Raw genomic sequence first — 57671 nt, 5'->3', positions numbered from 1 at the left:
CCAGCCTGTTTGTCATTCAGGGTGTGGCGATGACCTACAGCTACGGCGGGTCGATTACCGAGAACATGGTACTGCCGAGCGGCGACATGGCGGAAGGGACCATTCCGGCGGCGTTTGGCCTGCTCGGGCAGGTGCCGACCATTGTGATCGTCATGCTGGTGGTGACCGTGCTGGCGCAACTGGGCCTGTCGCTGACCACCCATGGACGCCGGATGTACGCCATTGGCGGCAACCCCGAAGCCGCGCGCCTCTCCGGCATTCGCACCACTCGCTACAAAGTGGCAGCCTACGTGATTGCCTCTCTGCTGGCGGGGCTGGGCGGCATTCTGCTGGCCTCGCGTATTGGTTCATCGCAGGTGAATGCGGGCGGCGGCTACCTGATGGACGCGGTGGCGGCGGCGTGGATCGGCTTCTCGCTGGCCGGATCCGGCAAGCCGAACGCGCTGGGTACGCTGGTGGGGGCGGTGATCCTCGGCGTGCTGTCGAACGGGCTGGTGATGCTCTCCGTGCCGTATTACGCCATGGACATTATAAAAGGGCTGGTGCTCGCGGTAGCGCTGGCGATTACCTACATACAAAAACGCTGACAACACAACGGGATAATAAATGAAAAAGATTGCGCTCTCTTTGGTAGCTCTTGGGTTACTCACTTCTCTGCCGGGCCTGGCGGCTACCCCCGCGCCGGTTCCGACCGCCATTGCCAGCCATGACGGCCCGATCCGCATCGCGGTGATCCGCAACCTGGGCTCGGACGACAACACCACGCAGTTTGTTGCCGGGGCGATTCAGGAAGGGAAAAAGCTCGGCTTTAAGGTCAGCACCTTTTTAAGTAACGGGGACGACGCCAAATTCCAGGATTTCGTTAACCAGGCCATCAGCCAGAAATACGACGGGATTATTCTCTCTCAGGGGCGCGATCCGTACTCCACCGCGCTGGTGAAGAAGGCGGTGGATGCCGGGATCAAAGTTTCGGTGTTTGATACCGCTGTGAACGGCGAGATCCCGGGCGTAACCGTTACCCAGCAGGACGATGCCTCCCTGACCAACCTCTCTTTCGGCCAGTTGGCGAAAGATTTCAACGGCAAGGCCAATATCGTCAAGCTATGGGTCGCGGGCTTCCCGCCGATGGAGCGCCGTCAGGAGGCCTACAAAGAACTGCAAAAGCAGTACCCGGAGATTAAAGAGCTGGAGTCCATCGGCGCGGTCTCCTCTGACGTGCAGGGCGACACTGCCAACAAGGTGGGCGCGATCCTCGCGAAATACCCGAAAGGTAAAATCGATGCCATCTGGGGTACCTGGGATGCCTTCAGCCAGGGCGCGTATAAGGCGCTGAAAGAGAACGGCCGAACCGAGATCAAACTCTACAGCATCGACATCTCCAACCAGGATTTACAGCTGATGCGCGAGCCGGGTAGCCCATGGGCAGTGAGCGTGGCGGTGGATCCGAAGCTGATTGGCGCGACCAACGTACGCCTGATTGCCAATAAGATTGCCGGAGAAGCGACGCCTGCCACTTACGATTTCAAGGCGGCGGCCATTCCGCAGGCGCTGCTGACCGCCCAGCCGGGCGCGGTGAACGTGGCGTCTCTGGGGAAAATCATTCCGGGCTGGGGCCAGACGGAAGATTTTATCGCGCCGTGGTTTGCGACCCTTGCCGCTAAAAACAAGTAAACCAAGCCGGGTGGCGGCTGCGCCTTACCCGGCCTACATTTCGCACCCGTAGGCCCGGTAAGCGCAGCGCCACCGGGCGTAAGGAGCATAAGGTGTCTCAATTACCCCCTCCCGAATACAGCCGCAATATGCGGCTGATTGGCCATAGCGATCAGGGCGGTCGCCCGGACGGCGTGCAGCTGATGGTACACCGCGGTTTCGCCTATATCGGCCATATGGTGTCGCAGGGCTTTTCGATAGTGGACGTGCGCGACCCGAAAAAACCAAAAGCCGCAGGATACGTGCCTGCGCCGCCGGGTACCTGGAATGTGCATCTCCAGGCGCATGACGACCTGCTGCTGGTGATCAACGCCCGGGATCTGTTTGCCGATGCGCGTTTTGCCGATGAGAAGGTTTACTACACCCGCCAGGTGGGGGAGACCGTCAGCGATGTGCAGGATAAAGGCTGGAGCGCCGGGCTTCGCGTCTTTGATATCTCCACACCGGACAGGCCACGCGAGATAGGCTTTTTATCGCTGAGCGGCATCGGCATTCACCGCATCTGGTACGTCGGTGGCCGCTGGGCGTATGTCTCAGCGCTGATTGACGGCTTTACCGACTACATCTTTCTGACCATCGATCTGGCGGACCCGCGCAAGCCTGAAGTGGCGGGACGCTGGTGGCTGCCGGGGATGAATCAGGCCGAAGGCGAACAGCCGAACTGGCCGGAAGGCAAACGCTACGCTCTGCACCATGCGATTATTGCAGGCGATACCGCGTACGGCAGCTGGCGCGACGGTGGCCTGACGCTGCTGGACGTGAAGGACCGCACCCGGCCTAAGCTCATTAGCCACCGTAACTGGAGCCCGCCGTTTGGCGGCGGGACGCACACCGCGCTTCCGCTGCCGGATCGCGATCTGCTGGTAGTGCTGGACGAGGCGGTGCTGGATAACCAGCAGGACGGCGAGAAGCTGATCTGGCTGTTTGATATCCGCGAGCCGTCGAACCCGGTGAGCATTTCTACCTTCCCGCAGCCGGATGAAACCGGCTACGTGGCGAAAGGGGCGCATTTCGGCCCGCACAACCTGCACGAGAACCGGCCGGGGAGCTTTGTCAGCTCAACGCTGATCTTCGCGACGTACCAGAACGCGGGCGTGCGCGCGTATGACATTTCCAATCCGTATCGCCCGGTAGAAACGGGGGCGCTGGTGCCCGCGGCGCCGGAAAAGATGATGGATACGCGGCCCAATCGCCCGCAGGTGATCCAGTCGTGCGACGTGTTTGTGGATGCGCAGGGGATTATTTACAGCACGGATTATAACGGTGGGATGTCAGTGATTGAGTATCTGGGGTGAGTTTTTGCCGGGTGGCGGCTTCGCCTTACCCGGCCTACATTTTGCACCCGTAGGCCCGGTAAGCGCAGCGCCACCGGGCAAACGTTCTCAACTGTACTGCCGCACTCGCGCGACCAGCTCTTCCGCGCTGTCGATGCGGTCAGCAATCACAATCAGCGCCTTGCCGAGGGATATCGCGTGGCGCAGGCATTCGTGACGCATCGCTTCATCCTGAATGGTGTCGATATCCGCCACATGGGAAAGCCCGACGCTGCGGCGAATCAGCTCGGTGCCGCAGAATCCGATGGCATCGTGCCAGACCTTTTTCAGGAACGCAGAGGCATAGCCCGGCGCGCTGAGCGCGGGGTCGCGCGTTTTCTCATTCGCCAGCGCCTGGAAGCGCTCCGCGAAGGTGTTCCACAGTTCCTGAATATCGGTCAGGCGCTGCTCGCGCGCGGCGGCGGCATCGCGAATGCCCAGATGCCCCGGCAGGCCGCAGAAGTTCAGCAGCAGGTTGCCGATGGCAGTGCCAACGTCAAAGCCAATCGGGCCAAAGTAGCCGAACTCGGCGTCGATGGCTTTCAGGCTGCCGCCGGCCACAAAAATTGAGCCGCTGTGAATGTCCCCGTGCAGCAGGGCTTCGGCATGCGAAAAGAAGCGGTGCTTCAGGGAGGCCACAGCGATTTTAAGCTGGGCGTCGTCGCGCAGGGCGGCAACATCGTTCTCCAGATCGGCCGGGTAGCTGTTGCGCGCGTGGATCTGGTACGGATCGTTAAAGAACAGATCTTCAGTGATCTCGCACATCTCCGGGTTGATGAATTTTGCCACCTGCGCTTTTTTCTCGTGCGGATGCAGATAAAAATCGCTGGTGTGGAACAGGGTGTGAGCCAGATATTCACCCAGCTGCCGCGCCGCCTGCGGGTAGTAAATGTTGTTAATCAGCTCGCCGCGCCAGATGCGATGGTTGGAGAGATCTTCCATCACCATCACCGCCAGTTTCGGGTCAAAGTGGTGGATTTTCACCGTGTGCTCAGGGCTGTGCTTGTAATGCTCGACCAGGGTTTGCGCCTCCAGGCGAGCGCGATCCAGCGTCAGCGGCCAGGACTCGCCGACGCAGCGCACATAGGGCAGCGCCTGCTTAACGACGATGCGGCTCACCCCCGCGCTATCGAATATTTTAAAGACCAGGTTGAGGTTACCGTCGCCGATTTCCTGCGCCTCCACCAGCGATGACGGATCGTCAAGTCCGCCAAACTGCCTGGCATACTCCACGGCGTCCTGAGCGGTAAAGGTACGGTATTGCGACATGGCCTGCTCCTCAGTTTTGCTAATTAAGACATGTAGACGTCTATACATCTGGATTTCATCCTGACACAATGTGCTACAACAACGCAACAGGGAATTAACGACATGCAGACATTACAGACGACCAGCCTGCGGGTGGCGAATAATCAGCTCTATATTCTCGACCAGCAGGCGCTTCCGCAGGAGAAACGCTGGCTGGATGCCTCGACGGTGGAGGCGCTGGTTGGGCATATCCACGCTCTGCGCGTGCGTGGCGCGCCGTTAATTGGTCTCTCTGCAAGCCTGCTGCTGGCGCTGTTAGCGGAAAGCGGTAAAGGCCGCGATGAGCTGGCGGCGGCGCTGGAGACCCTGCGTGCCTCCCGCCCGACGGCGGTGAACCTGATGAACAATCTCGACCGCATGAAGATTGCGCTGTGGCAGGAAGCGTTCGTTCCGGCGCTGGTGGCTGAAGCGCTGCGCCTGATTAATGAAGACAAACGGCTTTGCGACGCGATTGCGAAAGCGGGTAGCGCGCTGGTGAAGCCCGGCAGCCGCCTGCTGACCCACTGCAATACCGGCGGGCTGGCAACGGCGGGCGTCGGTACGGCGCTAGGGGTGATTGCCCGCGCGCATCAGGCAGGGAATGTCAGCAACGTCTGGGTGGATGAAACCCGTCCGCTGTTGCAGGGCGGCAGGCTGACCGCATGGGAGCTGGGCGAGCTGGGCGTGCCTTATCAGCTGATTACTGACTCCATGGCCGCCAGCCTGATGGCAAAAGGGCAGGTGGATGCCGTGTGGGTGGGGGCAGACCGCATTGCCGCCAACGGCGACGTGGCGAACAAAATCGGCACCTATTCCCTGGCGGTGCTGGCGAAGTTCCACGGTATTCCGTTCTACGTCGCCGCCCCGCAAACGACCCTCGACCGGGACTGCCCGAACGGTGACGCGATCCCGATTGAGCAGCGCGCGGCCAGCGAAGTGACGGGCGTGGCGGGAAGCTTTGGCGCGGTGCAGTGGGCGCCGCAAGAGGCGCAGGTCTATAACCCGGCGTTTGACGTTACCCCCGCCTCGCTGATTAGCGGCTGGGTGCTGGATACGGGCGTGGTCACCCCTGAAGAGGTAGCGAAAGGGAAATTCGCCTGAGTGGGACTATCCTTGTAAGGGGTTCCCTTTAGAGGACGTTATCGTGACGCTCGATCCTGAAACAGACTTAAAACTGGAACGCGTGGTGGATGCACCGCGCGACCTGCTGTGGCTCTGCTGGACCACACCGGAGCACATCAAAAACTTCTTCATTCCTGCTCCCCATAAGGTGACTGAATGCGACCTCGATCTGCGCGTGGGTGGGCGATTCAATACCGTGTTTGAGGTGGACGGGCAGCGGATGGATAACCGGGGCGTATTTCTTGAAATCGATCCCGGTAAAAAGCTGGTCTTTACCGACGGTTATACCGAAGGCTGGAAGCCGGTCGAGAAGCCGTTTATGACGGCAATTTTGTTGCTGGAAGACGCCGGGGAGGGCAAAACCCGCTATAAGGCGATTGCGCGCCACCCCACGAAGGAAATCCGCGAGCAGCATGAACAGATGGGATTTCACGAAGGGTGGGGGATTGTGCTGGATCAGCTGGTGGGGTATGTGAAAGGGCTTAACGCTTAGTGCGCGCTGGTGCCCTCACCCCGACCCTCTCCCACAGGGAGAGGGAGAAAAGATCAGGCCAGGCGTGGATACGCATCCGCAATCCCATCACCCGTAAACTGGGCCACCCATCCCTCCGGATTGTCGAAAATACGAATCGCCGTAAAGTTCGGCTCTGAACCCATGTCAAACCAGTGCGGCGTGCCTGCGGGTACGGAAATCAGGTCGTTTTTCTCGCACAGCACCTGATACACCTCATCGCCGATGTGCAGGCAGAATAGTCCCGCCCCTTCCACGAAAAAGCGCACTTCGTCTTCGCCGTGGGTGTGCTCGTTGAGAAACTTCGCGCGCAGCGCCTCTTTCTGCGGATTGTCGGCGCGAAGGCTAATCACGTCCCAGCTCTGATAACCTTTCTCTGCCACCAGCTTGTCGATTGCATGCTGATACGCCTCAATCACGGCTTCAGGCGCGGGATCCTGCCCTAAATCACGGTCTGCCGCCCAGCGTTCAAACCGCACGCCTTTGGCGTTGAGCTGTTGGGCAATCTCGGCGGCGTCGGTGCTGCGCCACAGGTGATGACTGGCGTCTTTATCGGAATAAATGGTCAATGCGCTCATGAAGGGATCTGCTCCGGGTTAATCTCGTCAAACTGGTGGATCTGATGGTGATGGCTTGCGCCGTCATCTTCACCGCGTATCAGTTGCAGGGTGCGAAAACCCGCCTGTTCAGCCGCGTCCAGCTCCTGATGAATATCCGACAGGAACAGGATCTGCGACGGGGCGATGCCCGTTTGCGCCGCAATATTTTGATAAGACTGCACCTCACGCTTGGCACCGATGCGGGTATCAAAATAGCCGCTGAACAGATGAGTAATATCACCTTCGTCGCTGTAGCCAAATAACAGTTTCTGCGCGGCGACGGAGCCAGAGGAATAAACATAGAGATCAATCCCTTGTGCCTTCCATTTTTCCAGCGCGGGCAGTACATCAGGGTAGAGATGGCCGGTAAAGTCACCGTTGATGTAACCGTCCTGCCAGATGATGCCTTGCAGGGCTTTGAGCGCCGTCGATTTGCGGTCTTCATCCATAAAGGTAAACAGCACGTTGATGAGATCGCTGACGCTGGCATGCGGAGTGCTGATTTCATCGCGCAGGTTGTCCAGAATCGATTTGACCGGCTCGGCGTACTGCTGCGCGGTCACAAAGGCCGCCAGCCGCTCACGCGCGTAGGGGAACAAAACATCATGGACAAAACGGATATCGCTGGTGGTCCCTTCAATATCCGTCACAATCGCGCGAATCATACTCTCTCCCATTGTCGTAAACGCATTTCGCATTCAAATAAGAATTCTAAACCTTCCAGATGACGGCGGGCTTCGGCCACGTCGCGTCCCCAGCAGGTTAAGCCATGACCGCGCAGAAGAAAACCATAATTAAGCGGGCGTTCCTGCGCGTAATGGGCGATGCGAGAGGCGAGGGCGTCGATGTCCTGGTCGTTGTCAAACACCGGGATGGCCACCGTATCCCGATGCGTGGTCTGCCCGGTAAGGGATTTTTGCATCTCGAAGCCGGAGATCTTCAGCTCGGTCTCGTTGACCAGCCGCGACAGCACCGTGGCATTGACGGTGTGAACGTGCAGGACGGCGTTAGCCTCCGGGAACAGGCGATAGATGAGGGTATGCAGCCCGGTCTCTGCCGACGGTTTACGGCCAGAAGGCGCACGGTTGGTGGCGATTTCAACCTGTAGAAAATCGGCGGTGGTCAGGCTGCCTTTGTCTTTTCCGGATTCGCTCAGCCAGCACAGATGTTCATCCTGACGCACGGACATATTGCCGCCGGTAGCGGGCGCCCAGCCTTTAGCGCCAATCCAGCGGCAGGCCTCGACCAGGTGTGTGAGTTGCAGGTTGTCTGTCATTTCCTTTTACCCTCTCGGTCAGGAATATTTATATCATTTAGACGTCTAAGCGTCTTGATTGCCAAAGACTAACATCGTGTTATAGTGTCAGCAACATAAGTATTACAGGCAGGCACACTACAATGAGCAATAACCCGTTGATCCCGCAGAGTAAACTTCCGAATCTCGGCACGACGATTTTTACGCAGATGAGCGCCCTGGCGCAGCAGCACAACGCCATTAACCTCTCACAAGGTTTCCCGGATTTTGACGGGCCGAAATATTTGCAGGAGCGTCTGGCGTACTACGTTGCGCAGGGAGCCAACCAGTATGCGCCGATGACCGGCGTGCAGGCGTTGCGTGAAGCCATTGCGGATAAAACGGCGGAGTTATACGGCCATAAGCCTGACGCGAACAGCGATATCACGGTAACCGCAGGGGCGACCGAAGCGCTGTATGCGGCGATAACCGCCCTGGTGCGTACGGGCGATGAGGTGATTTGTTTTGACCCAAGCTACGATAGCTACGCCCCGGCGATTGAACTGGCCGGTGGCGTGGTGAAACGCGTGGCGCTCCAGCCGCCGCATTTTCGTCCGGACTGGCAGGCGTTTGCCGCGCTGCTGAGCGATAAAACCCGGCTGGTGATCCTGAATACGCCACACAACCCATCGGCGACGGTGTGGCAGAAAAGCGATTTTGCCGCCCTGTGGCAGGCCATCGCCGAACGTGAAATCTATGTTCTGAGCGACGAGGTGTATGAGCACATCTGCTTTGCCGAAGAGGGTCATGCCAGCGTGCTGGCGCATCCGCAGCTTCGCGAGCGCGCAATCGCGGTATCATCATTTGGGAAAACCTACCATATGACCGGCTGGAAGGTAGGGTACTGCGTGGCGCCCGCCGCCATCAGTGCTGAGCTGCGTAAAGTGCACCAGTATTTGACGTTTGCCGTAAACACACCCGCCCAGCTGGCGCTGGCGGATATGCTGCGCGCTGAACCTGAACATTACCGGGACCTGCCAGCTTTTTACCGTGCGCGGCGGGATCGGTTTGTGACTGCCTTGAGCGAGAGTCGGCTGGAGATCCTGCCATGCGAAGGCACCTACTTCCTGCTGGCGGACTACAGCGCGATTTCCGATCTGGATGATATCAGTTTTTGCCAGTGGCTGACGAAAGAGGTGGGCGTGGCGGCCATTCCGCTGTCGGTGTTCTGCGCCGATCCCTTCCCGCATAAACTGATTCGTCTTTGCTTTGCGAAGCAGGAGTCGACGCTGCTGGCAGCGGCTGCGCGCTTAAATTCGCTCTGACTATTCAACCGTCCAGGCTTCTGAAAAACGACGGTCCGCGAAGAGTTCCAGCAGACCGTTGATTTGCTTCAGTCGCAGCACTTCATCGCTGTCCATACCCAACTCCAGGCCAATTTTCTGCTCACTCCAGCCCATAAGCACCAGTTCTCGCACGATTTCTGACATGGCATTGATCTGGTGGCGTCCACGCGCGCGGTTGTGACGAATGGTTGTAGCCATGCGATCGAACTTTTCCTGGCGTGCTTTACGCAGGCAGGTAACAGGGAGGTAACCTTTAAGTTGACGCTTCAGAATAGCCCGATGACTGCCAAGCTCATGGCGATGGAATCCATCGACAATTTCATAGCTCTCAGGCGCATTTTCCGTCACAACGATAGGTTGTGTGAATCCATCCAGCTCCAGTGATTTGCTGAGCAACCGCTTCTCCGCCGGAGCGACATTATTTGGGTTGTAGTCATTGGCGGTGATGTCAGTCTGTTTTATCCACAATACGCAGTCGACGGGTTGATTATTAAAAGGGCTGATTTCGTGTAATGCCTGGCGAAAGGCATTAATAGCGCCGATTTTCTCTTCTTCAGAAAGGGCCTGCAGGTACGTCTGCATTTCTCTGATTATTTGCTGCTGCATAAAATCCCCCATTCCTTGCGTTTGGCTTTCACTCTTTCGCTGTAGCGTTGATAGTGTTTAGGTTTGTTTGGACTAAATGAGAGAGCCCGGCACCAGTAGTCATTGTTGAGTAAAACCTTGCAAATGCGTCGCCAGGAAGGGATATCTTTTGCGCCAATATCACCCTCCTGCGTATCGGGAATATCCTCCAGGCCTCGCTTTTGATACCAGTGGAGATAAATTGCGATTTTATTTCTGTAATGTTCCGCCGTATTTTGCGGCATGCTGTCGAGTAGCAGCATGGCGTATTCGCGCCAGCCGAGATGGTCAGGTTTCAGGATCTTCCGGTGGCCATAAAAATGGTTATCGTGCCCGGCATAAATACCTCCACTTCGCACGCCGCAGGCGCGTTCACACATAGCCGCCCAGCGTTCGGGTTCAATGACATGATAGAGCCATAAGCCCTGACGCTGTTCCGGACCAAACGGTTCGCAGATGCGCATATAACGCGGCGGCACCCCCGCCTTGTACATCAGGTCGTATAACGGGTTATAGCAACATTTTGATTTCGCGAACCACGTCCAGATGTCGGCGGTTTTCCAGTCGTACAGTGGGTAGATATACCAGGCGTGCCCACCCGGGGCGACGGTCGTCCAGGGTTTATCGTCAGAAAAGCGCTGCTTACGCGCCGACGCGATAGCCAGAAAGCGGTTGTAAGATTCATCGGCGCGGATCCCCACCATGACTGCGGCAGGACGTCTTTGCGCATACCATTCGGCAAACTCGCGCACGAAGGCTTCAAACGTCATTCCCTGCTGATAAAAATCGAAATAGTGATAATCGGTAATGGCATCTTCTGGTGGCTGGCGAACCCAGTTTGTTCCGGGTTCCCAGCACTGCCATTCAGGTTGAAACTGTGACAGGGCGTTCTGGGTCGTGAGCGGAAGCGCTACCCACCAGAACTGGTGGATAACATCCCGATAGAGCGTTTTCATAGCGTCAACATGCTGAATGGTCGACGAGAATTGCGCTTCCCAGTCCAGAAAGATGACGTCTATTTTTCGCTTTAATTGCCGTGCTTTCTGGGCAACAAGATGCAGCATCACGGTAGAATCTTTTCCACCGGAAAAGGAAACGCATACCCTGGGGAAATTGTTAAGCGTCCAGTGTATGCGTTCCGCAGAAGCGTCTAAAACATTTTCCTGTAAAGGGATTTTATAGTTCGACATGATTAATCGCGTCCTGCGTGTTAAATGTCTTGGGAAAATCAAAACGATATTATGGAATTATTTATCCTTAATTTCACGGAGTCATTTTTTTCGGTTCGCTTTAATTATATTCACCATGCAAATGTATTTTACGCAGACGGCGGAGAAACGCAGAGCTTATGCATTTTTTCAATGAATGTTGAAAAAACAGAGCTATTCAGTGATGAACGGCCGTAGAGCATATAGATCTTTAATTCAGGCAGCGCAAACGGTGGCTCAAGCCTTTTTAATTTCAAAGATTCTTTAAATGTTTCATAGATCGACACGGGGATATAGCCTAACAAATCAGATGAACTGACCATAGAGATGAGAGAGCTAAGGGAGTCGGTGCGAAAAGCAATATTTCTTTCCGGAAAAGCGTCATTGGCCCGACTCTGGAACTCTTTTACACCCGGATGAGCACTCTGGTAAAAAGTGAATTTCTCCTGGTATAGCGCGTCCACTGTAGCTGTGTCAGCGAGCCTTGGGTGGTCTGCTCTACAGATTAAGGCTATCGGCACCGTAGTGAAGTGGGTGCAGACCACAGAGCGATTGTGGATAGGTGCGATAGAGAAGATGAGATCGGCTTTACGATAGGCCAACAAATCTTCCGCTGATTCGGAGGAAATAAGCATATCTCTTTGTTCTATCTCATAATTCTCCTCAGATATTAAAAGCTTCAACGGTTCCAGCATCGAACCAGGAGACACCATTTGAGTGCAATAGATAACGAACTTTTTCTTGATGTCCGAGTGATGCATCATGTTGATCGTCTGCTCAAGCTGATTGAGATTTTTTTCCAGATGATGATGCAAGTTGGTACCTACCGTGGTGGGCGTAATTCCCTTCCCTGAACGGATAAACAGGGGGTCATCAAGCTGACCGCGCAGGCGTTGCAGCGACTGGCTGACGGCGGATGGTGTGATATAAAGCGTCTCGGCAGCCCTACTGATACTGAGATGTTGGTAAATGCATTCGAAGATAACTAACAGATTGAGATCGAATTTTTTTAGGTCGTAGAGGTTTGCCATGTTTCGTCCTGAGTGAGTTGAGTTTGCTGTCGTTATCACACCATGGAGTACGACAGAGTGTAGTTACCCTTTACAATCCGTGTGAATAACTCGCTTAATTTAAAATTTAAGTGATCTTAATATATCACGGCTTTGGATTATTGAAACATATCTTCAAGAGTTATTAAGATAATTTTATCTTTAAAGTGTGATTGAATTATTTGAATGACAAATGGCGTTTATATATAGCGTGAAACCCATAATGAAATTAAATTTATAATGTTTCAATGACCTGTTCGAATCTGCCTATCACAGCCATAGGCAGGACTATCCCTCTTATGCATTGCTCATTGCGCGCAGGGGTGCTGTAATCAAACCGCTGTTACGGCCTTGATACAAGGTATGTAGAGCGCAACGCAACGCCAGCTTCGGCTGGCACTGAATGTACCTGCGGGGAATTCAGGTATCAGGGCCGCCCGTTGAGGCGGCCTTTTTACTTTCAGGCTTTCCTGTAAAAGGTTCACCTTGCTGTCTTGTTGCTGTTGTAAGGTTTGGCTGATTGATTTGATAAAGCATACGCATTAGCCCCGATGAACAAAGTTGGTTACCTTACACCTCAACGAAAACACGGAGGAAGTACAGATGTCCTTGATTAACACCAAAATTAAACCTTTCAAAAACCAGGCGTTCAAAAACGGTGAGTTCATCGAAGTTACTGAGAAAGATACCGAAGGCCGCTGGAGCGTGTTCTTCTTCTATCCGGCTGACTTCACCTTCGTTTGCCCGACCGAACTGGGCGACGTTGCAGACCACTACGAAGAACTGCAAAAGCTGGGCGTAGACGTTTACTCTGTTTCTACCGATACCCACTTCACCCACAAAGCGTGGCACAGCAGCTCTGAAACTATCGCGAAAATCAAATACGCGATGATCGGCGACCCGACTGGCGCCCTGACCCGTAACTTCGACAACATGCGTGAAGATGAAGGCCTGGCTGACCGTGCGACCTTCGTTGTTGACCCGCAGGGCATTATCCAGGCTATCGAAGTTACCGCTGAAGGTATCGGCCGTGATGCATCTGACCTGCTGCGCAAAGTTAAGGCGGCTCAGTACGTTGCTTCTCACCCAGGCGAAGTGTGCCCGGCGAAATGGAAAGAAGGCGAAGCGACGCTGGCGCCATCTCTGGACCTGGTCGGCAAGATCTAAGTCTGTAAAGCCTGGCGGCGCTACGCTTGCACAGGCCTACAGTATCGTAGGCCGGGTAAACGAAGTGCCACCCGGCAATCAATGGGCGCTCCCCGCGCCCATTTCATTCCAGCACCATGATGCAAGTTGCATTCAGGCAGCCCGTATAAGGCGGCTTGCATGATGACGTTTTAAGAGAGGGAAGAATAATGCTCGACACTAACATGAAAACCCAGCTCAAGGCCTACCTTGAGAAACTGACCAAACCTGTTGAGCTGATTGCCACGCTGGACGACAGCGCGAAATCGGCAGAAATCAAAGCGCTGCTGACAGAGATTGCTGAGCTGTCGCCGAAAGTGACCTTCAAAGAAGACAACACGCTGGCAGTCCGTAAGCCTTCTTTCCTGATCGCCAACCCAGGGTCTGACCAGGGGCCGCGTTTCGCGGGTTCTCCGCTGGGGCACGAATTTACGTCCCTGGTGCTGGCGCTGCTGTGGACCGGTGGTCATCCGTCAAAAGAAGCGCAGGCGCTGCTGGAGCAGATCCGCGATATCGACGGTGATTTTGAGTTTGAAACCTATTACTCGCTCTCCTGCCACAACTGCCCGGACGTGGTGCAGGCGCTGAACCTGATGTCAGTGCTCAACCCACGCATTAAGCACACGGCGATTGACGGCGGTACGTTCCAGAACGAAATCACCGAGCGCAACGTGATGGGCGTTCCGGCGGTTTACCTGAATGGTCAGGAGTTCGGCCAGGGGCGTATGACGCTGACCGAAATCGTCGCCAAAGTGGATACCGGCGCAGAAAAACGTGCGGCGGAAGAGTTGAACCAACGCGATGCTTATGACGTGCTGATTGTTGGCTCCGGCCCGGCGGGCGCGGCGGCAGCGGTTTACTCCGCACGTAAAGGGATCCGTACCGGTCTGATGGGCGAGCGTTTCGGTGGTCAGGTTCTGGATACCGTAGACATTGAAAACTACATTTCCGTGCCGAAAACCGAAGGCCAGAAGCTGGCCGGGGCGTTGAAAGCGCACGTCAGCGACTACGACGTGGATGTCATTGACAGCCAGAGCGCCAGCAAACTGGTTCCGGCCGCGGTCGAGGGTGGTTTGCACCAGATTGAAACGGCGTCCGGCGCGGTGCTGAAGGCGCGCAGCGTGATCATTGCCACTGGCGCGAAATGGCGCAACATGAACGTGCCGGGCGAAGATCAGTATCGCACTAAAGGCGTGACCTATTGCCCGCACTGTGACGGCCCGCTGTTCAAAGGTAAACGCGTAGCGGTGATCGGCGGCGGTAACTCCGGCGTGGAAGCGGCTATCGACCTGGCGGGGATTGTTGAACACGTTACCCTGCTGGAGTTCGCCCCTGAGATGAAAGCGGACCAGGTGTTACAGGATAAAGTACGTAGCCTGAATAACGTCGACATTGTGCTCAATGCCCAGACGACAGAAGTGAAAGGCGACGGCAGCAAAGTGACCGGTCTGGAATACCGTGACCGCGTGAGTGGCGATATCCACAGCGTAGCGCTGGCAGGGATCTTTGTTCAGATTGGCCTGCTGCCAAACACCACCTGGCTGGAAGGCGCAATTGAGCGCAACCGCATGGGCGAGATCATCATCGATGCGAAATGCGAAACCAGCGTGAAGGGCGTATTTGCGGCGGGCGACTGCACCACCGTGCCGTACAAACAGATCATCATCGCCACTGGCGAAGGGGCGAAAGCGTCGCTGAGCTCGTTTGATTACCTGATCCGCACCAAAACTGCATAATAAAAGAAAGCAAGACGACACCTGCAATACAAGAGGCCACCAAAAGGTGGCCTCTTTTTTTATCTGACGACCATCACCGGAATGTGGGTGTGGCGGATCACGCTGGAGGCGTTCGACCCCAGCAGGTGCGTGGTAATAGACGGGTTGCGCGAACCAATCACCACCACGTCTGCGTTCAGCTCCGCGGCCAGTTCATTAACGGCGTCACGCACGCTACCGAACCGGACGTGGGTTTTTATGCGGGAAGGATCGATGCTGAAGTGCCCGACCATGGTTTGCAGGCGCGTCTCGGCTTCATGCTGTAAATGCTCTTCAAAACGACGCACATCAGCAGCGAAACGATGCAGGCTCAGGCTGGCAGTGCCCGGTAAAACATGCAGAAGATGAATAACTCCGTCCTGCTGCGCGAGAAATTCCGCATGACGTACAGCTTTATCACTCAGTTCCATTTCGAAAACATCAACCGGCATAATGATTGTTTGATACATACCCGTTTCTCCTTGTTTATAAACGCTGCAATCATTCAACCACAAAATATAAATGGTTTCTGTAATCCCGACAGCACTTTTATCTCGCCAGGATAAATCTCAAAACAGCCGGATTCCGGGGCAGATCCCGAGAGGTAGCTACCCTTTTATAAGCTTACCCACACCCTTTCGGAGGTTGCATGAAAGCTCTCACCTATCACGGTCCACATCATGTTCGGGTCGATAATGTCCCCGATCCGGGCATCGAACAGCCTGACGATATCATCCTGCGCGTAACGGCCACGGCGATCTGTGGTTCTGATTTGCATCTTTATCGCGGAAAAATTCCCAAGGTCCAGCACGGCGATATCTTTGGTCATGAATTTATGGGCGAGGTGGTGGAGTGCGGGAGCGAAGTGAAGAACGTGCAGAAAGGTGACCGGGTGGTGATCCCATTTGTGATTGCCTGCGGTGACTGTTTCTTTTGCCAGATGCAACAGTACGCGGCCTGCGAAAACACGAACCGCGGGCAGGGCGCGGCGCTGAACAAAAAGCAAATTCCCGCCCCTGCCGCGCTGTTTGGCTACAGCCATCTTTACGGCGGCGTGCCGGGCGGACAGGCGGAGTATGTGCGCGTGCCGAAAGGCAACGTGGGGCCGTTTAAAGTGCCTCAGCTGCTGTCAGACGACAAAGCGCTTTTCCTGTCAGATATTCTGCCTACCGCCTGGCAGGCGGCGAAAAATGCGCAGATCCAGAAAGGCTCCAGCGTCGCCGTATTCGGGGCCGGGCCGGTGGGGTTACTGACCATTGCCTGCGCGCGGCTTCTCGGCGCAGAGCAGATTTTTGTGGTTGACCATCATCCCTATCGACTGCGGTTTGCCCAGGAGCGCTACGGCGCGATCCCGATTAACTTTGATGATGATAACGACGCGGCGGAGAAAATCATTGAGCAAACGGCCGGGCAGCGCGGGGTGGATGCGGTGATTGATGCCGTCGGGTTTGAGGCCAAAGGCAGCACGACGGAAACGATCCTCAGTAACCTGAAAATTGAAGGCAGCAGCGGCAAAGCCCTGCGCCAGTGCATTGCTGCGGTGCGACGCGGCGGCGTGGTCAGCGTGCCGGGCGTGTACGCCGGTTTCATCCATGGCTTCCTGTTTGGCGATGCCTTCGATAAAGGGCTGAGCTTTAAGATGGGGCAGACGCACGTCCACGCCTGGCTGGGAGAGCTGCTGCCGCTTATCGAAAAAGGGTTGCTTACACCGGAAGATATTGTGACCCACTATCTTCCGCTGGCTGATGCGGAGCGCGCCTATAAGATCTTCGAAAAACGGGAGGAGGAGTGCCGCAAGGTGATCCTGGTGCCTGGCGCAGACACCCCGGAGGCAGCGCAGCAGAAAGTGAAGGGACTGGTGAATGCCTTCCCCGGCGGCGTTGTGTGAGGTTTCGTCCCCACGGCACTACGACAGAGTAAACATGGATTAAGCGGTTTTTGTCCGATATAAGACAATCGGGTGAATTTGCGGAAAGAGGATGCAGGTGCATCCTCTGTGCAAAGCGGGGTCGCTTGTTCAGAAGGGATTAACGCAGGTAATCGCCAGCGGCTTCGGGCTGGTAGAGCAGCTCAAGCACTTCCAGATGGGCTGAGGCGCCGCCCGGGAGTTCCCAGTGGATAGTATCGCCCGTGCGCAGTCCAAGCAGCGCAGCGCCCACGGGTGCCAGCACCGAAAGCTGCATGCTGCTGTCGGTCATCTGCGCCGGATAGACCAGCGTACGGGTGAGTTCCTCCCCGGTGGTCAGGTTGCGGAACTTCACCTGGCTGTTCATGGTGACCACATCATGCGGCATGGTCTCAGGCGTACACATTTGCGCCCGGTCTAGCTCTTCGTTCAGCGCATCGGCAACCGGCAGCGAGGCGAATTCTGGTTTCTCCAACAGTCGGTCAATACGTTCTGCGTCGAGTTCATTGATGATAATCGTAGGTCTGGACATTTTTACTCCATGTCGTTAATGCTGCGTGTAACGCAGAAACCAATCCAAAAGAAAACCCTCGCCGTCTGGCAGCGAGGGTTTAACTTATCTGATGATACTGTCTGAAACCCTAAGTTTGAAGTGATGAAGGTCACATTCGTGCGCCATATGAATTTTTGGCAATAAACCCGCCATCCCGATTCACGCTTAACGGAAATTTCGTTACGCTGGTAAAACTTAAACCGGGCAATGCGCGTTGCAGCCCCAGCGTAGAGAGAGCGATATGTACTTTTACCAACCGTCTCAGGGGCACGGCCTGCCGCACGACCCGCTGAACGCCATTATCGGTCCACGTCCGATTGGCTGGATTTCATCCTGTGATAAGGCCGGTCAACTGAACCTTGCCCCGTACAGCTTCTTTAACTGCTTTAACTATCGCCCACCGATCATTGGTTTTTCCAGCAACGGCTGGAAGGATAGCGTGCGGAATATTACCGAAACGGAAGAGTTTGTCTGGAACCTCGCAACGCGCGATCTGGCTGAGGCGATGAATGAAACCTCCGCCACACTCCCTCATGGCGAGGATGAATTTACCTTTGCCGGCCTGACGCCCGTAGCCAGCCAGCTTGTGCGCTCGCCGCGCGTGGCGGAAAGCCCGGTGAATTTCGAGTGTCGATTGTCACAGTGCATTCAGTTGACCGGCGCGGATGGGACACCGATTGATACCTGGCTGGTGCTCGGCGAAGTGGTGGGCGTCCATATCGCTGAGAGTTTGCTGGAAGAGGGGATTTACCAGACCGCGAAAGCGCAGCCCATTCTGCGTGCGGGTGGACCGTCCGCCTACTACGGCATCAGCGACAGCCATCGCTTCGATCTGGTACGCCCGGATGCGCGCAGGAACAATCAGTAACCAGCTTTATCGATAACAAACTGTTTGCCGCAGTTGCCCGGATGCGGCTGTGGCGCAAAGGTGCTGGCTGAGAGCGAGTTGTTAATGGTGCTGGATTTTAGCGAGATCTGCATCTCGGTCAGATAAGCCGGATTGCCATGGCAGGTAAGCTTGAACGCTTTTACGTTCTGTTTCCCCCAGCTTTTGGCCACGGCTGCATCAAAATCGCTACGGCGGACGGTCTTGCCATAGTTTTCCGCCAGAAATTTCCCAACCGCACTATTTTTCACTTCCTGGTTCATGCGCACCATGGTGCCGAAGTAAGCGTCGGGATCAAAACCAAAGCAGACGCCGTGTTTCGCGTATTCATAACGTTCAAGGCAGGAGTTGCCGCCCGCGCCGGGCATCACGCTGTTCAGCTTCGCCGCGCCCGTTAGCGATAGCCCGGTCTCTGCGGCGTCACATTTGCGGCTGGCTTTTGCTTCCGGCAAATTCGGAACCGGACGAGTGGCACAGCCGAAGCGCATCCAGCGGCGTTCATCCACTCCGCGAGCGGCAATAGATTTCGGCAGCGCTGGCCATAAGCCGTGGACGGTCAGAAAATCGGTTTTGTTGCTGCTCTCTTTTTGCAGGCGACACTCTTCCGGTTCGTCACGGTTGCGTTCGACCATACTCTGGCAAAATCCCGTTTGCCAGGAAAGCGCCAGAACGTAGCGATCGAAATCGCCGTACTGGGTTGGCTTAAGCGGATCTGCCTGAATTGAGAAGACACAGAGTGCAAGCGCTACTGCGCCAGACGGGATAACGATATCCTTCCTGAACATTTGCTTTCCTGATTGGTTGGGCGCGATTAATTTCTGGGGGTTATTAAAGCACAAAAAGCGCCCGCAGGCGCTTTTTGGAAAGCAGGAATTTCGCTTAGGCAGCGCCGGGAACCAGCACTTCGGTGGCGATAATAACGATAATCAGGCCAACCAGCACCGGCACTGACGTGCGTTTTACCACTTCAAACGGAGAGATTTTTGCCATTCCCGCCACCGCAACCACCACGCCCGATACCGGAGAAATGGTACGACCCAGGTTGGAGGCCTGGAGCATCGGAATGGACAGGTAAGCCGGGTTGATGCCGGAGGAGTGTGCCAGCTTAGGGATCATCTCAACAAACGCATAGAACGGCGCGTTACCGGAGCCGGTAGTCATCGCCGCCAGCATGGTCAGTACCACCAGCACCAGCATCAGGATAATGCTGGCCGAGCCGAACGAGGTGGCGATAGAGATCAGGCTCTGGATAAAGCCGATGGTGCTCAGCCCCTGAGCAAACACCCCTGCGGCAACCAGCAGCATCACCACGCCCGCGAAGGCATCCGCCATGCCGCGGAAGGCGACTTCAAGACCCGTGAACACCTTCTGGGTATTAAAGCCACGAACAAATTCCAGGATGGCCGCCAGCAGCATACAGATCACCAGGATAGTTATGATGTGCAGCTGAGGGCCCCATTTGCCGTCAAAAATAAGCACGCCAATAATCGGCGTGAAGGGCAGGATGGAATAAAACGCCGGGGCGGTAGTGGTGATTTCACTGACGTCCATCATCTCATGGCTGACGTTCTCTTTCTTATCGAGGTAGCGTTGCCAGAAGAAATGCGCCACGCCCATGCCGAGAATAGCGGTGATGGAGATTGGCAGTGTGGTTTTGAAGGCGAAGTCAATCAGCGACATTTCCGCGGCTTTCGCAGCCAGCACCACGTCACCGGAAGTAGGGGAGAGAATAATCGCCGCCGGAGAGGCGCAAATAGCCGCCGCTGCGCCACGGCTGATCCCGACGTTAACCATTACCGGGAATAACGTCGCCATTAACAGCACGCCAAGGCCCGTTGCTGAGGAAACGGCTAATGACATCAGACAGGCCAGGAAATAAGCCGCGACCATCAGCAGATAGGGGGAGTTAATATATTGCAGCGGTTTAGAAGCCAGCTTCACCACCATATCATTCGCGCCGATATGGGTCATATAGGCAGCAAATCCGCAGAGCATCATGATCATCATGCCCAGGTCGCCGCCGCGGCTCATCAGCAGAATTTTTATATATTCCACAATATCGGTAGCGGTATATCCGGTGCTGGCTTCGCTGGCGGGTAAAACCTGATGACCCATTAGCGCGCTAATGATCAGCAGCGTCAGGCCGCCGACAAATAGCACGCCGGTGGCTGAGTAACCTTTAATGATGTAGCGTGCTACACCGACAATGACCACGACTCCAATGAGGAGTTCGAGAAAAGTAAGCATGATTTCCCCTGTATCCTTGCTGCCCGAGAGACAAATAATCAATAAAAAAGAAGCCTGAAATGTGCCGAATAAATGGCCAGTCCTTGCTGATTAAAATCAAGAAAGAGACTACTAAAGGCAATGATGACGATATTTTTGCTAACCCTGCGTCATTTATATTAAGACGTTATTGACCTGATGAATAGATATTATATGTCATTAAATTGATGGTGAAGTGTTAAGGTTTTGAGTATTGCTTGCCGACAATCGATTTAAAAACGTAAATCTCTTTAAAACCACTTCTCTTTCATTCTTTTGCCTGCTTATACTCGGTTCACTTTTACCCTATCCGACGATCTGAATATGCACGCCAGCTGGACGTATCGCCTGCGCTTTATCAAAAAACATCTGCTGATGTTTTTGCTGGCGTTTGGCTGGCTGTTAATCCAGAGTCAGGTGGCCGTCGCCTCCCATCAATGTTCAATGGATTTGCGCGGTGAGGTGGCCACCATCCAGCATATGGATATGATGGCGGAACCGGGGCCGCATTATGCTGCCGGTGCTTCACCGCTGTGTGAAAAACATTGTGTGCCGGATCAGGTACAAAAAGAACCTGCCCAGCCGCATCTGGTGGCGCTGCCTGCCGCCATGACGCTGACCTTAACGACGCCAGAGTGTTCATCTGCAAGCCATTCTGCGTGGTCTATTACCCCTCCTGCTGTGGGGCCGCCGGCAACGATCCGCTATTGCCGGTTTCGGGAGTAAAAACCTGTTAATTCGTTGATTTTATTTACTTAACGTTTAACAGGAGTTTTATCATGCGTACCCTATTCCTTTCCGCGCTGGTTGGCGCGTCCATCTCTTTCGCTTCTTATACCGTTCAGGCAAACCAGACCTGGCAGGGCCGCGGCGTGGTTCAGTCGATCTCTGACAATGCCGTCATGCTCCGTCACGAGGCCATACCGGAACTAAAATGGCCAGCGATGACCATGCCGTTTACTTTATCTGCCGGCGCCACGCTGAATGGCGCCAAACCGGGGGATGAAGTGACCTTCACGCTTGAGCGTGCGGGTGACGGTTTCCAGATTATCTCGCTGACGCCAGCGCGCTAAGCGAGGTCACCATGAAACAACACACACTGAGTCTGTGGCTCGGTGGGGTGTTGTTCGGCCTGTTAACCTCCGCCGCGCAGGCGGAGCCGTGGACGCTCGAACACACCCTGACCGAAGCCCAGCGCTACTCGGCAGAACTCTCCGCCAGCCGTAACGAAGCGCAGGCGCTGGATGCGATGGCGGATTCCGCCACGCAATTACCTGATCCAAAACTGAAATTCGGTATTGAAAACGTGCCGGTACAGGGCAGCAACGATCGGCGGCTTACGCGCGAAGGGATGACCATGCAGAAGGTTGGCATCATGCAAAGCTACGTCAGCTCAGAGAAGCGGGAACGTAAAGCACAGACTTTTCAGGCGCAGGCGCGAAGCGTGCTGGCAAAATCCGAGGCCGTACGTGCCGCGCTTCAGCGTGATACCGCCCAGGCCTGGCTGGATCTGGCGCTGGCACAGCAGGCGCTGAAAACGGCCAGAACGCTGGTCCGTGAAACGGAACGCCAGCGGGGCGTGCAGAAGGCGAGCGTCGGGGCGGGAGGCGCAACGCCGGACAGCGTACTGGCCCTGCAAATGATCCTCAGCGCCATGCGCGACAAAGAGACGCTGGCGCAGCGGGATGTGCAGCTGGCGCAAAGCCGTCTGCTGGAGCTAACAGGGCACGCTATTACGGCGGTTCGCGGTCCGCTGCCGCGCTATCAGCGTCTTCCTGCCGATGAAAAAACGTTGCAGGAGGGGATTGCCAGACACCCGGAAGTGGAGGCCGCGCGACGTGAAGCAGAGACCGCGAAAGCGCGTTCAGCGCAATCTGCCGTGGCAGCGATACCCGATGTGGATGTGGAGGTCTATTACGCCCACCGCGCCGAAGGCTATGACGATATGGCTGGCGTGATGTTCAGCGTGGATCTGCCTTTGTTCCAGTCAAAACGTCAGGACAAGGATTACGCCGCCGATGTTTCCCGCTCAATGCAGGCGGTGGATCAACTGACGCTGCTCAAACGCGAACACATTGCCCAGGTGCAAACGCTGGTGGCGCAGTATCAGGCTGCGCAAACGGTGTGGCAGCGTCAGCGGGACGAGGTACTACCGTTGCAGCGACAACGGCTGGCGGTGCTGACGGCGCAATATCGTTCTGGACAGTCGGCGCTTCCGGCCCTGCTGGAGGCGCGTCGTGGCGTACTGGATACGGAACTGGCGGTGAACCAGGCGGAGCGCGAAATGGCGCGAACCTGGGCTGCCGTGAACTGGCTGATCCCGCAGGAGCTGGCGCAATGAAAAAAACAACGTTAATGGCGATTGCCATCGCGATAGCTGCCGTTGGCGGCTATTTTGTCGGACAGAAGCAGACGCATCAGCCGGATGCGGCTTCACAACCATCAGAACGCAAGGTGCTTTACTGGTACGACCCCATGGTGCCCGGTCAGCGCTTCAATAAGCCGGGTAAATCCCCCTTTATGGATATGGATCTGGTCCCACGCTACGCCGATGAAGCGCAGGCGGCGTCAGGCGTGGCCATCAGCACTCAACAGCAGCAAAACCTGGGGATGAAAACCGCCAACGTTGAGATGCGCCAGCTGGTTTCGCCGTTCTCGGCCTTTGCCACGGTTGCAACGGATGAACGTAACGTCTCGGTGTTGTCAGCCCCGGCCAATGGCGTGGTGTCAAAATTGTTTGTTAATGCGCCGCAGCAGCAGGTAAAAGCCGGAGAGGCGCTGGCGCAACTGTGGATCCCGCAGTGGACCGCCGCCCAGCAGGAGTATCTCGCGGTTCGTCAGCTTGGCGATGCCGCATTGACCCGCGCCGCTCGCGAGCGGCTGGCGTTGCAGTTTATGCCAGAAGAGGTCATTCGTTTGCTGGAGCGTAGCGGTAAGCCGCAGACCACGCTCATTCTGCGCACCGACCGGGCGGGCTATGTGGTGAAGCTGGACGTGCGGGAAGGGGCGCAAATCACCGCAACGGCGCCGCTGTTTGAGATCGCCAGCCTCGATCCGGTCTGGCTGGTGGTCGACTACCCGCAAACGCAGGCGCAGTCTCTGGCGGTGGGCAGCAAGGTGGTAGCAACCTCAGAAAGCTGGCCGGGGGAGCAGTTCCACGGTACGGTCAGCGAATTGCTGCCGCAGATGGAGGCGGCCACGCGAACCCTGAAAGCCCGTATCGTGCTGGAAAATTCCGCACATAAGCTGAAGCCGGGCATGTACCTCTCCGTCAGCCGTGCGGAAGAGCTGAAAGGCCCGCCGGTGCTGGCGGTGCCGGAAGAAGCGGTGATTAACAGCGGAGAGTCTGCGCGTCTGCTGCTGGCTACCGGGGACGGTTATTTCCAGCCTGTGACGGTGAAAACCGGCCTGACGGCGCAGGGCTGGACGGCGATCCTGTCCGGGGTCCAAGAGGGCGATAAGGTGGTGACGTCCGGGCAATTCCTGATTGATTCCGAAGCCAGCCTGCGTAGCGTGATGCCGGAGGTGACGCCATGATTGCCGCTGTGATTCGCGCCTCGTTGCGTAACCGCCTGCTGGTGATCCTGGCCGCGCTGATGATGGCCAGCTGGGGCTGGTGGGCGGTGCAGCGCGCGCCGCTGGACGCGTTGCCCGATCTGTCTGATGTGCAGGTCATTATCAAAGCGAGTTACCCCGGGAAAGCGCCGCAGGTGATTGAAGATCAGGTGACCTGGCCGCTGACAACCTCCATGTTGTCTGTGCCGGGTGCCAAAACCGTGCGCGGTTTTTCAATGTTTGGTGACGCTTATGTGTATGTGCTGTTTGAGGATGGCACCGATCTCTACTGGGCGCGATCCCGGGTGCTGGAATATTTAAGCCAGGTACAGGCGCAGTTTCCGCCGGGTGTGAAGGTGTCGCTGGGGCCGGATGCGACGGGCGTCGGCTGGATCTACGAATATGCGCTGATCGACCCTAGTGGAAAACACAGCCTGGCAGATCTGCGGGCCCTTCAGGACTGGACGCTTAAGTTCGAGCTTAAGACGGTACCGAATGTATCTGAAGTGGCAAGCATTGGCGGAATGGTGCGTCAGTATCAGATCGTGGCGGACCCGGCGAAAATGCGCGCGCTGAATATTACCCACAGCCAGCTATCCGGCGCGGTGCAGGCCGCCAATAAAGAGAGCGGCGGCGCCCTGCTGGAGATGGGCGAAGCGGAGTATATGGTGCGGACAACGGGCTATTTGCGCTCGCTGGAGGATTTTCGCAATGTGGTGATCGCCACCCGCGATGGCGTACCTGTCCTGCTGAAAGATGTCGCCACCATTGGCATTGGCCCGGAGATCCGCCGGGGCGTGGCGGAGCTTAACGGTGAAGGGGAGGTTGCTGGCGGCGTAATCGTGATGCGCTACGGGCAGAACGCGCTGGAAACCCTTCGCGCGGTAAAAGCGAAACTGAGCGAGCTGCAAAAAACGCTGCCGCAGGGCGTCGAGATTGTTCCGGTCTACGATCGCTCCACGCTGATTGAGGAGTCGGTCAAAACGCTGACGCACAAGCTGCTCGAAGAGTTTGCCGTGGTGGTACTGGTGTGCGCGCTGTTCCTGTTCCACCTGCGTTCCGCGCTGGTGGCGATGGTTTCTCTGCCGCTGGGGATCCTTGGGGCTTTTGTGGTGATGCACTATCAGGGCATTAACGCGAATATGATGTCGCTCGGCGGGATCGCCATTGCCATCGGAGCGATGGTGGATGCGGCAATTGTCATGATTGAAAACATGCACAAGGTGCTGGAGCAGTGGCGGCATGATAATCCGGGCAAGGAGCCTGCGTCGGGAGAGTACTGGCGTCTGGCGGAAAAGGCGGCGGTTGAAGTGGGACCGGCGCTGTTTTGCAGCCTGTTAATCATCACGCTGTCATTTATACCGGTATTTTCGCTGGAAGCGCAGGAGGGGCGAATGTTCTCGCCGCTGGCGTTCACCAAAACCTGGTCGATGGCCGTGGCCGCCGGGCTTGGGATCACTCTGGTGCCGGTGCTAATGGGCTTCTTTATTCGCGGGAAAATCCCGGATGAGAAGGCAAACCCGATAAACCGCCTCCTGATCCGCCTGTATGAGCCGCTGCTTGATAAGGTACTGACCTTCCCGAAAACGACCCTGGCACTGGCATGTCTGCTGCTGATCGCCACGCTCTGGCCGCTGAGCCGCCTGGGCAGTGAGTTTATGCCGCCGCTGGATGAAGGGGATTTACTCTATATGCCCTCCACGCTGCCGGGGATCTCTGCTCGCGAGGCATCGCGGCTGCTTCAGCAGACGGACCGCTTGATCAAAAGCGTACCGGAGGTGGCGAGCGTGTTTGGCAAAGCTGGTCGGGCGGAGTCGGCAACCGATCCCGCGCCATTAACCATGCTGGAAACAACTATCCACTTTAAGCCCCGCGAGCAGTGGCGGCCTGGAATGACGCCGCAAAAGCTGGTGGAGGAGCTCGATAAAACCGTGTCGCTGCCGGGCATTGCCAATGTGTGGGTGCCCCCTGTCCGTAACCGTCTGGACATGCTGGCAACCGGGATCAAAAGCCCGGTCGGCATTAAGGTGAACGGCAATAATATTGCCGACATTGAGCGCGTGGCCCGGCAGATTGAGCAGGTGGTGAAGGACGTTCCTGGCGTCTCCTCGGCGCTGGCGGAGCGACTGGAGGGCGGGCGCTACGTGGATATTCGTATCGACCGGCAAAAAGCCGCGCGCTACGGCGTTTCCGTCGATGAACTGCAAAGCCTGGTCTCCACGCTGGTCGGGGGCGATAACATTGGTGAGGTGATCCAGGGACGCGAGCGGTACCCCATCAACCTGCGTTATCCCCGCGATTTGCGTGATAACGTCGACACGTTGCGGGTGTTGCCGGTAGTAACCGCCAGCGGTAGCCAGGTGGCGCTGGGGGAACTGGCCGATATCGTCGTGACGGAAGGCCCACCGATGCTAAAAAGTGAAAACGCGCGCCTTTCCAGCTGGATCTACGTGGACTTACGCGGGCGCGATCTGAAGTCCGCCGTAGATGAAATGCAAAAACGGGTGGAGGAGAAGGTGGTATTGCCGCAGGGCGTATCTCTCTCCTGGTCCGGGCAGTTTGAATATCTGGAACGGGCGACCGCGACGCTTAAAATAGTCTTACCTGTCACGCTGATGATTATATTCATCCTTTTATGGTTAACCTTCAGGCGGATATCAAATGTCCTGATAATAATGGGGACATTGCCTTTCGCGCTTATTGGTGGGGTGTGGTTATTATGGCTGCTTGAATATAATTTGTCTGTGGCGGGGGCCGTTGGCTTTATCGCCCTTTCCGGGGTGGCAGCAGAATTCGGCGTAATTATGGTTCTATATTTGAATCATGCGCTTGATAAATATCACAGGCTTGAGCCAGAAGGGGGAAATACGGTGCTATTGCGGGCGATCCACGAAGGTGCCGTGCTGCGCGTGCGTCCGAAGGTGATGACGGTCGCCACGATTATGGCGGGCCTGCTGCCCATCATGTGGGGCAATGGGAGTGGCTCGGAGGTGATGCAACGTATTGCTGCACCGATGATTGGTGGCATGGTTACTGCACCGTTATTGTCGATGTTAGTTATTCCCGCACTCTACAAATTGTTACATCAACGTTAAAAATGTCAACTGCATGTGCTTATTCAGGCATGCAGTTTATGTATCCTCAGACTATTCTCAGGAACGGGATGGTAATTAGGAATAACACCCATGCTGTTAAGCGTTCATTCAAGTATTCTGTGCTAAGGTCTGCACCGAATACTAAATATGGTAATGGCATTGTGATTGTACGAATTAAATTCCCCCTGATTTTATTGTTTATTATTGCGCAGTTATCATTTGCGTCTGCTGTTAATGCACAGAGCAATACAGCGGATAAAAGCTGGTTCACCACCTTCACGGATAACGTTGCGCAAACATGGAACGAACCTGAACATTACGATCTCTATATTCCGGCCATTACGTGGCATGCACGTTTTGCCTACGATAAAGAAAAAACAGACCGTTATAACGAGCGTCCGTGGGGGGCTGGTTTTGGTCAGTCTCGCTGGGATGAAAAAGGTAACTGGCATGGCCTGTACCTGATGGCGTTTAAGGACTCCTACAATAAATGGGAGCCTATTGGTGGCTACGGCTGGGAAAAAACCTGGCGTCCGTTATCAGACGACAACTTCCGTCTGGGGCTGGGCTATACGGCAGGGTTCACGGCGCGTGATAACTGGAAATACATTCCTGTTCCGGTACTGTTGCCGCTTGCCTCCATCGGCTATGGTCCGGCAACGTTTCAGATGACCTACATACCGGGTACGTATAACAACGGTAACGTTTACTTTGCCTGGATGCGGTTTCAGTTTTAACTGAATTTGTCTGGTAAATCGGCCAAAAAACGCACAGGCATTGAAATGTAAAGGATAAAAATCGGACAGCGAAAATTAACGCGACTTTTGTCACTTTTTATCAAAGATCCGCTGGACAAAACGCCTCACAATTGTTGTACTGATACCCGACACAGCATTTGTGTCGTTTTTTAATGTAAAGGTAATTTTGATGTCTAAGATTAAAGGTAACGTTAAGTGGTTTAATGAGTCCAAAGGATTCGGTTTCATTACTCCTGAAGATGGCAGCAAAGACGTGTTCGTACACTTCTCTGCAATCCAGTCTAATGGTTTCAAAACTCTGGCTGAAGGTCAGCGCGTAGAGTTCGAAATCACTAACGGTGCCAAAGGCCCTTCTGCTGCTAACGTAATCGCTCTGTAATTCAGACGCGTCAGCAAGAATTTCAAAACCCGCTCAATGAGCGGGTTTTTTTCGTTATGAATCAACCAAAAAGATAGATCTTCAGAAAGCTGGCGACGATCGCGACGCTTAGCAATACCATACCCACGCCTGACAGATTCTCTCTCATGCTATCACCCTCGTTCAATATTGAGCCAAGAATGACAGACAAAAATTAAGCCAACATTAAGGTTGTCGCGCTTAATGTCCGCTGGCGGAGGAAAATAACCAGAATGCGATCGCAGTCATCGCAAACGAGCCAAGCATGTTAACAGCAATGTTCGTCAGCGCCCAGCCCATCCGGCCTTCCTGAAACAGAAACACCACCTCCGCAGAGAAGGTAGAAAACGTCGTTAAACCGCCGCAGAAACCGGTCGTAATCAGTACCTTCCACATAGGGTCGATGTTGGTCATGCGATTAAACCACGCCAGCCCCATCCCGATAATAAATGCCCCGATCAGGTTTGCCGCCAGTGTCCCCATCGGAATGGCCTGATGCAGCGGGTTAAACCGCATGCTTAAGAGCCAGCGCGCAACGCTACCCGTGCCCCCACCAATAAAAACGGCTATAAGTAGTTGTAACACTGTCAATACCTGCTATTTGCTGTGTAAGTGCGTCGAGTGTAACGCTGTTTTTAACCGGGAGACAATTATGTATGTTGCAGTAGGGCAGTTTGCGGTGACGCCGGACTGGAATGAAAACGCGGACAAGTGCATCTCCCTGATGAACCAGGCGAAGCAAAAAGGGGCGGCGCTGCTGGTGCTTCCTGAAGCGTTACTGGCGCGCGATGATGGCGATCCGGACCTGTCGGTAAAGTCTGCGCAAATGCTGGAAGGGGCGTTTCTGAAACGACTGCTGGCCGAAAGCGTCGGTAACGCGCTCACCACCATTTTGACTATCCATGTTCCCTCCACGCCGGGGCGGGCGGTGAACACGCTGGTGGCGATACGTGAAGGCGCTATTGTCGCAAGCTACGCCAAACTTCATCTGTATGATGCGTTCAGCGTCCAGGAGTCGCGACTGGTCGATCCGGGGAGTGTAATTCCGCCGCTGATTGAGGTGGAGGGTTTTAAGGTTGGCCTGATGACCTGCTACGATATCCGTTTTCCGGAGCTGGCGCTGAACCTGGCACTACAGGGGGCCGAGGTGCTGGTTCTGCCCGCCGCGTGGGTCAGAGGACCGCTTAAGGAGCATCACTGGGTAACGCTACTGGCCGCACGCGCGCTGGACACCACCTGCTATGTAGTGGCTGCGGGTGAATGTGGCAATAAAAATATTGGACAGAGCAGGGTTGTCGATCCGCTGGGAGTGACCGTAGCCGCGGCGGCGGAAGCGCCTGCTTTACTGCTGACGGAGATAACGTCAGCACGAATAACGCTTGCGCGTCAGCAATTACCTGTTCTGCGCAACCGCAGGTTTGCGCCACCGCAATTAATATGATGTTTTTTTCAACAATGCTTGATTCACCTTGTTACAGATTGCTATTGTGTGCGCGCGCCTGATGACCGTTAATACGTTCAGGTTTCTTTGGCGCTGAATGCAGCCTGTTTCATGTAAAGAAGGTATTTATGGGTGAGATTAGTATTACCAAACTGCTGGTGGTTGCCGCACTGGTCGTCCTGCTGTTCGGTACCAAGAAGTTACGCACGCTGGGTGGAGACCTGGGTGCTGCCATTAAGGGCTTTAAGAAAGCAATGAACGATGACGACGCGGCAGCGAAGAAAAGTGCCGAAGATGACATCGCAGCACAGAAGCTTTCACACAAAGAGTAATGGCAATGCTGCAAGGCTTGCATAAAAAAACCGGCTCACGAGGCCGGTTTTTTGTTTTACTGTAAATAAGTTTTACAGCTTTATTTCACTTCTTCGCCCTTCGCCTGCATATCGGCGTGATAAGAGGAGCGAACAAACGGACCGCACGCAGCGTGGGTAAAGCCCATCGCCATCGCTTCGGCTTTCATTTCATCGAACTCATCCGGACTCACGTAACGCTGTACAGGCAGGTGGTGACGGCTTGGCTGTAGGTACTGGCCCAGCGTCAGCATGGTGACGCCGTGGCGACGCAGATCGCGCATCACTTCAATGATCTCAGCGTTGGTTTCACCCAGTCCCACCATCAGGCCAGACTTGGTAGGAATATGCGGATGGGCTTCTTTAAAGCGCTCCAGCAGCTTCAGCGACCAGTTGTAATCTGCACCTGGACGCACCTGACGGTAGATACGCGGTACGTTCTCCAGGTTGTGGTTGAACACGTCTGGTGGCGTCGCGGTCAGGATATCGAGCGCGCGGTCCATACGGCCACGGAAGTCCGGCACCAGCGTCTCAATCTTAATGTTCGGGCTTTTTTCGCGGATGGCGGTAATGCAGTCAGCGAAATGCTGAGCACCGCCATCGCGCAGATCGTCACGGTCAACGGAGGTGATAACAACATAACGCAGCGCCATATCGGCAATGGTCTGCGCCAGTTTTTGCGGTTCGTTAGTGTCAGGCGCAACAGGACGGCCATGGGCAACGTCACAGAACGGACAGCGGCGGGTGCAGATGGCACCCAGAATCATAAACGTCGCGGTACCGTGATTGAAACATTCAGCAAGGTTAGGGCAGGAGGCCTCTTCACAGACAGAGTGGAGGCCATTTTTGCGCATCGCCGCTTTGATCCCCTGAATACGCGAAGAGTCAGCCGGAAGTTTAATTTTCATCCATTCCGGTTTTCTTAACAGCGCCTCGCGCTCTGTAGCCACGTTTTTAACCGGGATAAGGGCCATTTTATCGGCATCGCGGTATTTAACACCGCGTTCCATCACAATGGGTTTACTCATAGCGTGCGTGTTCCAGTTGCGAATATCGAAGGAAAGCGTTTCAATTCAAGGGAATGTTGTAATTATCAACTATTTTTGAACGAACGACAGGCAGTATATCATTTAAAGGGGCGGTAAAGCAGCCTGCCAGGTCGCCAATTTGTAAAATAGTTGTTGTTTTGTGCCTTTTGCCCCGCATGCGGCAGGGCCTTACGCTGAAAGGCGGATCAAAAAGTCTGGCGGATCACATTGATGACGTTTTCCAGCACCGGATCGCGCAGGCTTAGCTTGTTGTAATGCAGTGAGATTTCAATAGATTCCGTCGTAAGTTGACTTAATGGAATGCTCTCCAGTGGCCAGCACTTTTGAAGCAAAGTGAAGAGACGCACAGGCATGATACAGAGCAAGTCGCTGCTGCCAATCAGGGCCGCGAGGGTAAACATATTGTAACTGCTAAAGCTGATCGGACGATCCGGGAAGAGTTCGTCAATACGTTGTCGCAGCGGATCCTGACCCTGTCCTTCGGACATAAATGTCGCATGTTCGTAATGGCGCAAATTTTCTGGCGTCAAAGGTGCGCTCAACGCAGGGTGAGCCTGACGACAAACGAGCGCCAGAGTGTCGGTATAAAGTACGTTATGCCCTAACGCTCTGGCCGTAAAACTATTGCCGTCGATGATCAGGTCCGTCTGGAATTGCGCCAGCTGTGTTTCCGGATCGGTGACGGGCACGTTGCGGATAAGCAACTGTGGCGCATGCTGTTTCACCGCCTGATAGATGGCCGGCATGACCAGAACGCCCACTGAGGGAGAGGTGCCTATGGTGATAGTTCGTTGCTTATCATAACTGCCGGTGAGATCCAGCGCGCCCAGTATTGATTCCAGACCCTGGCTAATGTACTCGTGCAGATGGGTGGCGTACGCGGTTGGGGTTACGCCCTGGCCTTTACGAATAAATAACGGATCGGGAAATATCGCGCGCAATTTTTGTATTGACTGGCTAATAGCAGAGGGCGTGAGATTAAGAATTTTCGCAGCATTAACGATACCTTTATGGACATATACCGCCTCAAAAATAGTCAATAAATTGAGATCAATATTACGTAAAGTCCGAAAAATTTGCGGCTTATCTTCGCCGCTGGTTTCATTCAGGCGTTTGGCTGGTAAATTAGTAGGCTCCACGCTCTTACTCCGTATCCATTCACAATATGAATGATAGTTGAATTTATTTATTATGCTTGCAGAGATTCGTAAAGTGTTTAGTAAGTTTCCATTATTTATCGAAAACAAGCAGTTGGGTGATTGTCACGCACGTTACACGAAACCCGGTGATGGTTCTATTAAGGTTCTAATTAATATGTGACGCTAATATATGGGCGACTCGAAAATATAGAATATGCGGTTTATTGTAAAGCGTAAATGCGGTAATTAAGCAGTGGCTGGTCAAATAATTGAGCCACTGCCCGAGGTAAGTTAAGCGGCAATATATTCGTAGGTGGGATTGTTAAGCAGTGCTAAAAAGTTCTTCAGAAGCACGGGCCGGATATTGTCAGGCGTGGCGGTATCGACCCACTGGCGCATTTGCGTCATTTCCATACCGGCATACCCACATGGGTTGATGCGCTGGAAGGGGGCCAAATCCATATTGATATTCAGCGCCAGCCCGTGGAACGAGCAGCCTTTTCGGATACGCAGCCCCAGCGAACAGATCTTCATCTCTCCCACATAAACGCCCGGGGCATCGGCGCGAGGGTGAGCGTCAATATCGTACTCAGCCAGCGTATTCACCACGGTTTGCTCCAGTAAGGTCACGAGCTCACGCACGCCCAGCTTTCTGCGTTTCAGGTTAAGCAGAACATACATCACCTGCTGGCCCGGGCCGTGGTAGGTCACCTGTCCACCGCGATCGCTCTGGATCACCGGGATATCGCCCGTCATCAATAAATGTTCGGCTTTTCCTGCCTGGCCTTGAGTGAACACCGGCAGGTGTTCAACCAGCCAGATTTCATCAGGCGTGGTGTCATCGCGCCTGTCGGTAAAGTCATGCATAGCCTGAGAGACAGGCTCGTAAGGCTGTAGCCCAAGATGGCGGACAAGAATTTTATCCTGGTACAAAAGGATGTCTCCGAAGACAAGGGAGAATAGGTAACGGGGAGTATATCACAGCGGGAAAGTGGGTTACCCGGCAAACCGGGTAACCGCAGAAGGACTACAGCACCATACGAACAATTTCAATATTGCCGAGCTCTTCGTACAGCGTCTCAACCTGCTCAATGTGTGTCGCAGTGATGGTGATTGAGACCGAGTGGTAGTTACCTTTGCTGCTCGGTTTGACTGATGGAGAGTAGTCGCCCGGCGCATGGCGCTGTACCACTTCAACCACCTGATCAACCAGCTCAGGTTTCGCCAGACCCATTACTTTGTAAGTAAAAGGGGTAGGGAATTCAAGCAGTTCGTTAAGTTTGGTTTTCATGTCAGCTCCGGCGTGTGTATAAAAAATAATAACTCCCGCCACGGGGCGGGAGTTTTACTGATACGTAGTATATGGGGATCAAAATCACACTTTCAAGTGTTCAATTTTTAACCAAACCAGTGATGGAACATCAGCTTAATGTAATCAATGATTTTGCCGAAGAAATTGCCTTCAGGAATTTCCTCCAGCACCACCAGCGGGCGCTGATCGATGGTTTTTCCATCCAGCTGGAAGTTGATGGTACCCACGACCTGATTCTTTTGCAGCGGGGCGTGCAGCTCGGTGGTATTCAGCACGTAGCTGGCTTTCAGATCTTTCATACGACCGCGTGGGATCGTCAGATAGAGATCTTTGTCCACACCCAGGGAAGCACGGTCGTTATCGCCAAACCAGACAGGTTCAGAGGCAAATTCTTTACCGGCTTTCAGCGGATTCACGGTTTCGAAGAAGCGGAAGCCCCAGGTCAGCAGTTTTTTACTTTCCGTTTCGCGTCCTTTAAACGTGCGGCCCCCCATCACGGCAGAGATCAGACGCATCTGGCCTTCAGTGGCAGAAGCCACCAGGTTATAGCCGGCTTTGTCGGTGTGACCAGTTTTGATGCCGTCGACGTTCAGGCTATTGTCCCACAGCAGGCCGTTACGGTTGGTCTGACGAATGCCGTTGAAGGTGAACTCTTTCTCTTTGTAGATAGAGTACTCGTTTGGCACATCGCGGATCAGCGCCTGACCGATCAGCGCCATGTCACGCGCGGAGCTGTACTGACCTTCGGCGTCCAGGCCGTGAACGGTCTGGAAGTGGCTGTTTTTCAGGCCCAGCGCAGAGACGTAGCTGTTCATCAGGCCCACAAACGCGTCCTGGCTGCCCGCTGCAAAATCGGCCATTGCCACGCAGGCGTCGTTACCGGACTGCAAGTTGATGCCACGGATAAGCTGAGAGACCGGAACCTGCATGCCTGGCTTCAGGAACATCAGCGATGAACCTTTGAACACCGGGTTGCCGGTTGCCCACGCATCGTTACCGATAGTCACCAGATCGGTTTCTTTAAATTTACCCGCTTTCATGGCCTGGCCGATAACATAGCTGGTCATCATTTTGGTCAGGCTGGCCGGGTCGCGGCGGGCATCGGCGTTCTGTTCTGCCAGAACTTTGCCGGAGTTGTAATCAATCAGGATGTAGGATTCCGCGTCGATCTGCGGAACGCCAGGGATCATGGTCTTGATGTTCAGGTCATCCGCGTGAGCTGCGGAGAACGCAGCAGCGCAAAGGGCCGTGGTCAGCGCCATGCGCTGCACAAAACGAGCAGAAAAAGTGGTCTTCATGGTCAGAACTACGACATCCGTGATGGAATTAAAAAAAGTGCCTTACTATAGCAAATGCTATACGGGCAGGCATCCGACTTTCATCATGAGAGTGTTAACGTGGTTTACACAAACTGACATTTCGGATACCACCGATTAATTACTTCGCAACAGCGATAAACGACTGGAGCTGCGCCTCGCTCTGCAAACGCTGTTGCAGGGACGCTGCCTGCGATTTGCTGGCAAACGGACCCATCTGGATACGCCATACCGCACCGTTTTGCTCAACGCGGCCTGGCACGCCAAACTGCTGGCTTAAACGCTGCTGATACTGCTCTGCACGGGCCCGATCGCTGACGGCGCCAACCTGAACCACGTAGCTGCCGCTCGCCGTCGCAGGCGCCGCAGTCTGCGTAGCAGCCGGTGCGGTCACCGGGGCGGGTTGTGTAGCGGGTGCAGCAACAACGGGCGCAGGCGCTGGGGCAGGTTCATTTGATTCAATCACGCCCGGCGCTAACGTGGTGGGTGCACCAAGGAAACCACTGCTTTTCACCGGGGCGCCTGTCGCATCTTCACTTTGTAGCGTATCGTTGCTGATGGCGTGCACTTCACCCTGCGGCTGCGCGGGCTCTGCTGGCATTGAAGCGCCCCCCATACCACCGCTTAGATCCGGGCGTGCGGGCAGGGCGTAGGTCTGTTTCGCGACCGTGGTACAGGCCGTGCCCGGGCCAGACAGCGAACCATCCTGCGCCACGATAATCGGGTCGATACGCACTTTTGTATTATTTGAGGTATTCAGACGGTCGGCTGCCGCGCGTGACAGGGAGATCACGCGATCGTTGCCGTAAGGGCCACGATCGTTGATACGTACCACGATCATCCGGCCATTCGCCAGGTTAGTGATGCGCGCATAGCTTGGAATAGGCAGTGTCGGGTGTGCCGCCGTGATCTGCATCGGATCGAAGGTTTCACCTGACGCGGTCAGATTGCTGCCTGGCTCAGCGTCATAGATGGCAGCAAAGCCGGCCTGGCTGAAACGGGAAGGATCCTGAACGATTTTATAGCTTTTACCGTCGCGCTGATAATCCTGATTCACGCTGGCGTTCAGCGGTTCATAAACGGGATCGGCACCGCTAATTTCAACAATCGGGCCATTACAGACCGCAGGCTGCGGCGGCGCGACGGTTGCCTGTTGCTGACCATCATCACTTGTACAGGCGGCAAGTAAACTTGCTGCGATGCAGATCCCCAGCCACTGCTTACGCATTGCGATCCCCTTATTTTTATACGCTTTTGGACAACATTTTCCTGTGGGTATGGATCGACATGACGATACCAAACCCGGCCATCAACACGATCAGTGCCGAGCCCCCGTAACTCACCAGCGGCAGCGGTACGCCAACAACCGGCAGAATACCACTCACCATACCAATATTTACGAAGACATAAACGAACAAAATCAACATTAATCCACCCGCCATAACCCGGCCAAAGGTGGTCTGCGCGCGTGCGGCAATGTAGAGCCCACGCATGATCAACAGCACGTAGAGTGCAAGCAGCACCAGAATGCCAACCAGCCCTAACTCCTCAGCCAGAACGGCAAAGATAAAGTCGGTGTGGCGTTCCGGTAAAAATTCGAGCTGCGACTGTGTCCCGTGCAGCCAGCCTTTTCCGCGCAGGCCGCCGGAGCCAATCGCAATCTTCGACTGAATAATATGATAGCCTGCGCCCAGCGGATCGGTCTCGGGATCGAGCAGCATCATCACGCGCTGGCGCTGGTAATCATGCATCAGGAAGAACCAGAGAATAGGAATAAAGGCAGCCAGCAGGACCACCGCGATGCCGATCAGACGCCAGCTCAGGCCGGACAGGAACAGGACGAACAGGCCGGAGAGGGCGATGAGAATCGAGGTACCGAGGTCAGGCTGTGCGGCCACGAGCAGCGTCGGCAGGAAAATTAGCACCAGCGCAATGGCGGTATTCTTCAACGACGGCGGGCAGACGTCGCGGTTAATGAAGCGCGCCACCATCAGCGGAACGGCGATTTTGGCGATTTCTGACGGCTGGAAGCGGACAATCCCCAGATCCAGCCAGCGTTGCGCCCCCTTCGAGATAGCACCGAACGCATCTACTGCCACCAGCAAAATGATACAGAAAATATAGAGATAGGGCGCCCAGCCCTCATACACGCGCGGTGGTATTTGCGCCATCACCACCATAATGACCAGACCCATGGCGATCTGGCCAACTTTACGCTCCATCATGCCGATATCCTGGCCGCTGGCGCTCCAGATAACGAGGGCGCTGTACACCAGCAGAGCCAGCAGGATCAGCAGCATGGCAGGGTCGATGTGGATCTTATCCCACAGCGATTTTTTATTCGGATTATCCGTCATGATTATTGGTCCTCCGCCGCAGCGGCTGCCGGGTTTTCAGCTGGCAGTTCGGTGTTGTTATCACCCAGCATGATGTGGTCGAGGATTTGACGCATGATGGTACCCACCGCCGGGCCTGCGCCGCCGTTCTCAAGAATCATCGCCACCGCAACCTGCGGGTTATCATAAGGGGCAAACGCCGTCATGAGCTTGTGGTCACGCAGACGTTCGGCAATTTTATGTGCGTTATAGGTTTCATTCGCTTTCAGACCGAAGACCTGAGCCGTACCTGATTTCGCGGCAACCTTATACGGTGCGCCAGCGAAATATTTGTGCGCCGTCCCGTTAGGGCGGTTGGCTACGCCATACATCCCGTCTTTGGCGATTTCCCAGTACCCGGAATGAATGTCACCCACCGGCGGCTCGTGCGGCTGTATCCATGGCACTTTTTTGCCGTCTTCTACGGTGCTTTGCAGCAGGTGCGGTACTTTCACAACGCCATCGTTGATGAGGATCATCATCGCCTTGTTCATTTGCAGCGGCGTTGCCGTCCAGTAGCCCTGGCCGATGCCCACCGGAATGGTATCACCCTGATACCAGGGTTTTTTAAAGCGCTTCAGCTTCCATTCGCGGGTTGGCATGTTGCCGGAACGTTCTTCCGCCAAATCTATACCGGTGTAATGTCCGTAGCCGAATTTGCTCATCCATTCAGACAGACGATCAATACCCATGTCGTAGGCGACCTGATAGAAGAAGGTATCCGCCGACTCCTCCAGTGATTTGGTCACGTTCAGATGGCCGTGACCCCATTTTTTCCAGTCACGGTAGCGTTTTTCAGAGCCAGGTAACTGCCACCAGCCAGGGTCAAACAGACTGGTATTACGGGTAATGACGCCCGCGCTCAGCGCAGAAACGGCGACATACGGTTTTACCGTTGAGGCTGGAGGATAAACCCCCTGCGTGGCGCGGTTCACCAGCGGGGTGTTTGGATCGTTGAGCAGGCCGGAGTAATCCTTGCTGGAGATGCCATCCACGAAGAGGTTCGGATCGTAGCTTGGCATAGAAACCATCGCCAGAATACCGCCGGTACGCGGGTCGGTCACGATCACGGCGGCCCGGCTACCCGCCAGCAGCGTTTCGATATACTGCTGTAGCTTCAGGTCGAGCGTCAGATAAACGTCATGTCCCGCCTGTGGGGGAACCTCTTTGAGCTGACGGATCACGCGGCCACGGTTGTTAACTTCAACCTCTTCATACCCGGTCTGACCGTGCAGGACATCTTCGTAATAACGTTCAATCCCAAGCTTGCCAATATCATGGGTTGCGGCGTAGTTAGCCAGCTTGCCGTCTTTATCAAGGCGTTCGACGTCTTTATCGTTAATTTTGGAGACGTAGCCTATGACGTGCGTCAGCGCGGAGCCGTAAGGATAGTAGCGACGTTTATAGCCTTTGACTTCCACACCGGGGAAACGGTACTGGTTAACGGCAAAACGGGCGACCTGCACTTCCGTCAGGTTGGTTTTTACCGGAATAGAGGTGAAGCGGTGAGAACGTGCGCGCTCTTTTTTGAACGCAGCGATGTCGTCATCAGTCAGGTCGACAACGCTTCTCAGCGCGTTCAGCGTATTCTGCACGTTATCCACTTTCTCCGGCATCATCTCTATCTGGTAGATGGTGCGGTTTAGCGCCAGCGGGGTGCCGTTACGATCGTAGATAATGCCGCGGCTGGGCGCGATGGGCACCAGCTTGATACGGTTTTCGTTTGAGCGGGTCTGGTAATCGGTATAGCGGACAATTTGCAGATTATAGAGGTTGGCGATCAGCACGCCGGTAAGCAGCAAAATCCCCGTAAAGGCGACCAGCGCCCGGCGCACAAACAGCGCGGACTCAGCCGTATAGTCGCGAAAAGAATTCTGTAGTTTCATCCGCTGCTTAAATTACCCTGGTCAGTCATTACTCGCGGTGATAAGGGTGGTTGGTAGTGATGCTCCATGCGCGATACAAACTTTCTGCCACGAGAACCCGCACAAGCGGGTGGGGCAACGTCAGCGCCGAGAGTGACCAACTTTGTTCTGCTGCCGCTTTGCAGGCGGGAGATAACCCCTCTGGTCCGCCAATCAACAGACTGACATCACGACCATCCTGCTTCCAGCGCTCCAGTTCGTGCGCCAGCTGCGGCGTATCCCAGGGTTTTCCCGGGATATCGAGGGTCACGATGCGGTTTTTGCCTGCGGCAGCCAGCATCAGCTCTCCCTCTTTATCGAGAATACGTTTGATATCTGCGTTCTTGCCGCGCTTTCCTGCTGGGATCTCCACCAGTTCGAACGGCATATCTTTTGGGAAACGACGCAGATACTCAGTAAAACCGGTTTGTACCCAGTCCGGCATTTTGGTGCCGACGGCGACCAGTTGCAACTTCACGCATTAACCCCAGAGTTTTTCCAGCTCATACAGGCGACGGCTCTCTTCCTGCATGACGTGGACAATCACATCGCCGAGATCGACAACCACCCAGTCAGCGGTCGCTTCACCTTCAACGCCCAGCGGAAGCAGCCCTGCCGCGCGCGATTCCTGAACAACATGGTCAGCAATCGAAACAACGTGACGAGTTGAGGTCCCGGTGCAGATGATCATGCAGTCGGTGATGCTGGATTTACCCTTAACGTCGATAGCGATGATGTCCTGACCTTTCAGGTCATCAATTTTGTCGATAACAAAATCCTGGAGTGCTTTACCCTGCAAGTTTTCCCCCTGGGTGAATGAGATTGTACAACTATGAATTCGTGGCCAGTCAGTATACCTGAACTGACGCCAGTCGCGGGACAAATGTCACCGCCCGGCTTTTGAAGGCGGGTATCATCCCACCCTCCGCCTGAGATTGCATCGCCATTTTTGTAAAACAATTTCTGTAAAGCAGCGATCGGCGGGAAAGTCTGGCAGCGGAGGATATCAGTATGGCTTAGCCTGTCAAGGCAGGATAAACATTAACAGACAATTTCGCCGGTGATGATCAGGCATCTGTACTTTTCTGATACAAACCGTGTGCGTGGATATAGGCCAGCACGGGCGAGGGCAGGAGATCGTCACAGTCTAAACCCTGCTGGAGACGCTCGCGGATGAGGGTCGCGGAAATATCAAACCACGGCGTCTCAGCGAGGTATATTTTCCCGGCGGGTAGACTGTGCAGGTCTTCTATATTGTCCGTCAGATGCGTGTCAAGCCACTGCTGATGCTGCGCATCGCGCATGGTCAACGGGTAGCCCGGACGGCGGCAGACCAGCAGATGACTGTTTTCCAGAATGGTTTCGTACTGGTACCAGCTGGGAAAGTTGAGCAAGGAATCCTGGCCGATGATAAACGCCAGCGGTTGCATGGGCCCCTGCTCAGCGCGCCACTCCCGCAGCGTTTGCGATGTCCAGGAAGGGGTATCCCTGCGCAATTCGCGCTCATCCAGCGTGAAGAGAGGCTTATCTGCGATAGCCAGCGCGAGCATCGCTTTGCGCTGCTCGCTGGTTGCTTCTGGCTGAGGACGATGCGGAGGAACATTGTTCGGCATGATGATTACCCGCTGCAACCCAATCAAATTCGCGAGGATTTCTACCGGCTTAAGATGCCCATAGTGTACCGGGTCGAAGGTCCCGCCATACATTGCCTGTAAAGAATGCATATCACCCATCGATAAATACGTCTGCCAGCGCCTTATGGCAGAGCAGCAAAGAGAGGCTCTCCAGCTCCGCCCAGACAGACTGGCCGTAGTCCTGTTTTAACGTCAGTTCGGCGCGCATCAAAAGTTGCACTGCCTGACGCAACTGCTCCTGGCTCAGGCGGTTTATCGCCTCCGTGGTCATCGCCCGACGGTTCTGCCAGACGCGATGTTTATCGAATAAGGCGCGCAGGGGCGTATGTGCCGACTGACGTTTAAGGTTGTTCAGCAGCAGTAATTCGCGCTGGAGCGTGCGGAGCAGAATGACCGGCTCACTCCCTTCCAGGCGCAGCTGTTGCAGTATGTGCAGGGCTCGCTTACTTTTCGCCGACAGCAGCGCATCAACCCAGTGGAAGGTAGTAAAGTGCGCGGCATCGTTCACCGCCTGTTCCACGCGCGGTAGTGTCAGCTTGCCATCGGGCCACAGCAGGGCGAGCCTGTCCAGCGCCTGCGCCAGTGCCAGAAGGTTGCCTTCATAGCAATAGCAAAGGAGCTGGCTGGCGGCATCATCCAGTTGCAGATTGTGCAGCTTTGCGCGCGCGGCAACCCATTTTGGCAGATGCGCCTGTTCTGGCGTCTGGCAGGTAACCAGTACCGCATTGGTGGCAAGCTGGGTAAACCAGGCCGCGTTTACCTGCGCTTTCGTGAACTTGTTACCGCGTACGATAAGCAGCAGATCGCCGTGTAATAAACTCACCAGCATGGTCAGCTGTTCATTGATGGCCGCGTTAGGACCATTCTCTGGCAGCACGATCTGGATTGTCTGACGAGAGGCAAACAGGCTCATGGCCTGACAAAGCGAGAAGATAGCGTTCCAGTCGGTACTGTTATCGATCTGGAACGTATGATGCTCCTCGAAACCCTGCGCGGCTGCCGCATGGCGAACCGCATCAAGGCTTTCCTGAAGTAACAGGGGGTCATTGCCGAGTAGCAGATAGGCCGCGCGCAGCCCTTCGTTGAGCTGCGCGCGGAGTTGTTCAGGATACAACCTGATCATCAGTTACCCAGCGACGTTGGCATATCCGGCGTGCTGGCATCCGGTGTTTCGATAACGTCAGCGCCTTTTTTCGTCGACGCGGCAATGGCAGGCAGTCTGCGGATCAGTTGCTCCGCGGCCTTATCATACATTTCCTTGATGATAATCTGCTGTTCGGCGTCTTTTGCCAGGGCCGTCTGCGGGTTATCGAAGAACGAGCGGTAGACTTTGGTATTGATAGGGTAAATATCTTTACCTGGCATTAAAACGGCCGCATCAACGGTAAGCACCATTTGATATTCCGCGGTTCGTCCATCCTGGAAGATCGATGCCGTGTCTTGTGACAGCGTTGATTTCAGGACGCGGAGCGAAGGAACATCCTGACGCAGGGTTCCCTTCTCGATCAGCTCAACATCGTTCAAACGCAGCTGGTTACGAATGGCCCGGCTCAGCGGTCCATTCGGATCGGATGAGTCGAAGATCATTGTTTTCATCTGAGCCGGCACTGCCGTGGTATTGCGCAGGTGCCAGCCGCAGCCAGCGGTGACCAGCACCGCCAGAGATAAGAGTATTGTTGCCAGGTGTCGCACGTTTCCTCCCGCGCTTAGCCAACGACCAGATTCAGCAGTTTACCGGGTACGTAGATCACTTTACGTACGGTAACGCCCTCAAGGTATTTCGCGACCAGATGCTCCTGGCCTGCGCGCTCGCGAACCTGTTCTTCGGTTGCGTCGACCGCGACGGTAATTTTACCGCGCACTTTACCGTTAACCTGCACCACAACCAGCGTGGTGTTTTCCACCATAGCGGATTCATCCGCCACTGGCCACGGCGCGTTATCGATATCGCCTTCGCCTTTCAGCTCCTGCCACAGGGTGAAGCTAACGTGCGGCGTGAACGGGTTCAGCATGCGAACGACCGCCAGCAGCGCTTCGCGCATTAACGCGCGATCCTGCTCGCCGTCCTGCGGGGCTTTTGCCAGCTTGTTCATCAGTTCCATAATAGCCGCAATTGCGGTATTGAAGGTCTGACGACGACCAATATCATCGGTGACTTTCGCAATGGTTTTATGAACATCACGACGCAGCGCCTGCTGATCTTCGCTCAGTGCAGCCACGTTCAGCGCTGGCGCATCACCTTGTGAGGTGTGCTCGTAAACCAGTTTCCAGACGCGTTTCAGGAAGCGGTTTGCCCCTTCAACGCCGGATTCCTGCCATTCCAGCGTCATATCTGCCGGGGAGGCGAACATCATGAACAGACGCACGGTGTCAGCGCCGTAACGCTCAACCATCACCTGCGGGTCGATACCGTTATTTTTAGACTTGGACATCTTGCTCATGCCGGTATAAACCAGTTCATGACCTTCGGCGTCTTTCGCCTTCACGATACGGCCTTTCTCGTCGCGCTCCACAATCGCATCAACCGGAGAAACCCAGTTACGTTCACCGTTCGCGCCAACGTAGTAGAACGCATCTGCCAGCACCATACCCTGACACAGCAGCTGTTTTGCCGGTTCGTCGGAGTTGACCAGGCCTGCGTCACGCATCAGTTTGTGGAAGAAGCGGAAGTAGAGCAGGTGCATGATGGCGTGTTCAATGCCACCGATATAGATGTCTACCGGCAGCCAGTAGTTTGCAGCATCGGAATCCAGCATGCCTTCTTTGTACTGCGGGCAGGTGTAGCGCGCATAGTACCAGGAGGATTCCATAAAGGTGTCAAGGGTGTCGGTTTCACGCAGCGCTGGCTGACCGTTGACGGTGGTTTTTGCCCACTCAGGATCGGCTTTGATCGGGCTGGTGATGCCGTCCATGACCACGTCTTCCGGCAGGATCACCGGCAGTTGATCTTCCGGCGTTGGCATCACGGTGCCGTCTTCCAGGGTCACCATTGGGATTGGCGCACCCCAGTAACGCTGACGGGAAACGCCCCAGTCGCGCAGACGGTAGTTGACTTTACGCTCGCCCACGCCCAGGGAGGCCAGTTTGTCGGCGATGGCGTTGAAGCCCTCTTCGAAGCTCAGGCCGCTGAACTCACCGGAGTTAAACAGGGTGCCTTTTTCAGTCAGCGCTTGCTCAGAGAGATCGGGTTCAGAGCCGTCAGCCGCCAGGATCACAGGCTTGATGGTCAGGCCGTATTTGGTGGCAAATTCGTAGTCGCGCTGATCGTGACCCGGCACGGCCATCACGGCGCCTGTGCCGTATTCCATCAGTACGAAGTTGGCGGCCCAGACAGGTATCGCTTCGCCCGTCAGCGGGTGGATCGCTTTGAAGCCGGTATCAACGCCTTTTTTCTCCATCGTCGCCATGTCGGCTTCGGCCACTTTCGTGTTGCGGCATTCGTCGATAAAGGTCGCCAGCTCCGGATTGTTTTCCGCCGCTTTTTGCGCCAGCGGGTGACCTGCGGCCACGGCCAGGTAGGTCGCGCCCATGAAGGTGTCCGGACGGGTGGTGTAGACGGTCAGCGTCTGGTCGTAGTTTTCTACGTTAAAGGTAATTTCCACACCTTCGGAACGGCCGATCCAGTTGCGCTGCATGGTCTTAACGGTGTCAGGCCAGTGATCCAGATTATCCAGATCGTTCAGCAGTTCGTCAGCGTAGGCGGTGATTTTGATAAACCACTGCGGGATCTCTTTACGCTCTACTTTGGTGTCACAGCGCCAGCAGCAGCCATCGATAACCTGCTCGTTCGCGAGAACGGTCTGGTCGTTCGGGCACCAGTTAACGGCGGACGTTTTCTTGTAGACCAGGCCTTTTTTATACAGCTCGGTGAAGAACTTCTGCTCCCAGCGGTAGTATTCCGGGGTACAGGTTGCCAGCTCGCGGCTCCAGTCATAGCCAAAGCCCAGCATTTTCAGCTGGTTTTTCATGTACGCGATGTTGTCGTACGTCCACGGAGCCGGTGCCGTGTTGTTTTTCACCGCCGCGCCTTCAGCAGGCAGGCCGAACGCATCCCAGCCGATAGGCTGAAGTACGTTTTTGCCCAGCATACGCTGGTAGCGTGCAATCACGTCACCGATGGTGTAGTTACGCACGTGGCCCATGTGTAGTCGACCAGAAGGATAGGGAAGCATCGACAGGCAGTAATACTTCTCTTTGCTCTCGTCTTCGGTTACTTCAAAGGTGCGCTTCTCGTCCCAGTGTTGCTGGACTTTTAATTCTATCTCTTCCGGGCGGTATTGCTCTTGCATGGCAGCCAGTGGTCCTGTGTTCAATACAGCTACAAATGTAGCCAATGGATGTGGTAATTCAGATCCGCATAGCATAGCCCAAACGCCCGCGTCAAAACAGCCTTTCACGCAAATGCACTTTGCAGGAATTTACCGGGTCTGTGCTTCACCTGACAAAGCGGCGACGAAATAAGGTCTATTATTAGAGACAGTTACTTACCCGGGAGGCAAAATGATGAACAAGGTTGCTCAATTTTACCGTGAACTGGTAGCGACTCTGACGGAAAGGCTGCGTAACGGCGAGCGTGATATCGACGCGTTGGTCGAACAGGCACGCGCACGCGTGACGCAAACGGGTGAGTTATCGCGAACCGAAGTGGAAGAGGTGACGCGCGCCGTGCGCCGCGACCTGGAAGAGTTTGCGCGAAGCTATGAAGAGAGCCAGGACGAAATCGCCGACAGTGTTTTTATGCGGGTAATTAAAGAGAGCCTGTGGCAGGAGCTGGCGGATATTACCGATAAAACCCAACTGGAGTGGCGCGAGGTATTCCAGGATTTAAACCACCACGGTGTCTATCACAGCGGCGAAGTGGTGGGGCTGGGGAACCTGGTGTGTGAGAAGTGCCACCACCATATCGCCGTTTATACGCCGGAGGTGCTGTCGCTGTGTCCGAAATGCGGGCACGACCAGTTCCAGCGTCGGCCGTTTGAGCCGTAGGTAAAAGCAAAACGGCAACGTCGTTGCCGTTTTTAGTGTCTGCTCCCTCTCCCTGTGGGTGAGGGCATCAGGCCGCAGAATAATAAGCCAGCCTCTCCGCCAGCAAATCCACAAACGCTTTCCGATCGATATCCACCATCACTGTGGTATTCGGCTTGTTTCCCGTCAGCGAGTAATAGTCCACCACCGTCATTCCCTGGGTATATTTCCCCTGTGTTTCCACACCAACCCAACGCTCGACCGTGGTAAACATTTCCGGCTTCAGTAGCCAGGCGATGGTGCATGGGTCATGCAGCGGGGCGCCGTGGAATCCCCACTTCTCGGCTTTGTGATACACCATAAAGAAATCGAGCAGCTCTGCCACGGTTGTTGCAACCGGGTTACCCACAGTACGAAATCGTTCGATGTCCTGCGCCATAATTTGTGCGCGGTGGGTAACGTCCAGCCCCGCCATCACAATCGGCAGGCCCGACTGGAAGACGATTTCTGCGGCTTCCGGGTCAACAAAGATGTTGAACTCCGCGGCTGGCGTCCAGTTCCCCAGCCCCATTGCCCCGCCCATGATGACGATACGGGCGATATTGCTGTGCAGTTCAGGATGGCTGTTCAGCAGCAGCGCTACGTTGGTCTGTGGGCCGGTCGCCACCAGCGTCACGGGCTCTGCGCTTTCACGCAGAACTTTCGCCATGAGCTCGACGGCAGTGCAGTTTTGTGGTGCGAAACCCGGCTCCGGCAGCGCCGGGCCATCCAGCCCACTTTCACCGTGAACGTTATCCGCAATGATCAGCTCGCGCATTAGCGGCTTAATGGCGCCACCTGCGACCGGAATATCGGTGCGTTTTAGCAGCGTTAACATGCGCAACACGTTTCGCAGGGTTTTATCCGGCGTCTGGTTCCCTGCAGAGGAGGTGACAGCTTTTACGTCCAGTTCAGGGGAGGCAAGAGCAAGGACGAGTGCGATTGCGTCATCATGACCCGGATCGCAGTCGAGAATAATAGGCTGTGCCATGGCGTTCTCCATTCTTAGCATTATTTGTGACAAGGTTAACGCTGCGATGTGACGCCGAATAGAAAAAGAGATCTAAAGCGTGAAGCAGTGCGCAATCCACAGATTGCGCACTAAAAAGATTAATGCAGGATTTTGGCGAGGAAGTCTTTTGCACGTTCAGATTTAGGATTTGCGAAGAACTCTTCTTTCGGTGAGTCTTCAACAATTTTCCCTTCATCCATGAAGATCACACGGTTGGCCACTTTACGGGCGAAGCCCATTTCGTGCGTCACCACCATCATGGTCATCCCTTCGTGCGCCAGTTCCACCATAACGTCCAGCACTTCGTTGATCATCTCAGGATCGAGCGCGGACGTCGGCTCATCAAACAGCATCGCCACCGGATCCATGCACAGCGCACGCGCGATTGCCACGCGCTGCTGTTGGCCACCTGAAAGCTGCGCAGGGAACTTATCCGCATGTGCAGACAGCCCGACGCGTTCCAGCAACTTCAGTCCCTTTTCACGCGCCGCTTTTTTGTCGCGCTTCAGCACTTTCACCTGCGCCAGCGTCAGGTTCTCAATGATGGAGAGGTGAGGGAACAGCTCAAAATGCTGGAACACCATCCCAACGTGGGAGCGAAGCTGGGCAAGGTTGGTTTTGCGGTCATTCACTTTGGTGCCGTTAACGACAATCTCGCCCTGCTGGACAGGTTCCAGCCCATTAACGGTTTTGATAAGCGTCGACTTACCGGAGCCGGACGGGCCGCATACCACCACCACATCGCCTTTTTTCACTTCTGTTGAGCAGTCGGTCAGCACCTGAAAGTGCCCATACCATTTAGAAACATTTTTCAGGGAAATCATTATACGGTCCTTTTCTTCAGCCAGCTGACCAACAGCGATGCGCTTAAACTAATCACAAAATAGACCCCGCCTGCGAAGAGGATCATCTCAACCTGCGTTCCGTCACGTTCGCCAATGGTGGAGGCGGTACGGAAGAAGTCTGCCAGGCTCAGCACGTAGACCAGGGAGGTATCCTGGAACAGGACGATGCCCTGCGTCAGCAGCAGCGGAACCATGGCGCGAAACGCCTGCGGCAGAATAATGAGCTTCATGGACTGCCAGTGCGTCATACCGAGCGCCAGCGCAGCGCTGGACTGCCCGCGCGAGATACTCTGAATACCTGCGCGGATGATCTCGGAGTAGTAGGCGGCTTCAAACATGGAGAATGCCACCATGGCAGAGATCAGGCGGATATCGGTTTTCGGCGACAGTCCCAGCACGTTCTGTAAAAAGCCGGGAACAATCAGGTAAAACCACAACAGCACCATGACCAGTGGAATGGAGCGGAACACGTTAACGTAAGCCGTAGCAAACCAGGCGAGCGGTTTAAAGCTCGACAGGCGCATCACTGCCAGCAGGGTGCCCCAGACAATACCGACGATAATGGCGATTACGGTAATCTTTAAGGTGATCGCCAGGCCATCCAGCAGATAAGGCATGGAGGGAACAATGGAACTCCAGTCAAATTCGTACATTATTTGCCCCCCAGATTGCCCGGCAGGCGTACTTTGCGTTCAACCAGGTTCATCACCAGCATGATGAAAGCGTTAATCAGAACATAGGCGAGCGTGATTGCCGTGAAGGATTCCCATGCGTGAGCGGAGTAATCCAGCAGTTTGCCCGCCTGCGCCGCCATATCTACCAGACCAATGGTTGAGGCGATGGCCGAGTTTTTTACCAGGTTCATCATCTCGGAGGTCATCGGCGGAACGATGACGCGGTAAGCGTTAGGCAGCAGTACGTAACGGTAAGCTTGTGGCAGGGTCAGGCCCATCGCCAGTGCTGCATTCTTTTGTCCGCGTGGCAGTGACTGTATGGCGGCACGCACCTGCTCGCAGACGCGCGCAGCGGTGAACAGTCCCAGACACAGCATGGAGGAGACAAAGAATTGTACGTTAGGATCCAGCTCGGCCTTGAACCACATGCCGAGATCTTCCGGCAGCAGTTCCGGGATCACCAGATACCAGGTAAAGAACTGCACGATCAGCGGAACGTTACGGAACAGTTCCACATAGAGCGTGCCAATCGAAGAGAGAAAACGGTTAGGGACGGTACGCAGAATACCGAACAGCGAACCGACAAGAAACGCGATAATCCACGCCGTTATCGATAACGCAACGGTAACCTGAAAGCCGCTCCACAGCCAGCCGAGATAGGTGGTGTTGCCGAACGGGGCTTGTTGCAGAAAGATGCCCCAGTTCCAGTCAATTGACATAGTAAACTCCAGAAAAAAGAGGGTAGCAGCGCTACCCTCGAAGATTGGTGAGAAGCTCAATTTTTGCGCTGAGTGGGGAACGACCACTCAACGTATAGTCTGTCCATGCTTCCCGACAATCGAGAGGGCAGGAGATCCCGCCCCTGTCGTTCTAGTTAGTTAAGAGCTTTGTCGTTTGGTGATTTGAACAGCGCTTTCATGTCGTCAGACAGTTCAAAGTTCATGTTCAGGTTTTTTGGTGGAATTGGGTTCTTGAACCATTTGTCGAACCATTTTGCCGCTTCGCCAGAGGTTTGCGCCTGAGCGATGGTGTCATCGATCAGCTTTTTGAAGCCTTCATCGCCTTTACGCAGCATACAGCCGTAAGCTTCTTTCGACTGCGCAGTCCCGACGATTTCCCAGTTGTCTGGTTTCTTCGCCTTGGCGCGCTCGCCTGCCAGCAGAGCGTCATCCATCATAAACGCAACGGCACGACCGCTTTCCAGGGTACGGAAGGAGTCGCCGTGATCTTTCGCGCTGATGATGCGCATGTCCATTTTCTTCTCGTCGTTCAGCTTGTGCAGCAGCACTTCGGACGTGGTACCGGAGGTCACGACAACCGCTTTGCCTTTCAGGTCAGCAAAATCTTTGATATCGCCGCCTTTCTTCGTCAGCAGGCGGGTGCCTACAACGAAGATAGTGTCCGAGAAAGCGGCCTGTTTCTGACGCTCAAGGTTGTTGGTGGTTGAGCCACATTCAAAATCAAATGTGCCGTTTTGCAGCAGAGGAATACGGTTCTGTGAAGTGATGGGGATCAGCTTCACTTGCAGGTCAGGTTTGTTCAGCTTTTTCTTCACGGCTTCAACGATGGCGTTGGAGTAATCCTGTGAATAGCCCACGACTTTTTGCGTGTTGTCGTAGTAAGAGAACGGGACAGAAGATTCACGGTGGCCGACCACGATCACGCCGTTTTTGGCAATCTTGTCGAGAGTGCTTCCTGCTGCCGGAGCGTCTTCAGCGTGAACGATGCCCGCAGACATTCCCATAACCAGCATTGCTGTGGCCAGTTTACGTAATTGCATACCCAACTCCTTTCTTATCAGCGCCAGTGACGCTTTGATACCCATTGTGATGTTGTTATATCTCGCGCAATGCGAGTGCAGTGTTATGCAAGCTTGTTAACATTTAGTCTGGCTTAATGTAAAGATTTTGCTGCGTTATTGTTTATTTTTGCGAAGCGCGCCGCACCATTCAGAGGCAATAATCTCTCGTTGCACCGTTTCGGTGCTACCGGAGATCCATGCTGGTGCGACAAGGTTGCACGTTAAGCCAGACAGCGTTTGCGTAATTAAACAAAGCAACAGGCGTGCCAGAATTGAAGTTTAGGAGGAAATTGTCGGGTGGCGGCTACGCCGGAGAGTAGGCCGGGTAAGGCGTAGCCGCCACCCGGCAACAGAAGGCCAGGTTATCTACGACGCTGACGCAGGCTCATCACTACGGCGGCAAAACCGAACAGCGTGGTCAGGATCCACAGCGGCCAGTTCCCGGTGCGCGCATAAGGCGTCAGGCCCGTAGCTGGCGTCACTTTCGTGGTCAGCACCTCACGGGTGAACTGCGGGATCATGGCCTGGATTTCACCCTGCGGGCCAATCACGGCGGTGATGCCGTTATTGGTGCTGCGCAACAGCGGACGTGCCAGCTCCAGAGAACGCATTCGTGCCATCTGGAAGTGCTGCCACGGGCCGATCGATTTACCGAACCACGCATCGTTTGAGATGGTCAGCAGATAGTCGGTGTCCGGGCGGAAGTTATCGCGCACCTGCTCGCCGAGAATAATCTCGTAGCAAATAGCGGCCGTCAGGGCAAAACCGTGCGCATGCAGCTGCGGCTGAACGTAAGGGCCCCGGCTGAATGAGGACATCGGCAGGTCAAAGAACGGTGCCAGTGGGCGCAGAATAGACTCCAGCGGAACAAACTCGCCAAACGGTACAAGGTGATTTTTGTTGTAACGATTGGTGGAGGTATAGCTGTATTCGCTGTCCTTACCGAGCGTAATGATCGTGTTGTACGTGTCATAGCGGTTCTGCTGATTGAGACGCGCATCCACAATTCCGGTAATCAGCGTACTGCCGCGCGCGCGCAGCAGATCGTCCATCATCTTCAGGAAGGGCTGCTGATTGATCTCCAGATCCGGGATCGCAGACTCAGGCCAGATGATGAGCTGCGATTTACCCATCACCTTTTCGGTGGCGTTGGCGTAGATTTTCAGCGTGTTCAGCAGCTGATTCTCATCCCATTTCAATGACTGCGGGATATCGCCCTGTATCAACGATACCTGCGTGGCGCGCGCGGGCTCCAGCGTGAACCACTGGATATAACGCAGTGGGAAAGGCAGGGCAAACAGGATTAACGCGGCAACCAGCGGCTTCCAGTTACGTGTCACCAGAGCCAGCACCAGCAGGCCGCTGACCGCCATGAGCAGGAAGTTAATCGCCTCTACGCCCATGACGGGAGCCAGACCTTTCAGCGGGCCGTCCACCTGGCTATAGCCGAACTGCAACCACGGGAAGCCGGTCAGTACCCAGCCGCGCAGAAATTCGGTGATTTGCCAGACAACGGGAGCCGCTATCGCGACGCGCAGCCAGGTCGTTTTAGGCCACAGACGAGATAGAATACCGGCGAACAGGCCAGTGTAGAGCGAAAGATAGGCGGCGAGCAGCACAACCAGGAAGACGTTAACCGGCCCCGGCATTCCGCCAAATTGCGCGATACTGACGTAGACCCAGTTGATACCAGAGCCAAACAGCCCCAGCCCCCAGAAGTAGCCTATGGCTGCGGCCTGTACCGGACGACGATTCAGGGTAAGACCCTGTAGCCCCATCAGGGAGAGAATAGCGGCTGGCCAGATATCGTAAGGAGAAAAAGCCAGCGTACCGCTGGCTCCGAGTAACAGCGCCAGCAGCAAACGGACGCGCTGGCGTTCAAAGAATGGGGCAAATGCCATTTACATTAATCTTCCAGTTTTGGCACCGGTGAGTCGTCCGGCATTCTGACATGAACCTGAATAATACGTCGGCTGTCAGCCATTGCGACCTTGAACTGGTAACCATCGATGTCAACGGTTTCACCGCGGGCCGGAAGATGGCCGAAGGCCTGCATCACCAGACCACCAATGGTGTCCACTTCTTCATCGCTGAAGCTGGTGCCAAAGGTGTCATTGAAGTCTTCAATGGAGGCCAGCGCGCGCACGGTCCAGGTGTGGCGGCTCAGCTGACGGAAGTCGATATCCTCTTCTTCGTCATACTCATCTTCGATTTCGCCCACGATCAGCTCAAGGATGTCTTCGATTGTGACCAGACCGGAAACGCCACCAAATTCATCAATAACAATCGCCATGTGATAGCGCTGGGAGCGAAACTCCTTCAGCATCCGATCCACACGCTTACTTTCCGGCACAACCACGGCCGGGCGTAACACTTTTTCCATACTGAAGGCTTCGGCATCGCTGCGCATAAACGGCAGCAGATCTTTCGCCATCAAAATCCCTTCGATGTGATCTTTGTCTTCGCTGATGACCGGGAAACGTGAGTGAGCCGATTCGATAATCACATCGAGGCACTCGTCCAGCGTCTGGTTGCGTTTCAGGGTAATCATCTGCGAGCGGGGGATCATGATGTCGCGGACGCGCTGGTCGGCGATGTCCATCACCCCTTCGAGCATTTCGCGCGTATCTTCGTCGATAAGGTCGTTCTGCCCGGAATCACGAATCAGCTCCAGCAGTTCATCACGGTTTTTCGGTTCGCCGTGGAAAAGCTGGTTCAGGATGAGGGAGAAAAATCCCTTTTTAGTGGTTGTCGTGTCGCTACTGTGTGAATTGTCGTCGCTCATGGCGTTTGTTAAGGGTTCTCTTGTTAGTTCAACGTTAACCGCCGCGCTATGTCCCTGCGCGGCGGCATGGTAGTCAGTGACTGACTATTCTTTCTCGGCAATGTACGGATCCTCATAGCCCAGAGCAAGCATTATCTCTGTCTCGAGGGATTCCATCTCTTCCGCTTCGTCATCTTCAATATGGTCGTAACCCAGAAGATGCAGGCTACCGTGCACCACCATGTGTGCCCAGTGCGCTTCCAGCGGCTTTTGCTGCTCTTTGGCTTCCTGCTCAACCACCTGACGGCAGATGATCAGATCGCCCAGCAGCGGCATCTCAATGCCCGGAGGGGCTTCGAACGGGAAAGAGAGCACATTGGTCGGCTTATCTTTCCCGCGATAGGTCAGGTTGAGCTCATGGCTTTCTGCTTCATCCACCAGGCGAATCGTGACCTCTGATTCTTCCTGAAACTGGGGGATAACGGCATCCAGCCATTTCTGAAACTGTGCCTCTTCTGGCATGCTGGAATTATCTTCACAGGCCAGCTGTAAATCGAGGATCACCTGACTCATTTCTGTTCATGCTCCTGCGCTTCGCGCTTACGTTCTGCGGCCAGTTCGGCCCTGCGCTTCTGATCTGCCTCTTCCCAGGCCTCATAAGCGTTAACGATACGCGCGACCACCGGGTGGCGTACCACGTCTTCACTGTGGAAGAAGTTGAAGCTGATTTCGTCTACCTCGGCCAGGACTTCGATGGCGTGACGCAGACCCGATTTGGTGTTACGCGGCAGGTCAATCTGGGTGACGTCACCGGTAATAACCGCTTTCGAGTTAAAGCCAATACGCGTCAGGAACATCTTCATTTGTTCGATGGTGGTGTTCTGGCTCTCATCCAGAATGATGAACGCGTCGTTAAGTGTACGCCCACGCATGTAGGCCAGCGGGGCCACTTCAATCACGTTACGCTCGATGAGCTTTTCAACTTTCTCGAAGCCGAGCATTTCGAACAGCGCGTCGTACAGCGGGCGCAGGTAGGGGTCCACTTTCTGACTTAAATCGCCCGGCAGGAAGCCGAGTTTCTCACCGGCTTCTACAGCAGGGCGGGTCAGCAGGATACGGCGGATCTCCTGACGCTCAAGTGCATCGACCGCAGCAGCAACGGCCAGATAGGTTTTACCCGTACCCGCCGGACCCACGCCAAAGGTGATGTCATGGTCGAGAATGTTGGCGATGTACTGTGCCTGGTTCGGGGTACGAGGCTTAATCACGCCGCGTTTGGTTTTAATGTTGATGGCTTTGCCATAGTCCGGCACGCTTTCCGCGCTCTGCTCAAGCACGCGCGCCTCTTTGATGGCCAGGTGGATCTGTTCAGGTTCAATATCCTGGATCTCACCGCGCATCGGGGCGGTATCAACATACAGGCTGCGGAGAATATCTGCCGCGGCGTTGACGCAGATTGGGCGTCCGGTGAGTTTGAAATGGTTATCGCGACGATTGATTTCGATACCCAGACGTCGCTCCAGTTGTTTGATGTTGTCATCAAACGGCCCGCACAGGCTCAGCAGGCGAGCGTTGTCTGCGGGCTCAAGGCTAATTTCACGCGTATCTATGTTCAAACTGTTCCTCTTTATTTGGTTAACTGACCTGTGGCCACACGGCGTAATAAAACGGTCATTACCGAAATTATTCACGCCATAGAATAAAGGCGCAAGCGTTGCGGTAGATATTGGGGGTGATGAGAGGAAATACAAGGCCTGCCGGACAGGCAGGCCAGAGGGATCAGGGCTGGTAAATACCTACGCCAGAATCGTTGACTTTACGGGTGCGAGAGATAACGGATTCCGGAGTCTGTGCAATACGCAGACCCATTTCGTCCTCAGTGCGTACCACCTTCCCGCGCAGCGAGTTCGTGAGCACTTCGACAATCTCGACGTCCACAAACTTACCAATCATGTCCGGGGTGCCTTCAAAATTCACCACGCGGTTATTTTCGGTTCGACCAGACAGTTCCATGATGCTCTTACGGGAAGTGCCTTCCACCAGAATACGCTGGACAGTGCCGAGCATACGACGGCTCCAGGCGTTGGCCTGCTGGTTGATACGCTCCTGCAAAATATACAGACGCTGCTTTTTCTCTTCTTCCGGCACATCGTCAACCATATCGGCCGCTGGGGTGCCCGGGCGTGCTGAGAAGATGAAGCTGTAGCTGACGTCGAAATTCACCTCGCCGATGAGCTTCATGGTGCGCTCGAAGTCATCAGCGGTTTCGCCAGGGAAGCCGACGATAAAGTCGGAGCTAATCTGGATATCCGGGCGCGCTTCACGCAGCTTGCGGATGGTGGACTTATACTCCAGCACCGTATGTGGACGACCCATCAGGTTCAGCACGCGGTCAGAGCCGCACTGGATCGGCAGGTGCAGGAAGCTCACCAGCTCTGGCGTATCGCGATAGACGTCAATAATGTCGTCGGTAAATTCCATCGGATGGCTGGTGGTAAAGCGAATGCGGTCAATGCCGTCAATCGCCGCCACCAGACGCAGCAGTTCAGCAAAGCTGCCGGTGGTGCCGTCGTAGTTTTCCCCGCGCCAGGCGTTCACATTCTGGCCCAGCAGGTTCACTTCGCGAACGCCCTGCGCGGCAAGCTGCGCGATTTCAAACAGGATATCGTCTGCCGGGCGGCTCACTTCTTCACCACGGGTGTAAGGTACCACGCAGTAAGTACAGTATTTGTTGCAGCCTTCCATGATGGAGACGAAGGCGGTCGGGCCATCAGCGCGCGGCTCTGGCAGACGGTCAAATTTCTCGATCTCCGGGAAACTCACGTCAACCACCGGGCTACGGCTGCCGCGAACCTGATTAATCATCTCTGGCAGGCGGTGAAGGGTCTGAGGGCCAAAAACGATATCCACATAGGGGGCTCTCTGGCGGATCAGCTTACCTTCCTGCGATGCGACGCAGCCACCCACGCCAATGATCAGGTCCGGATTTTTCCGTTTGAGAAGCTTCCAGCGGCCTAACACATGAAAGACTTTTTCCTGTGCTTTTTCACGAATTGAACAGGTGTTCAGCAGCAGCACATCGGCTTCTTTCGCATTTTCAGTCAGCTGGTATCCGTGGGTGGTATCCAGCAGATCGGCCATCTTCGATGAATCGTATTCGTTCATCTGACAGCCCCAGGTTTTTATATGGAGTTTTTTAGTCATCGACTTGCTCAGCTCAGGATTGCAAGCCGCGTATTGTAATGCTTTGGTGCGGTTGTGACCAGTATGAAGGTTGTCAACCTCAGGGCCGCAAAAATCCGGTAAACTTAAGGTATTCTCCAATAAGGAATAGTGACCATGACACTCCTGAACACCGAAGTTGCCGTTGTTGGCGGCGGTATGGTCGGCGGCGCACTGGCGCTGGGGCTGGCGCAGCAGGGATTTGACGTAACCGTTATTGAACAGGCGGCTCCGCCGGTATTCGATCCTTCCAGCCAACCGGACGTGCGTATTTCCGCCATCAGCGCGTCCTCTGTTGATCTGCTTCGCGGGCTGGGCGTCTGGGAGGCGGTGCTGGCGATGCGCGCGCACCCCTACAGCCGTCTTGAAACCTGGGAGTGGGAAAATGCTCACGTCTCGTTTGACGCCGCCGAGCTGAAACTGCCGCGTCTGGGCTATATGGTGGAAAACAACGTGCTCCAGCAGGCGCTCTGGCAGGCGCTGGAGGTGCACCCGAAGGTGACGCTGCGCGTTCCGGACTCGCTGAAAGCCCTGCATCGTCATGAAGGTGGATATCTCCTGACGCTGGATAACGACGATGAGCTGGCCGTAAAGCTGGTGGTGGGGGCGGATGGCGCGAACTCGCAGGTCAGGCAGATGGCAGGCATTGGGATCCATGCCTGGCAGTATCAGCAGTCCTGCATGCTGATCACCGTGCAGTCAGAAAACGCGCCGGGCGAAAGCACCTGGCAGCATTTTACGCCGAACGGCCCGCATGCATTCTTACCGTTGTTTGATAACTGGGCTTCGCTGGTGTGGTACGACAAGCCGGCCCGCATTCGACAGTTGCAGGGGCTGTCCATGGATCAGTTGCAGCGCGAAATCCGCCAGCACTTCCCGCGCCGTCTGGGTAACGTGACCCCGGTTGCTGCTGGCGCATTCCCGCTGATGCGACGCCATGCGTTGCAGTATGCCCGTGAAGGGCTGGCCCTGGTGGGAGACGCGGCGCACACCATTCATCCGCTGGCGGGGCAGGGGGTTAACCTGGGATACCGTGACGTCGATGCGTTACTGGATGTGCTGGGTAACGCTCGCGCCCACGCGGAAGCCTGGGCCAGCCATGAGATACTGAAGCGCTACCAGACGCGCCGTATGGCGGATAACTTCATTATGCAGTCGGGGATGGATCTGTTCTATGCCGGGTTCAGCAATGACGTGGGTCCGGTGCGGATACTGCGCAATATTGGATTGATGGCAGCGGAACGTGCCGGTGGTCTGAAGCGTCAGGCACTGAAATACGCCCTCGGACTCTAATCTTTATTCCCTCTCCCCGTGGGCTGAGGGTTCCCCACAAATTAATGCGAGCACTGAGCAATCCCCTCGCCCCTCCGGGGAGAGGGTTAGGGTGAGGGGAACATACGGCGGTGGTGGTCATTCCGTTCACTTTATGTTCCTTGCTACTCTGTAAGGACATGACCGGTGAACGTGCCAGG

At 55.1% G+C, this 57671-nt stretch carries 57 protein-coding genes (1 of these 57 running past the window's edge); 21 read left to right on the top strand and 36 right to left on the bottom strand.

What is annotated here, in order from left to right; all coding sequences use genetic code 11:
• The 3 genes from IM282_RS18055 to IM282_RS18045 all read left to right on the top strand — a co-directional run.
• On the top strand, window positions 1-587 hold the 3' portion of the coding sequence (locus tag IM282_RS18055; RefSeq protein ID WP_192970690.1) for an ABC transporter permease. Its footprint begins 409 nt before the window's first position; 587 of the gene's 996 nt are visible here — the last part of the coding sequence; its start codon lies beyond the left edge, outside the window; its stop codon occupies window positions 585-587.
• A 19-nt stretch (window positions 588-606) separates the two neighbouring features.
• On the top strand, window positions 607-1671 hold the full coding sequence (locus IM282_RS18050) for a sugar ABC transporter substrate-binding protein (RefSeq protein ID WP_192970689.1): 1065 nt from the start codon (window positions 607-609) through the stop codon (window positions 1669-1671).
• Window positions 1672-1763: 92 nt separating this feature from the next.
• Complete coding sequence (locus tag IM282_RS18045; RefSeq protein WP_192970688.1) at window positions 1764-3005, top strand: LVIVD repeat-containing protein; 1242 nt, start codon at window positions 1764-1766, stop codon at window positions 3003-3005.
• An 87-nt stretch (window positions 3006-3092) separates the two neighbouring features.
• On the opposite strand, the gene mtnK is transcribed toward IM282_RS18045, so the two are convergent.
• The gene (gene mtnK, locus IM282_RS18040; protein ID WP_192970687.1) at window positions 3093-4292 is read right to left on the bottom strand and encodes an S-methyl-5-thioribose kinase; all 1200 of its coding nucleotides are present in this window, start codon (window positions 4290-4292) and stop codon (window positions 3093-3095) included.
• A gap of 102 nt (window positions 4293-4394) precedes the next feature.
• Between mtnK and mtnA the strand changes: the two genes are divergently transcribed.
• Both mtnA and IM282_RS18030 read left to right on the top strand, forming a co-directional pair.
• Window positions 4395-5411 carry an S-methyl-5-thioribose-1-phosphate isomerase gene (gene mtnA / locus IM282_RS18035; protein WP_063149481.1) on the top strand — a complete coding sequence of 339 codons (1017 nt, stop codon included), beginning with the start codon at window positions 4395-4397 and terminating at the stop codon, window positions 5409-5411.
• A gap of 43 nt (window positions 5412-5454) precedes the next feature.
• Window positions 5455-5925 carry an SRPBCC family protein gene (locus tag IM282_RS18030; protein ID WP_192970686.1) on the top strand — a complete coding sequence of 157 codons (471 nt, stop codon included), beginning with the start codon at window positions 5455-5457 and terminating at the stop codon, window positions 5923-5925.
• A gap of 53 nt (window positions 5926-5978) precedes the next feature.
• Here IM282_RS18030 and IM282_RS18025 read toward each other — a convergent pair whose 3' ends face one another.
• From IM282_RS18025 to IM282_RS18015, 3 genes are read right to left on the bottom strand one after another with little or no spacing between them, the layout of a single operon-like run.
• Entirely contained in the window at window positions 5979-6521 is a 543-nt protein-coding gene (locus tag IM282_RS18025; protein ID WP_192970685.1) for an acireductone dioxygenase, read from the bottom strand.
• Window positions 6518-7207: an acireductone synthase gene (gene mtnC / locus IM282_RS18020; RefSeq protein ID WP_023305674.1), complete on the bottom strand. Its 690-nt coding sequence runs from the start codon at window positions 7205-7207 to the stop codon at window positions 6518-6520. Before mtnC ends, IM282_RS18025 begins: the two co-directional genes overlap by 4 nt.
• Window positions 7204-7818, bottom strand: a complete 615-nt coding sequence (locus tag IM282_RS18015; protein ID WP_022647407.1) for a methylthioribulose 1-phosphate dehydratase — start codon at window positions 7816-7818, stop codon at window positions 7204-7206. Before IM282_RS18015 ends, mtnC begins: the two co-directional genes overlap by 4 nt.
• A 122-nt stretch (window positions 7819-7940) precedes the next feature.
• On the opposite strand from IM282_RS18015, the gene IM282_RS18010 reads away from it, so the two are divergent.
• Window positions 7941-9101, top strand: a complete 1161-nt coding sequence (locus IM282_RS18010) for a pyridoxal phosphate-dependent aminotransferase (RefSeq protein WP_192970684.1) — start codon at window positions 7941-7943, stop codon at window positions 9099-9101.
• Here the strand turns inward: IM282_RS18010 and IM282_RS18005 are convergent, their stop codons facing one another.
• The 3 genes from IM282_RS18005 to IM282_RS17995 all read right to left on the bottom strand — a co-directional run bounded on the left by IM282_RS18005 (window position 9102) and on the right by IM282_RS17995 (window position 11985).
• Complete coding sequence (locus IM282_RS18005) at window positions 9102-9728, bottom strand: ParB/RepB/Spo0J family partition protein (RefSeq protein WP_032624678.1); 627 nt, start codon at window positions 9726-9728, stop codon at window positions 9102-9104.
• Entirely contained in the window at window positions 9713-10936 is a 1224-nt protein-coding gene (locus IM282_RS18000; protein ID WP_063146997.1) for a phosphoadenosine phosphosulfate reductase, read from the bottom strand. Before IM282_RS18000 ends, IM282_RS18005 begins: the two co-directional genes overlap by 16 nt.
• Before the next feature lie 128 nt (window positions 10937-11064).
• Window positions 11065-11985 (bottom strand): LysR family transcriptional regulator, encoded by a 921-nt coding sequence (locus tag IM282_RS17995; protein WP_022647411.1) that lies wholly within the window; start codon window positions 11983-11985, stop codon window positions 11065-11067.
• 621 nt (window positions 11986-12606) lie between these two features.
• On the opposite strand from IM282_RS17995, the gene ahpC reads away from it, so the two are divergent.
• Together ahpC and ahpF are read left to right on the top strand one after the other, a co-directional pair.
• Entirely contained in the window at window positions 12607-13170 is a 564-nt protein-coding gene (ahpC, locus tag IM282_RS17990; protein WP_014882974.1) for an alkyl hydroperoxide reductase subunit C, read from the top strand.
• Window positions 13171-13358: 188 nt separating this feature from the next.
• A complete protein-coding gene (ahpF, locus tag IM282_RS17985; RefSeq protein ID WP_022650587.1) occupies window positions 13359-14924 on the top strand; it encodes an alkyl hydroperoxide reductase subunit F in 1566 nt (521 codons plus the stop codon).
• Between the two features lie 59 nt (window positions 14925-14983).
• On the opposite strand, the gene uspG is transcribed toward ahpF, so the two are convergent.
• Window positions 14984-15412 carry a universal stress protein UspG gene (gene uspG, locus IM282_RS17980; protein ID WP_046618911.1) on the bottom strand — a complete coding sequence of 143 codons (429 nt, stop codon included), beginning with the start codon at window positions 15410-15412 and terminating at the stop codon, window positions 14984-14986.
• A 179-nt stretch (window positions 15413-15591) separates the two neighbouring features.
• Between uspG and IM282_RS17975 the strand changes: the two genes are divergently transcribed.
• Complete coding sequence (locus IM282_RS17975) at window positions 15592-16830, top strand: zinc-dependent alcohol dehydrogenase (protein WP_015571156.1); 1239 nt, start codon at window positions 15592-15594, stop codon at window positions 16828-16830.
• 139 nt (window positions 16831-16969) lie between these two features.
• Here the strand turns inward: IM282_RS17975 and rnk are convergent, their stop codons facing one another.
• Window positions 16970-17380, bottom strand: a complete 411-nt coding sequence (rnk, locus tag IM282_RS17970; RefSeq protein ID WP_022647414.1) for a nucleoside diphosphate kinase regulator — start codon at window positions 17378-17380, stop codon at window positions 16970-16972.
• A 262-nt stretch (window positions 17381-17642) separates the two neighbouring features.
• Between rnk and IM282_RS17965 the strand changes: the two genes are divergently transcribed.
• Window positions 17643-18269 carry a flavin reductase family protein gene (locus IM282_RS17965; protein ID WP_063146995.1) on the top strand — a complete coding sequence of 209 codons (627 nt, stop codon included), beginning with the start codon at window positions 17643-17645 and terminating at the stop codon, window positions 18267-18269.
• Here the strand turns inward: IM282_RS17965 and rna are convergent.
• Window positions 18263-19072, bottom strand: a complete 810-nt coding sequence (gene rna / locus IM282_RS17960) for a ribonuclease I (protein ID WP_192970683.1) — start codon at window positions 19070-19072, stop codon at window positions 18263-18265. The two genes, IM282_RS17965 and rna, sit on opposite strands and share 7 nt — an antisense overlap.
• A gap of 94 nt (window positions 19073-19166) precedes the next feature.
• Window positions 19167-20534: an anaerobic C4-dicarboxylate transporter DcuC gene (gene dcuC, locus IM282_RS17955; RefSeq protein ID WP_017382481.1), complete on the bottom strand. Its 1368-nt coding sequence runs from the start codon at window positions 20532-20534 to the stop codon at window positions 19167-19169.
• Window positions 20535-20876: 342 nt separating this feature from the next.
• Between dcuC and IM282_RS17950 the strand changes: the two genes are divergently transcribed.
• From IM282_RS17950 to cspE, 7 genes are all read left to right on the top strand, one after another.
• Entirely contained in the window at window positions 20877-21278 is a 402-nt protein-coding gene (locus IM282_RS17950; RefSeq protein WP_192970682.1) for a hypothetical protein, read from the top strand.
• A gap of 53 nt (window positions 21279-21331) precedes the next feature.
• Window positions 21332-21625, top strand: coding sequence for a copper-binding protein (locus tag IM282_RS17945; RefSeq protein WP_023299583.1), 294 nt, complete (start codon window positions 21332-21334; stop codon window positions 21623-21625).
• 11 nt (window positions 21626-21636) lie between these two features.
• Window positions 21637-22893, top strand: coding sequence for a TolC family protein (locus tag IM282_RS17940; RefSeq protein ID WP_022647419.1), 1257 nt, complete (start codon window positions 21637-21639; stop codon window positions 22891-22893).
• A complete protein-coding gene (locus IM282_RS17935) occupies window positions 22890-24089 on the top strand; it encodes an efflux RND transporter periplasmic adaptor subunit (RefSeq protein ID WP_192970681.1) in 1200 nt (399 codons plus the stop codon). Before IM282_RS17940 ends, IM282_RS17935 begins: the two co-directional genes overlap by 4 nt.
• A complete protein-coding gene (locus tag IM282_RS17930) occupies window positions 24086-27202 on the top strand; it encodes an efflux RND transporter permease subunit (protein ID WP_126292018.1) in 3117 nt (1038 codons plus the stop codon). Before IM282_RS17935 ends, IM282_RS17930 begins: the two co-directional genes overlap by 4 nt.
• A gap of 161 nt (window positions 27203-27363) precedes the next feature.
• Complete coding sequence (gene pagP / locus IM282_RS17925; RefSeq protein WP_032621658.1) at window positions 27364-27939, top strand: lipid IV(A) palmitoyltransferase PagP; 576 nt, start codon at window positions 27364-27366, stop codon at window positions 27937-27939.
• 190 nt (window positions 27940-28129) lie between these two features.
• The gene (gene cspE / locus IM282_RS17920; protein WP_002439184.1) at window positions 28130-28339 is read left to right on the top strand and encodes a transcription antiterminator/RNA stability regulator CspE; all 210 of its coding nucleotides are present in this window, start codon (window positions 28130-28132) and stop codon (window positions 28337-28339) included.
• Between the two features lie 219 nt (window positions 28340-28558).
• On the opposite strand, the gene crcB is transcribed toward cspE, so the two are convergent.
• Entirely contained in the window at window positions 28559-28942 is a 384-nt protein-coding gene (crcB, locus tag IM282_RS17915; RefSeq protein WP_017382474.1) for a fluoride efflux transporter CrcB, read from the bottom strand.
• 67 nt (window positions 28943-29009) lie between these two features.
• Between crcB and IM282_RS17910 the strand changes: the two genes are divergently transcribed.
• A complete protein-coding gene (locus tag IM282_RS17910) occupies window positions 29010-29798 on the top strand; it encodes a deaminated glutathione amidase (RefSeq protein WP_022647423.1) in 789 nt (262 codons plus the stop codon).
• Window positions 29799-29926: 128 nt separating this feature from the next.
• The gene (gene tatE / locus IM282_RS17905; RefSeq protein ID WP_022647424.1) at window positions 29927-30130 is read left to right on the top strand and encodes a twin-arginine translocase subunit TatE; all 204 of its coding nucleotides are present in this window, start codon (window positions 29927-29929) and stop codon (window positions 30128-30130) included.
• Window positions 30131-30210: 80 nt separating this feature from the next.
• Here the strand turns inward: tatE and lipA are convergent, their stop codons facing one another.
• The 14 genes from lipA to leuS form a co-directional block, all read right to left on the bottom strand.
• Complete coding sequence (gene lipA / locus IM282_RS17900) at window positions 30211-31176, bottom strand: lipoyl synthase (RefSeq protein WP_192970680.1); 966 nt, start codon at window positions 31174-31176, stop codon at window positions 30211-30213.
• Between the two features lie 206 nt (window positions 31177-31382).
• Window positions 31383-32336 carry a YbeF family transcriptional regulator gene (locus IM282_RS17895; RefSeq protein ID WP_022647425.1) on the bottom strand — a complete coding sequence of 318 codons (954 nt, stop codon included), beginning with the start codon at window positions 32334-32336 and terminating at the stop codon, window positions 31383-31385.
• A 291-nt stretch (window positions 32337-32627) separates the two neighbouring features.
• Window positions 32628-33269: a lipoyl(octanoyl) transferase LipB gene (gene lipB / locus IM282_RS17890; RefSeq protein ID WP_023299587.1), complete on the bottom strand. Its 642-nt coding sequence runs from the start codon at window positions 33267-33269 to the stop codon at window positions 32628-32630.
• Between the two features lie 94 nt (window positions 33270-33363).
• Window positions 33364-33627 (bottom strand): DUF493 family protein YbeD, encoded by a 264-nt coding sequence (gene ybeD / locus IM282_RS17885; protein WP_003858718.1) that lies wholly within the window; start codon window positions 33625-33627, stop codon window positions 33364-33366.
• Window positions 33628-33734: 107 nt separating this feature from the next.
• Window positions 33735-34946: a D-alanyl-D-alanine carboxypeptidase DacA gene (gene dacA, locus IM282_RS17880; RefSeq protein ID WP_003858714.1), complete on the bottom strand. Its 1212-nt coding sequence runs from the start codon at window positions 34944-34946 to the stop codon at window positions 33735-33737.
• Window positions 34947-35085: 139 nt separating this feature from the next.
• Complete coding sequence (gene rlpA / locus IM282_RS17875) at window positions 35086-36192, bottom strand: endolytic peptidoglycan transglycosylase RlpA (RefSeq protein WP_023305687.1); 1107 nt, start codon at window positions 36190-36192, stop codon at window positions 35086-35088.
• 16 nt (window positions 36193-36208) lie between these two features.
• Window positions 36209-37321 (bottom strand): peptidoglycan glycosyltransferase MrdB, encoded by a 1113-nt coding sequence (mrdB, locus tag IM282_RS17870; RefSeq protein WP_022647428.1) that lies wholly within the window; start codon window positions 37319-37321, stop codon window positions 36209-36211.
• 2 nt (window positions 37322-37323) lie between these two features.
• The gene (gene mrdA / locus IM282_RS17865; protein ID WP_022647429.1) at window positions 37324-39225 is read right to left on the bottom strand and encodes a peptidoglycan DD-transpeptidase MrdA; all 1902 of its coding nucleotides are present in this window, start codon (window positions 39223-39225) and stop codon (window positions 37324-37326) included.
• Between the two features lie 28 nt (window positions 39226-39253).
• Window positions 39254-39721: a 23S rRNA (pseudouridine(1915)-N(3))-methyltransferase RlmH gene (gene rlmH, locus IM282_RS17860; protein ID WP_003858701.1), complete on the bottom strand. Its 468-nt coding sequence runs from the start codon at window positions 39719-39721 to the stop codon at window positions 39254-39256.
• 3 nt (window positions 39722-39724) lie between these two features.
• On the bottom strand, window positions 39725-40042 hold the full coding sequence (gene rsfS, locus IM282_RS17855; RefSeq protein ID WP_003858696.1) for a ribosome silencing factor: 318 nt from the start codon (window positions 40040-40042) through the stop codon (window positions 39725-39727).
• Window positions 40043-40310: 268 nt separating this feature from the next.
• Complete coding sequence (gene nadD, locus IM282_RS17850; protein ID WP_063841351.1) at window positions 40311-40976, bottom strand: nicotinate-nucleotide adenylyltransferase; 666 nt, start codon at window positions 40974-40976, stop codon at window positions 40311-40313.
• Entirely contained in the window at window positions 40969-42000 is a 1032-nt protein-coding gene (holA, locus tag IM282_RS17845) for a DNA polymerase III subunit delta (RefSeq protein ID WP_192970679.1), read from the bottom strand. The genes nadD and holA overlap by 8 nt, the downstream gene beginning before the upstream one ends.
• A complete protein-coding gene (gene lptE / locus IM282_RS17840; protein WP_022647432.1) occupies window positions 42000-42569 on the bottom strand; it encodes an LPS assembly lipoprotein LptE in 570 nt (189 codons plus the stop codon). Before lptE ends, holA begins: the two co-directional genes overlap by 1 nt.
• 14 nt (window positions 42570-42583) lie before the next feature.
• Window positions 42584-45166, bottom strand: coding sequence for a leucine--tRNA ligase (gene leuS / locus IM282_RS17835; RefSeq protein WP_192970678.1), 2583 nt, complete (start codon window positions 45164-45166; stop codon window positions 42584-42586).
• A 214-nt stretch (window positions 45167-45380) separates the two neighbouring features.
• On the opposite strand from leuS, the gene IM282_RS17830 reads away from it, so the two are divergent.
• Window positions 45381-45863 carry a zinc ribbon-containing protein gene (locus IM282_RS17830; protein WP_032621827.1) on the top strand — a complete coding sequence of 161 codons (483 nt, stop codon included), beginning with the start codon at window positions 45381-45383 and terminating at the stop codon, window positions 45861-45863.
• Window positions 45864-45930: 67 nt separating this feature from the next.
• On the opposite strand, the gene rihA is transcribed toward IM282_RS17830, so the two are convergent.
• The 10 genes from rihA to miaB form a co-directional block, all read right to left on the bottom strand.
• Window positions 45931-46872, bottom strand: a complete 942-nt coding sequence (rihA, locus tag IM282_RS17825; RefSeq protein ID WP_058677429.1) for a pyrimidine-specific ribonucleoside hydrolase RihA — start codon at window positions 46870-46872, stop codon at window positions 45931-45933.
• 119 nt (window positions 46873-46991) lie between these two features.
• A complete protein-coding gene (locus IM282_RS17820) occupies window positions 46992-47717 on the bottom strand; it encodes an amino acid ABC transporter ATP-binding protein (RefSeq protein WP_006809622.1) in 726 nt (241 codons plus the stop codon).
• Window positions 47717-48391, bottom strand: coding sequence for a glutamate/aspartate ABC transporter permease GltK (gene gltK, locus IM282_RS17815; protein WP_022647437.1), 675 nt, complete (start codon window positions 48389-48391; stop codon window positions 47717-47719). Before gltK ends, IM282_RS17820 begins: the two co-directional genes overlap by 1 nt.
• On the bottom strand, window positions 48391-49131 hold the full coding sequence (gltJ, locus tag IM282_RS17810; RefSeq protein ID WP_015571133.1) for a glutamate/aspartate ABC transporter permease GltJ: 741 nt from the start codon (window positions 49129-49131) through the stop codon (window positions 48391-48393). The genes gltK and gltJ overlap by 1 nt, the downstream gene beginning before the upstream one ends.
• A gap of 155 nt (window positions 49132-49286) precedes the next feature.
• Entirely contained in the window at window positions 49287-50192 is a 906-nt protein-coding gene (locus IM282_RS17805) for an amino acid ABC transporter substrate-binding protein (RefSeq protein ID WP_022647438.1), read from the bottom strand.
• Between the two features lie 383 nt (window positions 50193-50575).
• Window positions 50576-52114 carry an apolipoprotein N-acyltransferase gene (lnt, locus tag IM282_RS17800; protein ID WP_192970677.1) on the bottom strand — a complete coding sequence of 513 codons (1539 nt, stop codon included), beginning with the start codon at window positions 52112-52114 and terminating at the stop codon, window positions 50576-50578.
• A 5-nt stretch (window positions 52115-52119) separates the two neighbouring features.
• Window positions 52120-52998, bottom strand: coding sequence for a CNNM family magnesium/cobalt transport protein CorC (gene corC, locus IM282_RS17795; protein WP_003858679.1), 879 nt, complete (start codon window positions 52996-52998; stop codon window positions 52120-52122).
• An 84-nt stretch (window positions 52999-53082) separates the two neighbouring features.
• Complete coding sequence (gene ybeY, locus IM282_RS17790; RefSeq protein ID WP_069596357.1) at window positions 53083-53550, bottom strand: rRNA maturation RNase YbeY; 468 nt, start codon at window positions 53548-53550, stop codon at window positions 53083-53085.
• Window positions 53547-54593 (bottom strand): PhoH family protein, encoded by a 1047-nt coding sequence (locus IM282_RS17785; RefSeq protein WP_022647440.1) that lies wholly within the window; start codon window positions 54591-54593, stop codon window positions 53547-53549. The genes ybeY and IM282_RS17785 overlap by 4 nt, the downstream gene beginning before the upstream one ends.
• A 163-nt stretch (window positions 54594-54756) precedes the next feature.
• On the bottom strand, window positions 54757-56181 hold the full coding sequence (gene miaB / locus IM282_RS17780; RefSeq protein WP_003858672.1) for a tRNA (N6-isopentenyl adenosine(37)-C2)-methylthiotransferase MiaB: 1425 nt from the start codon (window positions 56179-56181) through the stop codon (window positions 54757-54759).
• Between the two features lie 135 nt (window positions 56182-56316).
• On the opposite strand from miaB, the gene ubiF reads away from it, so the two are divergent.
• Entirely contained in the window at window positions 56317-57492 is a 1176-nt protein-coding gene (gene ubiF, locus IM282_RS17775; protein WP_192970676.1) for a 3-demethoxyubiquinol 3-hydroxylase, read from the top strand.
• Window positions 57493-57671: the final 179 nt, after the last annotated feature.

The organism is Enterobacter cloacae complex sp. P29RS (assembly GCF_014893445.1).
GTDB lineage: Bacteria > Pseudomonadota > Gammaproteobacteria > Enterobacterales > Enterobacteriaceae > Enterobacter > Enterobacter intestinihominis.
This window is presented reverse-complemented; position numbering and strand designations above follow the sequence as displayed.

Excerpts from the sequence above, each read along its gene's own strand:
- IM282_RS18050 (WP_192970689.1), top strand. The coding sequence starts at position 607 with ATGAAAAAGATTGCGCTCTCTTTGGTAGCTCTTGGGTTACTCACTTCT.
- mtnK (WP_192970687.1), bottom strand. The coding sequence starts at position 4,292 with ATGTCGCAATACCGTACCTTTACCGCTCAGGACGCCGTGGAGTATGCC.
- mtnA (WP_063149481.1), top strand. The coding sequence starts at position 4,395 with ATGCAGACATTACAGACGACCAGCCTGCGGGTGGCGAATAATCAGCTC.
- IM282_RS18025 (WP_192970685.1), bottom strand. The coding sequence starts at position 6,521 with ATGAGCGCATTGACCATTTATTCCGATAAAGACGCCAGTCATCACCTG.
- mtnC (WP_023305674.1), bottom strand. The coding sequence starts at position 7,207 with ATGATTCGCGCGATTGTGACGGATATTGAAGGGACCACCAGCGATATC.
- IM282_RS18015 (WP_022647407.1), bottom strand. The coding sequence starts at position 7,818 with ATGACAGACAACCTGCAACTCACACACCTGGTCGAGGCCTGCCGCTGG.
- IM282_RS18010 (WP_192970684.1), top strand. The coding sequence starts at position 7,941 with ATGAGCAATAACCCGTTGATCCCGCAGAGTAAACTTCCGAATCTCGGC.
- IM282_RS18005 (WP_032624678.1), bottom strand. The coding sequence starts at position 9,728 with ATGCAGCAGCAAATAATCAGAGAAATGCAGACGTACCTGCAGGCCCTT.
- IM282_RS18000 (WP_063146997.1), bottom strand. The coding sequence starts at position 10,936 with ATGTCGAACTATAAAATCCCTTTACAGGAAAATGTTTTAGACGCTTCT.
- IM282_RS17995 (WP_022647411.1), bottom strand. The coding sequence starts at position 11,985 with ATGGCAAACCTCTACGACCTAAAAAAATTCGATCTCAATCTGTTAGTT.
- ahpC (WP_014882974.1), top strand. The coding sequence starts at position 12,607 with ATGTCCTTGATTAACACCAAAATTAAACCTTTCAAAAACCAGGCGTTC.
- ahpF (WP_022650587.1), top strand. The coding sequence starts at position 13,359 with ATGCTCGACACTAACATGAAAACCCAGCTCAAGGCCTACCTTGAGAAA.
- uspG (WP_046618911.1), bottom strand. The coding sequence starts at position 15,412 with ATGTATCAAACAATCATTATGCCGGTTGATGTTTTCGAAATGGAACTG.
- IM282_RS17975 (WP_015571156.1), top strand. The coding sequence starts at position 15,592 with ATGAAAGCTCTCACCTATCACGGTCCACATCATGTTCGGGTCGATAAT.
- rnk (WP_022647414.1), bottom strand. The coding sequence starts at position 17,380 with ATGTCCAGACCTACGATTATCATCAATGAACTCGACGCAGAACGTATT.
- IM282_RS17965 (WP_063146995.1), top strand. The coding sequence starts at position 17,643 with ATGTACTTTTACCAACCGTCTCAGGGGCACGGCCTGCCGCACGACCCG.
- rna (WP_192970683.1), bottom strand. The coding sequence starts at position 19,072 with ATGTTCAGGAAGGATATCGTTATCCCGTCTGGCGCAGTAGCGCTTGCA.
- dcuC (WP_017382481.1), bottom strand. The coding sequence starts at position 20,534 with ATGCTTACTTTTCTCGAACTCCTCATTGGAGTCGTGGTCATTGTCGGT.
- IM282_RS17950 (WP_192970682.1), top strand. The coding sequence starts at position 20,877 with ATGCACGCCAGCTGGACGTATCGCCTGCGCTTTATCAAAAAACATCTG.
- IM282_RS17945 (WP_023299583.1), top strand. The coding sequence starts at position 21,332 with ATGCGTACCCTATTCCTTTCCGCGCTGGTTGGCGCGTCCATCTCTTTC.
- IM282_RS17940 (WP_022647419.1), top strand. The coding sequence starts at position 21,637 with ATGAAACAACACACACTGAGTCTGTGGCTCGGTGGGGTGTTGTTCGGC.
- IM282_RS17935 (WP_192970681.1), top strand. The coding sequence starts at position 22,890 with ATGAAAAAAACAACGTTAATGGCGATTGCCATCGCGATAGCTGCCGTT.
- IM282_RS17930 (WP_126292018.1), top strand. The coding sequence starts at position 24,086 with ATGATTGCCGCTGTGATTCGCGCCTCGTTGCGTAACCGCCTGCTGGTG.
- cspE (WP_002439184.1), top strand. The coding sequence starts at position 28,130 with ATGTCTAAGATTAAAGGTAACGTTAAGTGGTTTAATGAGTCCAAAGGA.
- IM282_RS17910 (WP_022647423.1), top strand. The coding sequence starts at position 29,010 with ATGTATGTTGCAGTAGGGCAGTTTGCGGTGACGCCGGACTGGAATGAA.
- tatE (WP_022647424.1), top strand. The coding sequence starts at position 29,927 with ATGGGTGAGATTAGTATTACCAAACTGCTGGTGGTTGCCGCACTGGTC.
- lipA (WP_192970680.1), bottom strand. The coding sequence starts at position 31,176 with ATGAGTAAACCCATTGTGATGGAACGCGGTGTTAAATACCGCGATGCC.
- ybeD (WP_003858718.1), bottom strand. The coding sequence starts at position 33,627 with ATGAAAACCAAACTTAACGAACTGCTTGAATTCCCTACCCCTTTTACT.
- dacA (WP_003858714.1), bottom strand. The coding sequence starts at position 34,946 with ATGAAGACCACTTTTTCTGCTCGTTTTGTGCAGCGCATGGCGCTGACC.
- rlpA (WP_023305687.1), bottom strand. The coding sequence starts at position 36,192 with ATGCGTAAGCAGTGGCTGGGGATCTGCATCGCAGCAAGTTTACTTGCC.
- mrdB (WP_022647428.1), bottom strand. The coding sequence starts at position 37,321 with ATGACGGATAATCCGAATAAAAAATCGCTGTGGGATAAGATCCACATC.
- mrdA (WP_022647429.1), bottom strand. The coding sequence starts at position 39,225 with ATGAAACTACAGAATTCTTTTCGCGACTATACGGCTGAGTCCGCGCTG.
- nadD (WP_063841351.1), bottom strand. The coding sequence starts at position 40,976 with ATGGGTGATATGCATTCTTTACAGGCAATGTATGGCGGGACCTTCGAC.
- holA (WP_192970679.1), bottom strand. The coding sequence starts at position 42,000 with ATGATCAGGTTGTATCCTGAACAACTCCGCGCGCAGCTCAACGAAGGG.
- leuS (WP_192970678.1), bottom strand. The coding sequence starts at position 45,166 with ATGCAAGAGCAATACCGCCCGGAAGAGATAGAATTAAAAGTCCAGCAA.
- IM282_RS17830 (WP_032621827.1), top strand. The coding sequence starts at position 45,381 with ATGAACAAGGTTGCTCAATTTTACCGTGAACTGGTAGCGACTCTGACG.
- rihA (WP_058677429.1), bottom strand. The coding sequence starts at position 46,872 with ATGGCACAGCCTATTATTCTCGACTGCGATCCGGGTCATGATGACGCA.
- IM282_RS17820 (WP_006809622.1), bottom strand. The coding sequence starts at position 47,717 with ATGATTTCCCTGAAAAATGTTTCTAAATGGTATGGGCACTTTCAGGTG.
- gltK (WP_022647437.1), bottom strand. The coding sequence starts at position 48,391 with ATGTACGAATTTGACTGGAGTTCCATTGTTCCCTCCATGCCTTATCTG.
- gltJ (WP_015571133.1), bottom strand. The coding sequence starts at position 49,131 with ATGTCAATTGACTGGAACTGGGGCATCTTTCTGCAACAAGCCCCGTTC.
- IM282_RS17805 (WP_022647438.1), bottom strand. The coding sequence starts at position 50,192 with ATGCAATTACGTAAACTGGCCACAGCAATGCTGGTTATGGGAATGTCT.
- lnt (WP_192970677.1), bottom strand. The coding sequence starts at position 52,114 with ATGGCATTTGCCCCATTCTTTGAACGCCAGCGCGTCCGTTTGCTGCTG.
- corC (WP_003858679.1), bottom strand. The coding sequence starts at position 52,998 with ATGAGCGACGACAATTCACACAGTAGCGACACGACAACCACTAAAAAG.
- ybeY (WP_069596357.1), bottom strand. The coding sequence starts at position 53,550 with ATGAGTCAGGTGATCCTCGATTTACAGCTGGCCTGTGAAGATAATTCC.
- miaB (WP_003858672.1), bottom strand. The coding sequence starts at position 56,181 with ATGACTAAAAAACTCCATATAAAAACCTGGGGCTGTCAGATGAACGAA.
- ubiF (WP_192970676.1), top strand. The coding sequence starts at position 56,317 with ATGACACTCCTGAACACCGAAGTTGCCGTTGTTGGCGGCGGTATGGTC.